This is a genomic window from Streptomyces toxytricini (genome assembly GCF_014649915.1).
Taxonomy (GTDB): domain Bacteria; phylum Actinomycetota; class Actinomycetes; order Streptomycetales; family Streptomycetaceae; genus Streptomyces; species Streptomyces toxytricini.
This window is the reverse complement of sequence record NZ_BMTY01000021.1, coordinates 57,672-114,465: the sequence shown is the minus strand read 5'-3', so window position 1 is coordinate 114,465 and position 56,794 is coordinate 57,672. Positions and strand designations below refer to the sequence as shown.

Sequence of the window (56,794 nt, the reverse complement as noted above, 5' to 3'; positions counted from 1 at the left end):
CGGGGGGACCGGGCGCGGCCTGCCCTGTGGTGCCGCCCGGCGCACTCCACGCCGCGCGCGCCCCGGGCGCACTCCTGTCCATCCGATCGCTTCTGCTCCACCGCCCAGTGAATCGCGCCTGGCGGGTGGCGCGTTCGTTGACGGGGGTGGCGAATGGTGGCGTTTCGGCGAACCGGCTCGCCGTGCGGGTGATCGTAGGATTACTTTCGGTAGACCGACCCTGAAGGCGTACCGTTCGTGGTTATGCCGGAGGCAAGGCGTGAAGGACCTGTGAAGGTCCCCTGGCGGCGCCTGCCCTCCCGGCCAGGGTTTGCGTAGGAACAGGGCTGAGCGGATGGGGGCGTTCCAGTGGGCGGCAACGGCGCAAGCGGAACGAGCGGGCAACCGGACGGATCCGGGCCCGCCGCCCGCAACGAGCAGCTGACCTCCTGGTTCGTGCGCAGCGGCTGGTCCAAGGGCGAACTCGCCCGCCAGGTCAACCGGCGCGCCCGGCAGATGGGCGCCCACCACATCAGCACCGACACCTCGCGGGTGCGCCGCTGGCTCGACGGCGAGCAGCCCCGCGAACCCGTCCCGAGGATCCTCTCGGAGCTGTTCTCCGAGCGCTTCGGCTCCGTCGTCGCCATCGAGCAGCTCGGCCTGCGCACCGCCCACCAGACCCCCTCCGTCTCCGGGGTCGACCTGCCGTGGGCCGGCCCGCAGACGGTGGAGCTCCTCGGGGAGTTCTCCCGCAGCGACCTCATGCTCGCCCGGCGCGGCTTCCTCGGCACCTCCCTCGCCCTCTCCGCCGGCCCCGCCCTCATCGAGCCCATGCAGCGCTGGCTCGTCCCCACCCCGGCCGCCGAGCCCGCTGCCGCGCGGGGCGGCCAGGGCGGCGGGGCCCTCGGCGGCCACCGGCCCCCGCGCCTGTCCGAACCGGAACTCGACCTCCTCGAGACGACGACCGTCATGTTCCGCCAGTGGGACGCCCAGTGCGGCGGGGGCCTGCGCCGCAAGGCCGTCGTGGGCCAGCTCCACGAGGTCACCGACCTGCTCCAGGAGACCCACCCCGCGCCCGTCATGAAGAGGCTCTTCAAGGTCGCCGCCGAACTCGCCGAGCTCGCCGGGTGGATGAGCTACGACATCGGCCTGCACCCCACCGCGCAGAAGTACTTCGTCCTCGCGCTGCACGCCGCGAAGGAGGCCGGCGACAAGCCCCTCGGCTCGTACATCCTCTCCAACATGAGCCGCCAGATGATCCACCTGGGCCGTCCGGAGGACGCCCTGGAGCTCATCCACCTGGCCCAGTACGGCAGCCGCGACTGCGCCGGCCCCCGCACCCAGGCGATGCTGTATGCGATGGAGGCCCGCGCGTACGCCAACATGGGCCAGCCCAGCCGCTGCAAGCGGGCCGTCCGCATGGCCGAGGACACCTTCGAGGACATCGGCCCCGGCGACGCCCCCGAGCCCGACTGGATCCGCTTCTTCTCCGAGGCGGAGCTCAACGGCGAGAACTCCCACTCCTTCCGCGACCTCGCCTACGTCGCCGGCCGCAGCCCCATGTACGCCTCGCTCGCCGCGCCCGTCATGGAGCGCGCCGTCGAGCTCTTCGGCCGGGACGAGGTGCACCAGCGCTCGTACGCGCTCAACCTCATCGGCATGGCCACCGTGCACCTCCTCCAGCGCGAACCCGAGCAGGCCGCCTCCTACGTCGACCGCGCCCTCGTGGTGGCCGGAAAGGTTCGGTCCGAAAGGGTGAACACCCGGCTCCGCAAGACCGTCGACACCGCCGCCCGTGAGTACGGCGACGTCGCCGAGGTCGTCCGGCTGACCGACCACCTCGCCTTCGCGCTGCCCCCGGCCGCGGAGGCCGTCTGACGGCCTCCGCGGCCGTCCCCCCGAAGGCCCCGGCCGCGGCAGCCACCCCGTGAAGCCCGATCAGGCTCCCCCAGCCAGGACTCCCGGGTGGTGCCGCGGCCGGCCCCGTCCCCCCGCCGCCGGCCGGCCCCGCCGCGCCGCCGGCCCGCCGCCGGCGACGGCGGTCCCGTTCATCGGCACGTAACAGCCCGCACCTCTTCGTCACGGGCGCGAAACATCGGGCGGCGCCGCCGGAAACCGGCCTGCGCGAATCTCTGGGTCAATAACCGGCCAGCCCCCGGGCCCCGCCCAGGTTCCACGGTCGCCCGCACGCGAACGCACCGACGACGAGGAGACGCCGATGGCACCAGCCATCACGACCCTCGCGGCAGACGCCCCGACGCTGTCTGCCGCGAACACCGGGTTCATGCTCATCTGCTCCGCCCTGGTCATGCTGATGACCCCGGGACTCGCCTTCTTCTACGGAGGCATGGTCCGCGTCAAGAGCAGCCTCAACATGCTGATGATGAGCTTCATCAGCCTCGGGATCGTCACGGTCCTGTGGGTGCTCTACGGATTCAGCATCGCCTTCGGCGCCGACTCCGGCGGCCTCGTCGGCTGGTCCTCCGACTACGTCGGCCTCGGCGGCATCGGCCTCACCGAGCTGTGGGACGGCTACACCGTCCCGGTCTACGTCTTCGCCGTCTTCCAGCTGATGTTCGCGATCATCACCCCCGCCCTCATCAGCGGCGCCCTCGCCGACCGCGTCAAATTCAGCGCCTGGGCCCTCTTCATCGCCCTGTGGGCCACCGTCGTCTACTTCCCGGTCGCCCACTGGGTGTGGGCCCCCGGCGGCTGGCTCTTCGACATGGGCGTCATCGACTTCGCCGGCGGCACCGCCGTCCACATCAACGCAGGCGCGGCCGCCCTCGGCGTCATCCTCGTCATCGGCAAGCGCATCGGCTTCAAGAAGGACCCGATGCGCCCCCACAGCCTCCCCCTGGTCATGCTCGGCGCGGGCCTGCTGTGGTTCGGCTGGTTCGGCTTCAACGCCGGCTCCTGGCTCGGCAACGACGACGGCGTCGGCGCGGTGATGTTCGTCAACACCCAGGTCGCCGCGGCCGCCGCCATGCTCGCCTGGCTCGCGTACGAGAAGCTGCGCCACGGCTCCTTCACCACCCTCGGCGCGGCCTCCGGCGCCGTCGCCGGCCTCGTCGCCATCACCCCCGCCGGCGGCTCCTGCTCCCCGCTCGGCGCGATCGCCATCGGCGCCGTCTCCGGCCTGGTGTGCGCCATGGCCGTCGGCCTCAAGTACAAGTTCGGCTACGACGACTCCCTCGACGTCATCGGCGTCCACCTCGTCGGCGGCGTCATCGGCTCCCTCCTCGTCGGCTTCTTCGCCACCGGAGGCGTCCAGTCGGACGCGGCCGGCCTCTTCTACGGCGGCGGCCTGGAACAGCTCGGCAAGCAGGCCGTGGGCGTCTTCTCCGTCCTCGCCTACTCTCTCGTCGCGTCCGCGCTGCTCGCCTTCCTCCTCGACAGGACGATGGGGATGCGCGTCAGCGAGGACGACGAGGTCTCCGGCATCGACCAGGTCGAGCACGCGGAGACCGCCTACGACTTCAGCGGAGCCGGAGGCGGCGCCCCCTCCCGGAGCACCGCCGCCCCCGTCCCCGCCGCCGCAGCGAGCAAGAAGGTCAACGCATGAAGCTGATCACCGCGATCGTCAAGCCGCACCGGCTGGACGAGATCAAGGACGCCCTCCAGCGCTTCGGCGTCCAGGGCCTGACCGTCTCCGAGGCCAGCGGCTACGGCCGCCAGCGCGGCCACACCGAGGTCTACCGCGGTGCCGAGTACACCGTCGACCTCGTCCCCAAGATCCGCATCGAGGTCGTCGTCGAGGACGACGACGCCGAACCGGTCATGGAGATCCTGGTCAACAGCGCCCGGACCGGCAAGATCGGCGACGGCAAGGTGTGGAGCGTCCCCGTCGACGCCCTCGTCCGGGTCCGCACCGGCGAGCGCGGCGCCGAAGCGCTCTGACGACGGGAGGCCCTGGGTGACGAGCGCCGGCGCGACCACGGGCACGTCCGACCCGGGACCCGGCGGCTACGCCGCGGCCCGGCTGCGGCTCCTCGGGGAGGAGCCGCGGTCCGGGCCGTCGCGGCGCTCCGCGCTCGCCCGGCTCACCGACGACTGGCTCAGCGAACTGTTCGCCGGCGCCGCACGCGACACCGGAGTCCGCGGCGCCGCCCTCGTCGCCGTCGGCGGCTACGGGCGCGGCGAACTCTCCCCCCGCAGCGACCTCGACCTGCTCCTCCTCCACGACGGCAAGGCCGCCCCCGCCGACCTCGCCCGCCTCGCCGACCGCCTCTGGTACCCGGTGTGGGACCTCGGCCTCTCCCTCGACCACTCCGTCCGCACCCCCGCCGAAGCCCGCCGCACCGCCGCCGACGACCTCAAGGTCCACCTCGGCCTCCTCGACGCCCGCCCCGTCGCCGGCGACCTCGGCCTCCTGGCCGGCCTGCGCACCGCCGTCCTCGCAGACTGGCGCAACCAGGCCCCCGCCCGCCTGCCGCAACTGCACGCCCTGTGCCGCGAACGTGCCGAACAGTGCGGCGAGCTCCGCTTCCTCCTCGAACCCGACCTCAAGGAGGCCCGCGGCGGCCTCCGCGACGCCGCCGCCCTGCGCGCCGTCGCCGCCTCCTGGCTCGCCGACGCCCCCCGCGAAGGCCTCGACGAAGCCCGCCGCCGGCTCCTCGACACCCGCGACGCCCTCCACCTCACCACCGGCCGCGCCGGCGACCGGCTCGCCCTCCAGGAACAGGCCCAGGTCGCCGCCCGCACCGGCCACTCCGACGCCGACACCCTGCTGCGCGAGGTCTACGAGGCCGCCCGCACCATCTCCTACGCCGCCGACGTCACCTGGCGCGAGGTCGGCCGCGTCCTGCGCGCCCGCGCCGCCCGCCCCCGCCTGCGCGGACTGCTCGGCCCCCGCGGCCGCGGCGGCGCCGCCGGAGCCGCCGACCGCGCCCCGCTCGCCGAGGGCGTCGTCGAAGCCGACGGCGAAGCCGTCCTGGCGCTCGCCGCCCGCCCCGAACGCGACCCCGTCCTGCCGCTGCGCCTCGGCGCCGCCGCCGCGCAGGCCGGGCTTCCCGTCTCGCTGCACGCCGTACGGCGCCTCGCCTCGCAGGCCCGGCCGCTGCCCGAGCCCTGGCCGGCCGAGGCGCGGGAGCAGCTGGTCACCCTGCTCGGCGCGGGTGAGCCGACCGTCGCCGTCTGGGAGGCCCTGGAGGCCGAGGGCCTGGTATCCCGGATGCTGCCCGAGTGGGAGCACGTGCGCTGCCGCCCGCAGCGCAATCCCGTCCACACCTGGACCGTGGACCGCCACCTCGTGGAGACCGCGGTACGGGCCGCCGCCATGACCCGCCGCGTCGGACGGCCCGACCTGCTGCTGATGGCCGCCCTCCTGCACGACATCGGCAAGGGCCTGCCCGGCGACCACTCCGCCGCCGGGGAGGCCGTCGCCCGCCGGGTCGCCCTGCGCACCGGCTTCGGCGCGGCCGACGCCGACGTCCTCGCCGCCCTCGTCCGCCACCACCTGCTGCTAGTCGACACCGCCACCCGGCGCGACCTCGACGACCCCGCCACCGTCCGCACCGTCGCCGACGCCGTCCGCACCCCCGGCACCCTGGAACTGCTGCACGCCCTCACCGAGGCCGACGCCCTGGCCACCGGGCCGGCCGCCTGGTCCGCCTGGCGGGCCTCGCTCGTCGCCGACCTCGTCCGCCGGGTCGCGGCCGTCCTCGGCGGCGCCCCCGACCCCGGGCGGCCCGACCCGGCGCCCACCGCGGAGGAGGAGCGGCTCGCCGTGGAGGCCCTGCGCACCGGCGAGCCCGTCCTCGCGCTGCACGCCCGCCCGGAGGAGGACGCCGTCGGCGCGGAGCTCGCCGTCGCCGTCCCCGACCAGCCCGGCGTGCTGCCCGCGGTCGCCGGCGTCCTCGCCCTGCACCGGCTCACCGTCCGCGCCGCCGACCTGCGCTCGCTGGAACTGCCCGGCCGGCTCGGCGAGGCGCTCGTCCTGCGCTGGCAAGTGGCCGCCGGGTACGGCTCGCTCCCCGAGGGGTCCCGGCTGCGGGCCGACCTCGTCCGGGCCCTGGAGGGCGGACTGGACGTCTCGGCGAAGCTCGCCGAGCGGGAGGCGGCGTACCCGCGGCGGCGCGGCGTGGTCCCGCCGCCGCCCCGGGTCACCGTCGTCCCCGAGGTGTCCTCGCTCGCCACGGTCCTGGAAGTGCGCGCCCCCGACGCCGTCGGGCTGCTGCACCGCATCGGCCGGGCCCTGGAGGACGCCGGCGTACGGGTCCGCAGCGCGCACGTCTCGACGCTGGGCGCCAACGCGGTGGACTCGCTGTACGTGACCTCGGCCGAGGGCAAACCCCTCGCCCCGGCGGAGGCCGCCTCCGTGGCCGGGGCCGTCGCCCGCGCGCTGGCCTGACGCCGGGCCCCCCGCGGGGGAAAAGCGCCCGCGGGGTCTGGCAGGCGGGCCGGACCGATACCCTGGGGTACGACCACACCGCCCCCGACCCGAGGAATCGCGACCACCGTGTTCGATACGCTTTCCGACCGCCTCAGCGCGACCTTCAAGTCCCTCCGGGGCAAGGGCCGCCTCTCCGAACAGGACATCGACGCCGCGGCCCGGGAAATCCGTATCGCCCTCCTCGAGGCCGACGTCGCCCTCCCGGTCGTCCGCTCTTTCATCGCGAACGTCAAGGAGCGCGCCCGCGGGGCCGAGGTCTCCAAGGCCCTCAACCCGGCGCAGCAGGTCCTCAAGATCGTCAACGAGGAGCTCGTCTCGATCCTCGGCGGCGAGACCCGCCGCCTGCGGTTCGCCAAGACCGCCCCGACCGTGATCATGCTGGCCGGCCTCCAGGGTGCGGGCAAGACCACCCTCGCCGGAAAGCTCGGATACTGGCTCAAGGGCCAGGGGCACGCCCCGCTGCTCGTCGCCTGCGACCTCCAGCGGCCCAACGCCGTCAACCAGCTCGGCATCGTCGCCGAGCGGGCCGGCGTCGGCTTCTACGGCCCGCAGCCGGGCAACGGCGTCGGCGACCCGGTCCAGGTCGCGAAGGACTCCGTCGAGTACGCGCGCACCAAGCAGTACGACATCGTCATCGTCGACACCGCCGGCCGCCTCGGCATCGACGAGGAGCTGATGCAGCAGGCCGCGGACATCCGCGACGCCGTCAGCCCCGACGAGGTCCTCTTCGTCGTCGACGCGATGATCGGCCAGGACGCGGTCAACACCGCGGAGGCGTTCCGCGACGGCGTCGGCTTCGACGGCGTGGTGCTGTCCAAGCTCGACGGCGACGCCCGCGGCGGTGCCGCGCTCTCGATCGCGCACGTCACCGGCAAGCAGATCATGTTCGCCTCGAACGGCGAGAAGGTCGACGACTTCGACGCCTTCCACCCGGACCGCATGGCGGGCCGGATCCTCGACATGGGTGACATGCTCACCCTCATCGAGCAGGCCGAGCGGACGTTCTCGCAGGCCGAGGCCGAGAAGATGGCGGCGAAGCTCGCCAAGGGCCCCAAGGAGTTCACGCTCGACGACTTCCTGGCCCAGATGGAGCAGGTCCGCAAGATGGGCTCCATCTCCAAGCTGCTCGGCATGCTGCCCGGCATGGGGCAGATCAAGGAGCAGATCAACAACATCGACGAGCGCGACGTCGACCGCACCGCCGCGATCATCAAGTCGATGACACCGGCCGAGCGCCAGGACCCGACGATCATCAACGGCTCGCGCCGCGCCCGTATCGCCAAGGGCTCCGGCACCGAGGTCAGCGCCGTCAAGAACCTCGTCGAGCGGTTCTTCGAGGCCCGCAAGATGATGTCGCGCATGGCCCAGGGCGGCGGCATGCCGGGGATGCCGGGCATCCCGGGCATGGGCGGCGGCCCCGGCCGGCAGAAGAAGCAGGTCAAGCAGGCCAAGGGCAAGCGCAAGAGCGGCAACCCGATGAAGCGCAAGGCGGAGGAGGCGGCCGCCGCCGCCCGCCGCGAGCAGGCCGCGCTGGGCGGTCAGCCGGACGCCGCGGGCAGCCCCTTCGGCCTGCCGGGCGGAGCTCCGGGCGAGGACTTCGAGCTGCCGGACGAGTTCAAGAAGTTCATGAAGTAGTACCGGCGTCCCCCGGGGCCCCGGCCGCCCACCGCGGCCGGGGCTCCGGTGCGTCCGGATCCGGAGGGGGGTGGGGTGGTCCGGGATGGCAGGTCCCGTCCGGAAGCCGCCGTCCGGAATATCCCTTATGGTCGGCCAGGAGGACGGCAGTAAGGAGGCCCCCGGTGCCCAGCCCCACCCCCGCGCCGCCGCGCGACCGGGCCGACACGCCCTGGCGCTCCGAAGGCGCACCGCCCTCCCCGCCGAAGAAGCGGATGCCCGGCGGCTGGCGCTGGCTGGTCCTGGCCGCCCTGCTCGTCTTCCTCGTCACCAACCTCGTCCTGTCGTTCTTCAACGAGGGGGACGAGCCGACCGTCTCCTACACCGAGTTCAGCCGACAGGTCGCCTCCGGCAACGTCTCCAAGATCTACGCCAAGGGCGACGCCATCCAGGGCGAGCTGAAGGCGAAGCGGCCCCTCCCCGACGGCGGGAAGGGCGACTACACCAAGTTCACCACCCAGCGCCCCGCCTTCGCCGAGGACGACCTCTGGGCCGAGCTCAGCAAGCAGAACACCACCGTCACCGCCTCCCCGGTGGTCGTCCAGCGCAGCCTCCTCGCCAACGTCCTGCTCTCGCTCGCCCCGATGCTGCTGCTCGTCCTGCTGTGGGTGCTCCTCGCCCGCCGGATGGGCTCGGCGCTCGGCGGCGGCCTGGGCGGCCTCGGCCGCAAAACGCCGCCCCGGCCCGTGGAGCTGCAGGAGGGCGGCAAGCGCACCACCTTCGAGGACGTCGCCGGCATCGACGAGGCCCAGGGCGAGCTCCACGACGTCGTCGACTTCCTCAAGAACCCGCAGCGCTACCGGGCCATGGGCGCCCGCATGCCCGGCGGCGTCCTGCTCGCCGGACTGCCCGGCACCGGCAAGACGCTGCTCGCCCGGGCGGTGGCCGGCGAGGCGGGCGTGCCGTTCTTCTCCGCGTCCGCCTCCGAGTTCATCGAGATGATCGTCGGCGTCGGCGCCTCCCGGGTCCGCGAGCTGTTCACCGAGGCGCGCAAGGTCGCCCCGGCGATCATCTTCATCGACGAGATCGACACCATCGGCCGGGCCCGCGGCGCCGGCGGCGGCATCGGCGGCCACGACGAACGCGAGCAGACCCTCAACCAGATCCTGACCGAAATGGACGGCTTCTCCGGCTCCGAGGGGGTCGTCGTGATCGCCGCCACCAACCGCGCGGACGTCCTCGACCCCGCCCTCACCCGCCCCGGCCGCTTCGACCGCACCGTCACGGTCTCCCCGCCCGACAAGAGCGGCCGCGAGGCGATCCTGCGCATCCACACCCGCGAGATCCCCCTCGCCCCGGACGCCGACCTCGCGCAGATGGCCGCCACCACCCCGGGCATGACCGGCGCCGAGCTCGCCAACCTCGCCAACGAGGCCGCCCTCCTCGCCGTCAAGCGGGGGCGCGACCGGGTCACCCAGGGCGACCTCTCGGAAGCGCTGGAGAAGGTCCAACTCGGCGCGGAGCGCCCGCTCGTCATGCCACAGGAGGAGCGCCGGCGCACCGCCTACCACGAGAGCGGCCACGCCCTGCTGGGCATGCTCCACCAGGGCGCGGACCCCGTACGCAAGATCACGATCGTGCCCCGCGGCCGGGCGCTCGGCGTCACCCTCTCCACCCCGGAGGCCGACCGGTACGCCTACACCGAGGAGTACCTGCGCGGCCGGATCATCGGCGCGCTCGGCGGGATGGCGGCCGAGCACACCGTCTACGACGTGATCACCACCGGCTCCGAGAACGACCTGGAACAGGTCACCGGCATCGTCCGCGGCATGGTCGGCCGCTGGGGCATGAGCGAGCGCATCGGCCGCCTCACCGCCGTCCCCTCCGACGGGCAGAGCCCGTACGGCCTGGTCGCCGCCCCCGCCACCCTCGACGCGGTGGACGCCGAGATGCGGCGGATCGTGGACGAGTGCTACTCAGAGGCCTGCCGCCTGCTGCGCGAGCACCGGCCGAAACTCGACGCCCTCGCCGAGGCGCTCCTCGCGAACGAGACCCTCGACGAGGCCGCCGCCTACGCCGCGGCGGGCATCCCGCGCACCAGCGCGTGACGGCCCGCCGCGGCCGGGCGGGGCACCGTCAGGGCACCCGGGCCAGCACGTAGCGCAGGATGTTCGGCAGCCAGACCGAGCCGTCGCCTCGCTCGTACGGGTGAAGGGCCTCGGCGAGCTCCTTCTCCACCTGCCCCGTGTCGCCCGCGGAGCCGTACAGCCCCGTCGAGAGCAGCCCGCGCACCGCGCTGTCGGCGTCCGCGTACCCGAACGGGCAGAACACCCGCCCCGAGCCGTCGGGCCGCAGCCCGACAGCCGACACCAGCGCCTCCAGGTCCTGCGGGGCCGGCCCGCCGCCCGGCAGCGAGGGGACCGTGCACCTCTCCGCGGGCCCCCAGCCCGCCAGGACCACCGCGGCACCGCCGCGCAGCGAGGGCAGGGCCGCGGCGAGGGCCGCCCGGGACGGCGCGAAGGCGAACAGCACGTCGTACGGGCGCCCGCCGGGTACCGGCGCCGCCGGCAGCACGTCCAGCAGGCGCTCGCGCGCCAGGGCCCGCCGCTCGGGGTCCGCCTCCACCCCCGTCGCGGCGGCGCCCCGGCCCTCGGCAAGCAGCAGGGCCAGCCCGGCCCCGCAGTCCAGGCCCAGCAGCCGGTCGCCCGGACCGACCTCCAGCCGGTCGTAAACCGCCTCGTACAGCGGTACGAGCATCCGTTCCTGGATCTCCGCCCAGTCGCGGGCGACGAGTGTCGGCACAGGCGTAGGTGTCATCGAAAGAGCGCTCCTGATTCCTTGTCGCCCCCTTGCCCCCGATGCCAGGGAACTCCCCATCCGCCCCCGCGTCCAGAGGAGTGCGCCACCCGATTCACGGATAGACCCCCGGGCGCCGTACCATTCGCGCCATGGCAAAGGCTCCCGTTCTCACCCCCCAGGCGGAGGATTTCCCCCGCTGGTACCAGGATCTGATCAACAAGGCCGAGCTGGCCGACAACGGCCCGGTGCGCGGCACCATGGTCATCCGGCCGTACGGCTACGGGCTGTGGGAGCGGATGCAGCAGGAGATGGACGCGCGCATCAAGGAAGCGGGCGCCCAGAACGCCTACTTCCCGATGTTCATCCCGCAGTCCTACCTGACGAGGGAAGCCGAGCACGTCGAGGGCTTCGCCCCCGAGCTCGCGGTCGTCACGCACGGCGGCGGCAAGCAGCTCGAGGAGCCGGTCGTCGTCCGCCCCACCTCCGAGACGATCATCAACGACTACTTCTCGAAGTGGGTCCAGAGCTACCGCGACCTGCCGCTGCTGATCAACCAGTGGGCGAACGTGGTCCGCTGGGAGATGCGCCCGCGCGTCTTCCTCCGGACGAGCGAGTTCCTGTGGCAGGAGGGCCACACGGCCCACGCCACGTACGAGGACGCCCGCGACTACGCGGCCCGGATCCACCGCGACGTGTACGGCGACTTCATGGTCAACGTGCTCGGCATCGACGTCGTGCTCGGCCGCAAGACGCCGAAGGAGCGCTTCGCCGGCGCCATCAACACCCTCACCCTGGAGGGCATGATGGGCGACGGCAAGGCCCTCCAGATGGGCACGAGCCACGAGCTCGGCCAGAACTTCGCCAAGGCCTTCCACACCCAGTACCTGTCGAAGGACAGCAAGCAGGAGTTCGTCTGGCAGACCTCCTGGGGCGTGTCGACCCGCATGGTCGGCGGCCTGATCATGTCCCACGGCGACGACAACGGCCTGCGCGTGCCGCCCCGGCTGGCGCACGTCCAGGTCGTGGTCATGGCGATCAAGGGCGACGAGGCCGTGGCGAAGGTCCGCGAGCTCGGCGACCGCCTGAAGGCCGCCGGCATCCGCGTCCACGTGGACGACCGCGTCGACATCCCCTTCGGCCGCCGCGCGGTGGACTGGGAGCTCAAGGGCGTCCCGGTCCGCGTCGAGATCGGCCCCCGCGACCTGGAGGCCGGCACCGCGATGCTGGCCCGCCGGATCCCCGGCGGCAAGGAGCCGGTGCAGATCGACGCCCTCGCCGACCTGCTGCCCAAGGTGCTGGACGAGGACCAGGCGCAGCTGCTGCGCGAGTCCCGCGAGCGCCGTGAGGCCCGCACCAGCGACGTCTCCACGCTGGAGGAGGCCGCCGAGGCCGCGGCCGCCGGCGGCTGGGCGCGGATCCCGTGGGCCGACCTCGGCCCCGAGGGCGAGGCCAAGCTGGGCGAGCAGGCCGTCACCGTGCGCTGCCTGGTCGCCGAGGACGGGTCGGTGCCCGAGTCGGACGACGCCCCCGGTACGCTCGCCATCGTCGCGCGCTCGTACTGACGCCCGCGCACACGCCATCGCGCCCCGGCGTGCGGCCGACCGCCGCGCGCCGGGGCTGATGTTTTGCCGTCGGCGTTGTGTACCGACTCCTCCTGGGATCGGCGCACCCGTCCTCGTCGTCGCGCATCAGGCACAACTGACGGGTACGTGCAAAAAATTTGGAATGGCCCGGAATCGGAACACCGGGGGCCTCCGGCTCGTTGTCACGACGTGAGCACGACACCACCTGTTCTCGCCGCAGAGCTGGCGCAGGCGTGGGCCGACATTCAGCGGCACCACCCCGAGCTGCCGGACCTTGCCGCGCCCGAGTCCCTGATCGGAGAGTCCTCGTCCGCCTGCGGCGCGGAGCTCTCCTTCGAGCGACTGCTGCACGAGGCAGTCCACGGCATCGCCGCCGCCCGCGGAGTGCGCGACACCTCCCGGGCCGGCCGCTACCACAACCGCAGATTCCTCGCGATCGCCGAGGAGTTGGGGCTGGACCATTCCGACGAGCCGCATCCGAGCAGCGGCTTCTCGCTGGTCACGCTCAACGCGGAGGCGAAGAGGCGCTACCGCCCGACCATCGAGCGACTCCAGCGCGCCCTGAAGGCCCACACGGCGGCCACGACGGCCGACACCAAGCGCACCTTCCGCGGCCCGGCCGCGCGGCACGGCTCGTCCGGCGGGGGCGTGCGGGTCAAGGCCGTCTGCGACTGCGGGCGCAACGTGCGGGTGGTGCCCTCCGTGCTGGCGCAGGCCCCGATCGTCTGCGGCGGCTGCATGAAGCCGTTCCGCATCCCGGAAGTCGCGGTCGCCGCAGCCGCGTCCTGAACCCGCCGCGCGGTGCGGCGCGCGGCGGGCGGCACCGGCCGCCGGGGGCGGGCCACGGACCGCCACCGGCATGTGGCAGAATGGATGGCTGTACTCGACAGTCGCACAGGACCCCTCTCTCCTCCGGCTGACGCGTCCATCGGGCACCCGAGTACCGCAACCCCACGTGGCATCTCAAGTGCCCAACCACGTCAAGTTCAGGAGACACCACTCCAGTGGCAGTCAAGATCAAGCTCAAGCGCCTCGGCAAGATCCGCTCCCCGCACTACCGCATCGTCGTCGCCGACGCCCGCACCCGCCGGGACGGCCGCGCGATCGAGGAGATCGGCATCTACCAGCCGACGTACAACCCGTCGCGCATCGAGGTCAACGCCGAGCGCGCCCAGTACTGGCTCTCGGTCGGCGCCCAGCCCACCGACGCCGTGCTCGCCATCCTCAAGCTGACCGGTGACTGGCAGAAGCACAAGGGCCTGCCGGCCCCGGCGCCGCTGCTGCAGCCGCAGACGAAGGAAGACAAGCGCCGCTCCTTCGACGAGTTCGCCAAGGCCCTCGAGGGCATCGGCGAGGGCAAGGGCGAGGCCATCACGCAGAAGGCGAAGAAGGCCGACAAGAAGGCGGACGAGGCCGAGGCCGCCGCCGAGTCGACCGAGGCCTGAGCATGCTCGAGGAGGCTCTTGAGCACCTCGTAAAGGGCATTGTGGACAACCCCGACGACGTGCAGGTCGCCTCGCGCAACCTGCGCCGCGGGCAGGTGCTCGAGGTCCGGGTCCACCCCGACGACCTCGGGAAGGTGATCGGCCGCAACGGCCGCACCGCACGTGCGCTGCGCGCCGTCGTGGGCGCCATCGGCGGCCGCGGCATCCGCGTCGACCTCGTCGACGTGGACCAGGTCCGCTGAGCAGTTGAATCACCGGCACGGGCCGGGGAGGGCATTCGTGCCCGCCCCGGCCCGTCGTCGTATGGACAGGAGAAGGAAGAGTGCAGCTGGTAGTCGCGCGGATCGGCCGCGCCCACGGGATCAAGGGTGAGGTCACCGTCGAGGTGCGGACGGACGAGCCGGAGCTGCGGCTCGGGCCCGGCGCCGTGCTGCAGACGGAGCCGGCCTCGGCGGGCCCCCTCACCGTCGAGACGGGACGGGTGCACAGCGGGCGCCTCCTGCTGCGGTTCGAGGGCGTGAAGGACCGCACCGCCGCCGAGGCGCTGCGCAACACGCTGCTCATCGCCGACGTGGACCCGTCGGAGCTGCCCGAGGAGCCCGACGAGTTCTACGACCACCAGCTCATCGACCTGGACGTGGTCCTGGAGGACGGCACCGCGGTCGGCCGGATCACCGAGATCTCCCACCTGCCCTCGCAGGACCTGTTCATCGTCGAGCGGGAGGACGGCTCCGAGGTGATGATCCCCTTCGTGGAGGAGATCGTCGCCGAGATCGACCTGGAGGAGCAGCGCTGCGTCATCACGCCGCCGCCGGGCCTGATCGACGACCGTGCCGTGGTGGCCTCCACCCGGGACGAGGAGGACGGGGCCTGATGCGGCTCGACGTCGTCACGATCTTCCCCGAGTACCTCGAACCGCTGAACGTCTCCCTCGTCGGCAAGGCGCGGGCCCGCGGGCAGCTCGGCGTGCACGTCCACGACCTGCGCGACTGGACCCACGACCGGCACAACACCGTCGACGACACCCCGTACGGCGGCGGCCCCGGCATGGTCATGAAGACCGACCCCTGGGGCGAGGCCCTCGACGAGGTGCTCGCCGACGGCTACGAGGCCGGCTCCCGGGGTCCCGTCCTCGTCGTGCCCACGCCCAGCGGGCGGCCGTTCACACAGGAGCTCGCCGTCGAGCTCTCCGAGCGGCCCTGGCTGATCTTCACCCCGGCCCGCTACGAGGGCATCGACCGGCGCGTCATGGACGAGTACGCCACGCGCATGCCGGTCTACGAGGTCTCCATCGGCGACTACGTCCTCGCGGGCGGCGAGGCCGCCGTCCTGGTCGTGACCGAAGCGGTGGCCCGCCTGCTGCCCGGCGTCCTCGGCAACGCCGAATCGCACCGGGACGACTCCTTCGCGCCGGGCGGGATGGCGAACCTCCTGGAGGGCCCCGTCTACACCAAGCCGCCGCAGTGGCGCGGCCGCGGCATTCCGGAGGTGCTGCTCAGCGGCCACCACGGGAAGATCGCCCGCTGGCGGCGAGACGAGGCGCTGCGCCGGACCGCCGCCAACCGCCCGGACCTGATCGAGCGCTGCGAGGCCTCCGCGTACGACAAGAAGGACCGGGAGCTGCTGGCGGCCCTGGGCTGGCAGCCGTCTGCGGACGGCCGATTTTGGCGCAGGCCGCGGGCCGTGGAAGAATAAGCGGCTGCTGTGTGCTCGCGTGCGCCCCTGCCACAGGGGGACCGTCGCACGAGGGGTGGCACGGCTACGGAATTCTCCCCGAAAACCCGCATCGGCGACCTGTGGCGTCGTGCGAAGAAAGCAGACGAAGAACATGTCTCACCTGCTCGACGGCGTGAACGCCGCCTCCCTGCGCTCGGACGTCCCGGCCTTCCGCCCGGGTGACACCGTCAACGTGCACGTCCGCGTCATCGAGGGCAACCGCTCCCGTATCCAGCAGTTCAAAGGCGTCGTCATCCGCCGCCAGGGCTCCGGCGTCTCCGAGACCTTCACCGTTCGCAAGGTCTCCTTCAGCGTCGGTGTCGAGCGCACCTTCCCGGTGAACTCCCCGATCTTCGAGAAGATCGAGCTGGTCACCCGTGGTGACGTCCGCCGCGCCAAGCTGTACTACCTCCGTGAGCTCCGCGGCAAGGCCGCGAAGATCAAGGAGAAGCGCGACCGCTGATCTCCTCTCCGGATCCAGGGGGCGGCCGGATAGGCTCCCCCCGATGGACACCGAAGCAGAGCTCACCGAACGCGGCCACTCCTCCCCCGGCACGGGGGAGGGGCGGCCGCGTTCCGCTTTTGCCCGGTTCCTCGCCCCGGACGGCTGGCGGCGGCTGTCCCCGCTGCGCGGGGCCGCCCTGCTCGGGGTGGTCTGCACCGTCTTCCTGCTGCTGCTCGCCGGGTTCGTCGTCCAGCCGTTCCTGATCCCGAGCCGGTCCATGGAGCCCACGCTCAGGGTCGGCGACCGGCTGCTCGTGAACAAGCTGGCGTACCGTTTCGGCGACGTACCGCGCCGCGGCGACGTGGTCGTGTTCGACGGCACCGGCTCCTTCGTGCCGGAACCGGACGCGGCGCCGGGCCCGCTGGCCGGGCTCGTCGGCGGGGCGGCCTCCGCCCTGGGCATCGGCGGGCCGTCCGACAGCGACTTCGTCAAGCGGGTCGTCGGCGTCGGCGGGGACGACGTCGTCTGCTGCGACGCCCGGGGGCGCCTCGCGGTGAACGGCGTGCCGCTGGCGGAGCCGTACCTGTATCCGGGTGACGCTCCCTCGAAGGTGCCCTTCCGGATCGTCGTCCCGCTGGACCACCTCTGGGTCATGGGCGACCACCGGTCGCAGTCCCGGGACTCCCGGGACCACCTGGGCGCGCCGGGCGGGGGGATGGTGCCGGTGGAGAAGGTCATCGGGCGGGCCGACTGGATCGGCTGGCCGCCTTCGCGCTGGGGCCGCACCGCCCCCGGTCCGGGGCCGGCCGTCCCGGCGCCCGCCTCCGGCGGCGGCCATGGGTAGCCGGGGCCGGCAGCGCAGCGAGCGCGAGCGCCGCAGGCAGGCCGCCCGGCCGGCCCGCGCCGCCGCCGCGCCCGCCGCCGAGGAGGCCCCGGCGCCCGAGCCGGGCGGGCGGGCCGAGCGGCGCCGGCTGGCCCGCCGCGTCCGGCGGCGCCGGCGCACCCGGCGCGCCGGCGAGCTCCCGCTGCTCGTCGTCGCCGCGCTGTGCATCGCCCTGCTGCTCAAGACGTTCCTGGTGCAGGCCTTCTTCATCCCCTCGGGCTCCATGGAGGAGACCATCCGGATCGGCGACCGGGTCCTCGTGGACAAGCTGACACCCTGGTTCGGCTCCCCGATCGAGCGTGGAGACGTCGTCGTGTTCGAGGACCCCGGCGGCTGGCTCAAGGGCGAGGCGGCGCGCCCGCCGCGCGACCCCGTCGGCGTCAAGCAGGTCAAGCAGGCGCTGACCTTCATCGGCCTGCTGCCCTCGGCCGACGAACAGGACCTCATCAAGCGCGTCATCGGGGTCGGCGGCGACACCGTCGCCTGCTGCGACGCCAAGGGGCGCGTCACCGTCAACGGCGCGCCACTGGACGAGCCGTACGTGAAGCCCGGGAACTCCCCCTCCGACATCAGGTTCGAAGTCGCCGTGCCGCCCGGCCGGCTCTTCGTCATGGGCGACCACCGCTCGAATTCGGCCGATTCCCGCTTCCACCTCGACGAGGCCTTCCAGGGCACCATCTCGGAGGAGGGCGTCGTCGGCGAGGCCGTCGTCATCGCATGGCCGTTCGACCACTGGCGCAAGCTGGAACAACCCGCCACCTTCCTCACCGTCCCCGATCCGCGGCGGAGCGGGCGACGCGGCCGCAGCGGGCGCCGCGCGGGCGCACCCGTCGCATAGTGTGTCCTCGGTCTCCCGCGCCTTAGGGAACTCCCGCTCGTTAAGGGAGGGGAGGGCCCGTGCCGAACCGGCCGGGCGGCAGTTCCGAGTGAGGAGTGGATGTGGGGGACGTGGCGGTTGGCGCACGGTCCGGACGCGACGACGGCGAGGAGCGCCCGGCCGACGCCGAGCACATTGCCGGTGGCGCCGCCGGGGACGAGGCGGAGGACGACGCCGAGGCGCAGCCGCAGCGGTCGTTCTGGAAGGAGCTGCCGCTCCTCATCGGCATCGCCCTGCTGCTCGCCCTGCTGATCAAGACGTTCCTGGTGCAGGCGTTCTCGATCCCCTCGGACTCGATGCAGAACACCCTCCAGCGCGGCGACCGCGTCCTCGTCGACAAGCTCACCCCGTGGTTCGGCTCGGAGCCCGAGCGCGGCGAGGTCGTGGTCTTCCACGACCCGGCGAACTGGCTGGCCGGCGAGCCCACCCCGGAGCCCAACCTCGTCCAGCAGATCCTCAGCAAGATCGGCCTGATGCCGTCCGCCGACGAGAAGGACCTGATCAAGCGGACCATCGCCATCGGCGGGGACACGGTCGAGTGCAAGAAGGGCGGCCCCGTCGTCGTCAACGGCAAGCCGCTCGACGAGCCGTACATCTTCCCCGGCAACACCCCCTGCGACGATGCGCCGTTCGGGCCGCTGAAGGTGCCCGAGGGCAAGATCTGGGTGATGGGCGACCACCGCCAGAACAGCCAGGACTCCCGCTACCACATGCAGGACTCCACCCAGGGCTTCGTCCCCGTCGACAAGGTCGTCGGGCGCGCCGTGGTCGTCGCCTGGCCGGTCACCCGCTGGTCGACCCTGCCGGTCCCGGACACCTTCGACCAGCCGGGCATCGGCAACCAGGCCCCGGCGAAGGCGCTCAGCGCCGCCCCGGCCGCGCTCGGCCTCGCCGGAGCCGTCCCCCTCGTCCTGTGGCGCCGACGGAGGCTGACCGGCGGTACTACCGGCAGGTAGGGTGCCGCCCAGGGTGGTCCATCCCGGACAGGGGGCGCAGCCATGGGCGGAACGCAGGACAGCAGAACGCAGGACGGCAGCACGCAGGGAGCACGCGGGAGCGGAGGCGGCCGCCGTGGTGCCGGCAGCGTCCTGTCGGGCATCGCCGTCGCCGTCGGCTTCGTGCTCTTCCTGGGCGCCTTCGTGTGGGGGGCCGTGGTCTACCAGCCCTTCACGGTGCCGACCGACTCGATGGTCCCGACCGTCAGGCCGGGCGACCGGGTCCTCGCCCAGCGGATCGACGGCGCCGAGGTCCGCCGGGGCGACGTGGTCGTCTTCACCGACACCCGATGGGCCGACTCGCCCATGGTCAAGCGGGTCGTCGGCGTCGGCGGCGACACCGTGAAGTGCTGCGGCGCGGGCGGGCGGCTCACCCTCAACGGCCGCGAGCTCGACGAGCCGTACGCCGACCTCGACGACCCCGGTGCCGCCGCGAACGGGCTGCGGCCCGCGTCGCAGACCCCCTTCGAGGTGACCGTCCCCGAGGGGAACCTCTTCCTCCTGGGCGACCGCCGCTCCGCCTCCCTCGACTCGCGGGCACACCTCCAGGAGGCCGGGCAGGGGACCGTGCCGCGCTCCGCGGTTCGGGGCCGCGTCGACGCCCTCGCCTGGCCCTCCGCGACCATGGTCGGCCGGCCCGCGGCGTACGCGGACCTGCCCGGCGGGACCTCGCGGCCCGGGCCTCTGCGGATCCAGCTGGCCGCGGCCGCGGCCGGTGCCGCGCTCGTCCTGCTCGGGTGCGCGTACGGGCCCCTGGCGCGGGTGCTCGCCCGCCGGAAGGCGGCGGCCGGTGCCCGATGACCCGGCCGGCGCGGCCGGCTTCCGCAAGGTGTCCCGGGTGGTCCTGCTCGACCCCGCGGACCGGATCCTGCTGCTGCACGGCTTCGAGCCCGCGGCGCCGGAGGTCGACTGGTGGTTCACCCCGGGCGGCGGGCTGGAGGGCGCGGAGACCCGCGAGGAGGCCGCCCTGCGGGAGCTCGCGGAGGAGACCGGCATCACCGAGGTCGAGCTCGGACCGGTGCTGTGGCGGCGCCACTGCGCCTTCCCCTTCGACGGGCGGCGGTGGGAGCAGGACGAGTGGTACTTCCTGGCCCGGACCGGGCAGACGCGCACCGAGATGAAGGGCCTCACCGAACTGGAGCGGCGCAGCGTCACCGGGGCCAGGTGGTGGACCGTGGAGGAACTCCTCACGACCCGGGAGACCGTCTACCCCGCGCGGCTCGCCGGGCTCCTGGAGACCCTGCTGGCGGAGGGCCCGCCGGGCGCGCCGGTGGACCTCGCGACGGAAATCGACCGGCCGCCCGCGTGACTGCCGCACAATGGGGGGACGCACGGCTGAAGGGGAACATGCCATGAGCGCCGAGGACCTCGAGAAGTACGAGACCGAGATGGAGCTGAAGCTCTATCGGGAGTACCGCGACGTCGTCGGGCTGTTCAAGTACGTGATCGAGACGGAACGCCGCTTCTACCTGACGAACGACTACGAGATGCAGGTGCACTCGGTCCAGGGGGAGGTGTTCTTCGAGGTGACGATGGCCGACGCCTGGGTGTGGGACATGTACCGGCCGGCCCGCTTCGTCAAGCAGGTGCGCGTGCTGACCTTCAAGGACGTGAACATCGAGGAGCTCAACAAGAGCGACCTCGAACTGCCCGGCAGCTGATCGCGGCGGCCCGGCCGCACCCGCCGGCGGCGCTCCCGTCCCCCTGAGGGGTGAGGGCGCCGTCCACAACGGCCTCTTCGTCCACCAAGATCCACTCGCTTCTGCGGTCCGCGGGACCGTGGCGGTGGAGGTGGTGCGCGATGGACGCGAAGGGCGTGGCGCGGCAGGCAATGGGGCGGTACGGCGAGGAGCTCGCCGTGCGGCGGCTGGCGGAGGCCGGCATGACCGTCATCGAGCGGAACTGGCGGTGCCGGGCGGGGGAGATCGACATCCTCGCCCGGGACGGGGACGCGCTCGTGGTGTGCGAGGTCAAGACGCGGCGGGCGGGCCCGTTCGAGCACCCGATGGCCGCGGTGCGGCCGGGCAAGGCCGAGCGGCTGCGCAGGCTCGCCGGGCGCTGGCTCGCCGACCACGGGGGACCGCCGCCGGGCGGGGTGCGGATCGACCTCGTGGGGGTCGTGCTCCCGCGGCGCGGGGCGCCCGTCGTGGAGCACGTCAGGGGGGTGGCGTGATGGGATTCGCGCGAGCCTGCTCGGTGGCCCTCGTCGGCGTCGAGGGCGTGGTCGTGGAGGTCCAGGCCGACCTCGAACCGGGCGTGGCGGCCTTCACCCTGGTGGGGCTGCCCGACAAGACCCTGGTCGAGAGCCGGGACCGGGTGCGGGCCGCGGTCGCCAACTCCGGCGCCGCCTGGCCGCAGAAGAAGCTCACGGTCGGGCTCAGCCCTGCCTCCGTCCCCAAGGGCGGCTCGGGATTCGACCTCGCCGTCGCGGCAGCGGTGCTCGGAGCCGCGGAGGTGGTCGACCCGGCGGTCATCGCCGACCTGGTCCTGATCGGGGAGCTGGGACTGGACGGCCGGGTCCGGCCGGTGCCCGGCATCCTCCCGGCGGTGCTCGCCGCCGCGGAGGCCGGCCACCGCCACGTCGTCGTGCCGCGGGGCTGCGCCGCCGAGGCGGAGCTGGTGCCCGGGGTGTCGGTGCTCGGCGTCGGCAGCCTGCGCCGGCTGATCGCGGTGCTCACCGGCGCCGACGGGGCGGCCGCCGAGCCCGAGGAGGAGGCAGGGCCGCCCGGCCCGGGGCCCTCGGCGCTGCTGGTGCCCGGCGCGGGCCTGGGCACCGGGGTCCTGTCCGGCCGGCCGGCGGAGGGCGGCCCGGGCGATCTGCCGGACCTGGCCGATGTGGCCGGGCAGCAGGCGGCCCGCCGGGCCCTGGAGGTCGCCGCCTCCGGAGGGCACCACCTGTTCCTGAGCGGGCCGCCGGGCGCGGGCAAGACGATGCTCGCCGAACGGATGCAGGGCATCCTGCCGCCGCTCACCCGGCAGGACTCCCTGGAGGTGACCGCCGTCCACTCGGTCGCCGGGATCCTCCCGCCGGGGGACCCCCTCGTCACCCGCGCCCCGTACTGCGCGCCGCACCACTCCGCCACCATGCAGTCCCTCGTCGGCGGCGGGGCCGGGGTGCCGCGGCCGGGGGCCGTCTCGCTGGCACACCGCGGAATCCTCTTCCTGGACGAAGCCGCCGAGTTCAGTGCGAAGGCGCTGGACGCGCTGCGCCAGCCCCTGGAGTCCGGGCGGGTGGTCATCGCCCGGGCCGCCGGGGTGGTCCAGCTGCCGGCCCGCTTCCTGATGGTCCTCGCCGCCAACCCCTGCCCCTGCGGGCGGCACGGGCTGTACGGCGCGGGCTGCGAATGCCCCGCCTCGGTGGTGCGGCGGTACCAGGCCCGGCTGTCGGGGCCGCTGCTGGACCGGGTGGACCTGCGGGTGGAGGTCGAGCCGGTCGGCCGCCGCGACCTGGCCCGGCCCGGCAGCCGCGGCGAGCCGACGGCTGTCGTCGCCGCCCGGGTCCTCCAGGCCAGGGAGCGCGCCGCGGCCCGGCTCGCCGGGACGCCGTGGCGGCTCAACGCCGAGGTTCCCGGACACGAGCTCCGCACCCGCTGGCCGGCCGCCCCCGGCGCGCTCGCCCAGGCCGAGCGCGATCTGGAGCGCGGCCTCCTCACCGCCCGCGGGCTCGACCGGGTGCTCCGGGTCGCCTGGACCGTGGCCGACCTGCGGGGCAACGACCACCCGGACGCCCTGGACGTGGCCGTCGCCCTGGAACTCCGCACCGGCGTCGCCCGCGGCGCCCTCACGGCAGGAGCCACCGCATGACCCCGCCCCCCACTCCCGAACCGCTGCCGGACTCCGGGCAGCCGCACGGCCCCGGTCCGGGGCGGGCGGCGCCGGACTCCGCATCACCGCACGGCCGCGGCGCCGGGCCGACGACGGGCTCCCGGCGACCGCACGGCCCCAATCCGAGGCCGGTGACGGGCTCCGGGCCGCCGCAGGGTCCCGGTTGCGAGCCGATGCCCGGAGTCGACCAGCCGCACGACCCCGGTCGCGGGCAGGTGGCGGGCTTCAGGCCGCCGCACGGTCCTGGCGCCGAGCCGCTGCCCGAAGCGGGGCAGCGGCAGGGCGCCGGCTCCGGGCCGCCGCACGGTCCTGGTTGCGAGCCGCTGTCCGGAGTGGGGCAGCCGCATGGCCCTGGCTCCGGTCCGGTGACGGGTTCCGGGCCGCCACAGCGCCGCGGCCCCGAGCTGATGGCGGGTTCCGGGCCGCCGCACGGCTCAGGCTCCGGGCAGGTGGCGGGCTTCGGGCCGCCGCACGGTCCTGGTTGCGAGCCGCTGTCCGGAGTGGGGCAGCCGCATGGCCCTGGCTCCGGGGCGGTGGCGGGCTCCGGGGCCCCGCATGGTCTCGGTAACGGGCCGCCGCAAAGCCCTGATTCCGGGCCGATGCCCGAAGTTGGCCGTGGCTCCGGTTCCGAGCCGGCGGCAGGCTCAGGGCCGCCGCACGGGCCTGGCTGCGGGCCGCCGCAGGGCCCTGGCGTCGACCAGCGCGGCCCCGGTCGCGAGCCGGTGACCGGCTCCGGACCGTCGCAGGGCCCTGGTCGCGAGCCGATGTCCGAAGCGGGGCGGCCGCATGGCCCCGGTTCCGGGGCGGTGATGGGCTCCGGACCGCCGGACGGCTCCGGCTCCGAGCCGCTGCTGCACGGAGCGGGGGAGCAGCAGGGCCCTGACTCCGAGCCGATGCCCGGAGTCGACCAGCCGAACGGCTCCGGTCCCGAGCCGGCGGCGGGCTCGGGGCCGCTGCACGGCACCGGTCGCGAGCCGGTGGCGGGCTTGGGGCCGCACGGCCCTGGCTTCGGGTCGGGGGCGGGTGCGGAGTCGCCGCAGGGCCGGGGGCCCGAGCGGGTGGCCGGCTTCGGGGCGCCCGGTGGTCCCGGGGCGGAGGGGCGAGCCCCGGCCGAAGTGGAAGGCGCGCTCCGGGGGAACGAGGAGGAGCTGCTTGCGCGGGTTGCGTTGACGCGGGTGCTGGAGCCGGGGGACGTGCACGGGGGACGGTGGCTGCGCGAGTACGGGGCCGCCGGGCTGATGCGGATGCTCACCGGGGCCGACCCCGAGCCCCCGGAGCTGGCCGGGGCGGGGCGGCAGCGGGTCGCCGGATACCGGCTGAGGGCCGCCCAGGCCGATCCCCGCGCCGACCTGGACCGGGCGGCCGAGCTGGGCTGCCGGTTCCTCTGCCCCGGCACCCCGCAGTGGCCCACCCAGCTCGACGACCTCGGTGACGCCAGACCCGTCGGCCTGTGGGTGCGGGGCACCCCCGACCTGCGGACCTGGGCGCTGCGCTCCGTCGCCCTCGTCGGGGCGCGGGCCTGCACCCCGTACGGGGCGCACATGGCGCACACCCTGGCCGCCGGGCTCGCCGAGCGCGGCTGGGTCGTGGTGTCGGGGGCCGCGTACGGGGTCGACGGCGCCGCACACCGCGGTGCGCTCGGGGCCGGCGGGGCGACGGCCGCGGTCCTGGCCTGCGGGGTCGACACCGCGTACCCGCGGGGCCACGCCGGGCTGCTCGGCGCCATCGCCGGACAGGGGCTGGTGCTGGGCGAGCTGCCGCCCGGCAGCCACCCGACGCCGGCCCGGTTCGTGCTGCGCAACCGGGTCATCGCCGCCCTGACCCGCGGCACCGTCGTGGTCGAGGCGGCCTACCGCAGCGGATCGCTGGTCACCGCCCGCCGGGCCCGGCAGCTGGGCCGGTTCACCATGGGCGTCCCCGGGCCCGCCACCAGCGCGCTGTCGGCCGGGGTGCACGAGCTGCTGCGCGGGGAGGCGGTGCTCGTCACCGACGCGGCCGAGGTCGTCGAACTCGTCGGCGGCATGGGGGAGCTGGCGCCCGAACGGCGCGGGCCGGTCCTCGCCCGCGACCTGCTGGACCCGGACACCGCGCGGGTGCTGGACGCCCTGCCGGCCGCAGGGCCGGCGCAGGCCGGCGACATCGCCCTCGCCGCGGGGACCGGCACCGATGAAGTCATCGGCAGACTGTACGAACTTCACTCTCTGGGGTTCGTCGAACGGCTGGGCGACGCCTGGCGGTTGGCCAAGAGGACACGCCGGGAAGGCACACGAACCGGTGGCGAACGGCGAGGCGGTCCGTGACCTGGGGCGTTCCGGTGAAAGAGTGAAGCCGATGAATACCGCGGTCTTTCCGCCGGCAGCGGCCGGGACCGGGCGCCCGGCGCCGGTCCCGGGCCATCCGTGCGATCCGGGACGCCTCCGGGGCCTCATACGATCCCGTACTCTTCGCGCACCGCGACTACTCCGTCACGCTACGCTCACAAGGAATCCGGCTCCGGCAAAGGCGAAGCATGCCCCAGCACACCTCACGGTCCGACCGCGCTGCTGTGCCCACCGCTGCCCGCGGCGGTGTGCGGCCCACCGCGCCCTCGTCCCTGGAGGCGCTGTGGCGCTCGTACAAGGCATCGGGTGACGGACGGCTGCGCGAGCAGCTGATCCTCCACTACTCGCCCCTCGTCAAGTACGTCGCCGGCCGGGTCAGCGTGGGCCTCCCGCCCAACGTGGAGCAGGCCGACTTCGTCTCCTCCGGCGTCTTCGGGCTGATCGACGCCATCGAGAAGTTCGACCTCGACCGCTCCATCAAGTTCGAGACGTACGCCATCACCCGCATCCGGGGCGCCATGATCGACGAGCTGCGGGCGCTCGACTGGATCCCGCGCTCGGTGCGGCAGAAGGCGCGGGCCGTCGAGCGGGCGTACGCCACGCTGGAGGCGCAGCTGCGCCGCACCCCCACGGAGCACGAGGTCGCCGCCGAGATGGGCATCGCCGTGGAGGAACTCCACACGGTGTTCAGCCAGTTGTCCCTGGCGAACGTGGTCGCCCTGGAGGAGCTGCTGCACGTCGGCGGGGAGGGCGGCGACCGCCTCTCCCTGATGGACACCCTGGAGGACACCGCCGCCGACGACCCCGTGGAGGTGGCCGAGGACCGCGAGCTGCGCAGGCTGCTGGCCCGGGCCATCAACACGCTGCCCGAGCGGGAGAAGACGGTGGTGACGCTCTACTACTACGAGGGCCTGACCCTGGCCGAGATCGGCAACGTCCTCGGCGTCACCGAGAGCCGCGTCAGCCAGATCCACACCAAGTCGGTGCTGCAACTGCGCGCAAAGCTGGCCGATGTGGGGCGCTGACCCGCCGGTACCTCCGTACAGTGGACGGGTGCCCAGGATTCGAGCGGCCTCCGTGGCCGAGCACCGGTCGATGCAGCGCGGCGCCCTGTTGGACGCGGCGCGCTCCCTGCTGTCCGAAGGCGGGACCGAGGCCCTGACCTTCCCCGCCCTGGCGGAGCGGACCGGCCTGGCCCGGTCCTCCGTCTACGAGTACTTCCGCTCCCGCGCCGCCGTCGTCGAGGAGCTGTGCGCGGTGGACTTCCCCGTCTGGGCCGCGGAGATCGAGGCGGCCATGGAGCGGGCCGCCACGCCCGAGGCCAAGATCGAGGCCTACGTGCGCAGCCAGCTCGGCCTCGTCGGGGACCGGCGCCACCGGGCTGTGGTGGCGATCTCGGCGAGCGAGCTGGACGCGGGCGCCCGGGAGAAGATCCGCGCCGCGCACGGCGGGCTCGTCGCGCTGATCGTGGAGGCGCTGGCCGCGCTGGGCCAGGAGGAGCCGAAGCTGGCGGCGATGCTGCTCCAGGGCGTCGTCGACGCGGCGGTGCGCCGCATCGAGCTGGGCGCGGCCGAGGACCCGGCCGTGGTGACCGAGACGGCCGTCGCGATGGCCCTGCGGGGCGTCCGGGGCTGAGCGCCGCTCCCGCGGCCGGCAGCAGCCGCGGCGACGGCCGCGGGAGCAGGCCGAGCGGGTTGAGGTACTCCCCGCCCGCGAGCAGGCCCCAGTGCAGGCAGGGCCGCGCCCCGCAGTGGCCGCCCGCCTCCAGGACGGCGACGACCTGCCCGGCGGCGACGGCCTCCCCCTCCGCGACGAGCGGCCGCACCGGCTCGTACGTGGTGCGCAGGCCGCCCGGCAGGGTGAGCGACAGCACCCCGCGCCCGGCGACCGGCCCCGCGTGGTGCACCCGCCCCGGGCCCACCGCCCGCACCCGCACTCCCGCAGGGGCCGCCAGGTCCACCCCCCGGTGCCCGGCCGCGTACGGGGTCGGCGGCGGGTCCCACCAGCGGGCCACCGCCAGCGGACCCGGCAGCGGCCGCACCGCCCCCGGCAGCGGCCGCACCGCCCCCGGCAGCGGCCGCACCGTCCCGGCCGGCGCCGCGCCGGACCGCACTGCCCCCGGCGCACGCGCGGGCGCGCGGGCGGCCTCGCGGGCGTCCGCCGCCCCCGGCGGGCCCGGGGCCGCCGCGCGGGCGGTGAGCAGCAGCAGCGCGATCAGCAGCGTCGTCAGGGTCATGCGGCCAGCGTGCCCCCGCCGCCGCGGGGCGCGGGCGGGCCTGTGGACGGCGGGCCGGTTGTGGACTGCGGCGTCACCTGGCATACCGCCCGGTCCCGTACACTTCTTACGGCGATCCGGGTCACCGGGTCGACTTCGCACGCCCCGGGGCCGGTCGGCAAGACCGGGTGCCGGCGTCTCTCGGTCCCCTTCGACGGGGGCAGGACGCAGCGGGGCGTCAGGACCAAAACCGAGAAAACCAAGGAGATGGCCATGGCCGTCGTAACGATGCGGGAGCTGCTGGAGAGCGGCGTCCACTTCGGTCACCAGACCCGTCGCTGGAACCCGAAGATGAAGCGCTTCATCTTCACCGAGCGCAACGGCATCTACATCATCGACCTGCTCCAGTCGCTGTCGTACATCGACCGCGCCTACGAGTTCGTCAAGGAGACCGTCGCGCACGGCGGCTCCATCATGTTCGTCGGTACCAAGAAGCAGGCCCAGGAGGCCATCGCCGAGCAGGCGACGCGCGTCGGCATGCCGTACGTCAACCAGCGCTGGCTCGGCGGCATGCTCACCAACTTCTCCACGGTCTACAAGCGCCTGCAGCGCCTGAAGGAGCTCGAGGCGATCGACTTCGAGGACGTCGCGTCCTCGGGTCTGACCAAGAAGGAGCTCCTGGTCCTCTCCCGCGAGAAGGCCAAGCTGGAGAAGACCCTCGGTGGTATCCGCGAGATGCAGAAGGTGCCCAGCGCCGTCTGGATCGTCGACACCAAGAAGGAGCACATCGCCGTCGGCGAGGCTCGCAAGCTGAACATCCCGGTCGTCGCGATCCTCGACACCAACTGCGACCCCGACGAGGTCGACTACAAGATCCCGGGCAACGACGACGCGATCCGCTCCGTCACCCTGCTCACCCGCGTCATCGCCGACGCCGTCGCCGAGGGCCTGATCGCCCGCTCCGGCGCTGCGACCGGCGACTCGAAGCCGGGCGACAAGGCCGCCGGCGAGCCGCTCGCCGAGTGGGAGCGCGACCTGCTCGAGGGCGAGAAGAAGGCCGACGCCGCCGAGGCCGCCCCGGCCGCCGAGGCTGCCCCGGCCGCCGAGGCCGAGCAGGCCTGACCCACTGGAAGGGCCCGGGGTTCACGCTCCGGGCACTTGCAGCACGGACGATGACGGCGGGGGAGCCGCGCCACGAGCGCGCCTCCTCCGCCGTTCACCCGTAGATCTACGACTTCGAGAGAGAAGCAAAAGACTCATGGCGAACTACACCGCCGCTGACGTCAAGAAGCTCCGCGAGCTCACCGGCGCCGGCATGCTGGACTGCAAGAACGCGCTCGTCGAGGCCGACGGCGACGTGGAGAAGGCCCAGGAGGCCCTCCGCATCAAGGGTCAGAAGGGCGTCGCCAAGCGCGAGGGCCGCTCCGCCGAGAACGGTGCCGTCGTCTCCCTCATCGCCGACGACAACACCTCCGGTGTCCTCGTCGAGCTGAAGTGCGAGACGGACTTCGTCGCCAAGGGTGAGAAGTTCCTCGCCGTCGCCAACCAGCTGGCCGCCCACGTCGCCGCCACCTCCCCGGCCGACATCGAGGCCCTGCTCGCCTCCGAGATCGAGCCCGGCAAGACGGTCACCGCCTTCGTCGACGAGGCCAACGCCAACCTCGGCGAGAAGATCGTCCTGGACCGCTTCGCGCAGTTCACCGGTGGCTACGTCACCTCCTACATGCACCGCACCATGCCCGACCTGCCGTTCCAGATCGGCGTCCTGGTCGAGCTGGACAAGGAGAACGCCGAGGTCGCCCGCGGCGTCGCGCAGCACATCGCCGCGTTCGCCCCGCAGTGGCTGTCCGCCGAGGACGTCCCGGCCGACAAGGTCGAGTCCGAGCGCCGCATCGCCGAAGAGGTCACCCGCGCGGAGGGCAAGCCCGAGGCCGCCATCGCCAAGATCGTCGAGGGCCGCGTGAACGGCTTCTTCAAGGACGCCACCCTCCTGGGCCAGCCGTACGCGCTGGACAACAAGAAGTCCGTCCAGAAGGTCCTGGACGAGGCCGGTGTCACCCTGAAGCGCTTCACGCGCATCAAGGTCGGCATCTGAGTCCGTCCGTACACGACGGGCACCGGACCCCGGTAGGGTCTGAGGCAGTCGTCCGCGTACGCGTGGAACGACCGCAGATCTGACGAGGAGGCCATTGCCGTAGAGGGAACCGCGAGGACCCACCGGCAATGGCCTTCTTCGTATGTGCACGAGGAGATCTCCATGAATCAGGGCGTGGACACCCACAACGCTTCCGACGACAAGAGCGACCACGGGAAGAAGGGCCGCCGCTTCATGCTGAAGCTGTCCGGCGAAGCCTTCTCCGGCGGCGGCGGACTGGGCGTCGACCCCGACGTCGTCCACGCCATCGCGCGTGAGATCGCCGCGGTGGTCCGCGACGGCGCGGAGATCGCCGTCGTGATCGGCGGCGGCAACTTCTTCCGCGGCGCCGAACTCCAGCAGCGCGGCATGGACCGCGCCCGTTCCGACTACATGGGCATGCTCGGCACCGTCATGAACTGCCTCGCCCTCCAGGACTTCCTGGAGAAGGAGGGCATCGACTCCCGTGTGCAGACGGCGATCACCATGGGCCAGGTCGCCGAGCCGTACATCCCCCTGCGGGCCGTGCGGCACCTGGAGAAGGGCCGCGTCGTGATCTTCGGCGCGGGCATGGGCATGCCGTACTTCTCCACCGACACCACGGCCGCCCAGCGCGCCCTGGAGATCGACGCCGAGGCCCTGCTCATGGGCAAGAACGGCGTCGACGGGGTCTACGACTCCGACCCCAAGAAGAACCCCGACGCGGTGAAGTTCGACGCACTGGAGTACGGCGAGGTGCTCTCCCGCGACCTCAAGGTCGCCGACGCCACCGCCATCACGCTGTGCCGCGACAACGATCTGCCGATCCTGGTGTTCGAACTGCTCGCCGAGGGCAATATCGCCCGCGCCGTCAAGGGTGAGAAGATCGGCACGCTCGTGAGCGACCAGGGAACCCGGGCCTGAGCGGTCCGCAGCCGGGTCCGGCCGCACGCGGCCGGACCCGCACCGCCCGCCTGAACCATCCATTCAAGACATGCAGGAGCACGTGGTGATCGAAGAAATCCTCCTCGAGGCCGAGGAGAAGATGGAGAAGGCCGTCGTCGTCGCCAAGGAAGACTTCGCCGCGATCCGCACCGGCCGTGCGCACCCGGCGATGTTCAACAAGATCATGGCGGACTACTACGGCGCCATCACCCCCATCAACCAGCTCGCGTCCTTCTCGGTGCCCGAGCCGCGCATGGCCGTGGTGACCCCGTTCGACAAGAGCGCCCTGCGCAACATCGAGCAGGCCATCCGCGACTCGGACCTGGGGGTCAACCCCAGCAACGACGGCAACATCATCCGTGTGGTGTTCCCCGAGCTGACCGAGGAGCGCCGCCGCGACTACATCAAGGTCGCGCGCACCAAGGCCGAGGACTCCCGCGTCTCCATCCGCTCCGTCCGCCGCAAGGCCAAGGACGCCCTCGACAAGCTCGTCAAGGACAAGGAGACGGGCGAGGACGAGGTCCGCCGCGCGGAGAAGGAGCTCGACGACACCACCGCGAAGTACGTCGCGCAGGTGGACGAGCTGCTCAAGCACAAGGAAGCCGAGCTCCTCGAGGTCTGATGAACGACTCTCCCTGGGCCGCGGAGCCGGTTCCGGCGGGTCCCGCATACGATGCGCTGGTGGGCCCGCAGACTCGGCCCATGCCCATCGTGCCCGATGCCGCCGGCCGTGACTTCGACGACCGGGATGCACGCGATCGGGGGGCCGCCGCTGGAGGCGGCCCCCCGTTCCGCGCCGAGACGCCGCCGCAGGAGCCCATGCCCAGCCCCCCGCCCCCGCCCTCGCAGGCGCCGCAGGACGCCTCGCCACCGCCCCCCAAGAAGCGGGCGGGCCGAGACCTGCGCGCCGCGATAGGGGTCGGTGTCGGCCTCGGAGCGGTGATCTTCGCTTCGCTGTTCATCGTCAAGGCGGTCTTCGTCGGCGTCATCGTCGTCGCGGTCGTCGTGGGCCTGTGGGAGCTCACCTCCCGGCTCCAGGAGAAGAAGGGCATCAAGGCGCCGCTCGTGCCGCTGGCCATCGGCGGCGCCGCCATGGTCATCGCCGGGTACGTCCGCGGCGCCGAGGGCGCCTGGGTGGCGATGGCCCTGACCGCGCTCGCGGTCCTGGTCTGGCGGATGACCGAACCGCCGGAGGACTACCTCAAGGACGTCACCGCCGGTGTCTTCGCCGCCTTCTACGTGCCGTTCCTGGCGACCTTCGTCGCGATGCTCCTCACCGCGGACGACGGCCCCCAGCGCGTGGTCACCTTCCTCGTCCTGACCGTGGTCAGCGACACCGGGGCCTACGCGGTCGGCTGGCGCTTCGGCAAGACCAAGCTCGCCCCGCGCATCAGTCCCGGCAAGACGCGCGAGGGGCTCCTCGGAGCCGTCGTCTTCGCCATGGCCGCCGGCGCCCTGTGCATGGAGTTCCTGGTCGACGGGGGCGCCTGGTGGCAGGGGCTGGTCCTCGGCCTCGCGGTCGCCGTCAGCGCCACCCTCGGCGACCTCGGCGAGTCGATGATCAAGCGGGATCTGGGGATCAAGGACATGGGCACGCTGCTCCCCGGCCACGGCGGGATCATGGACCGGCTGGACTCGCTGCTGCCGACCGCCCCCGTGGTCTGGCTGCTGCTGGCCCTCTTCGTCGGCACGGGCTGAGCCGACCGGGTTATCCTGAAGGGCGCACCACCACCGGTGGTGCGCCCTTTCCCCGTGATCGCGGGGATGCATCTGTGAGGTCTCCGGGCGCGGACAGCGCCATCGCCATCGGCTCCGCACGCGCGGGGGTCGTCAGACCTCGTCGCCCTGAGGAGGACCGAACATGGCACCCCGCCCCGCTCCGGGAGAGCTCACCTTCGTCGCGCCGAAGGCCGCGAAGAAGCCGCCGCGGCACCTGGCCGACATGACGCCGGCCGAGCGCCGCGAGGCCGTCGCCGCGATCGGCGAGAAGCCGTTCCGCGCCAAGCAGCTCTCGCAGCACTACTTCGCCCGCTACGCCCACGACCCGGCCGAGTGGACCGACATCCCCGCCGGCTCCCGCGAGAAGCTCCGCGAGGAGCTGCTGCCCGAGCTGATGAAGGTCGTACGGCACATCTCCTGCGACGACGACACCACCCGCAAGACCCTGTGGCGCCTGCACGACGGCACCCTCGTCGAGTCCGTCCTGATGCGCTACCCCGACCGGGTCACCATGTGCATCTCCTCGCAGGCCGGCTGCGGCATGAACTGCCCGTTCTGCGCCACCGGCCAGGCCGGGCTGGACCGCAACCTGTCCACCGCGGAGATCGTCCACCAGATCGTCGACGGCATGCGCGCCCTGCGCGACGGCGAGGTCCCCGGCGGCCCCGCCCGGCTGTCGAACATCGTCTTCATGGGCATGGGCGAGCCCCTCGCCAACTACAACCGCGTCGTCGGCGCGATCCGCCGGCTGACCGACCCCGAGCCCGACGGCCTCGGCCTGTCGCAGCGCGGCATCACCGTCTCCACCGTCGGCCTCGTCCCGGCGATGCTGCGCTTCGCCGACGAGGGATTCAAGTGCCGCCTCGCCGTCTCCCTGCACGCCCCCGACGACGAGCTGCGCGACACCCTCGTCCCGGTGAACACCCGCTGGAAGGTCCGCGAGGTCCTCGACGCCGCGTGGGAGTACGCCGAGAAGTCCGGCCGCCGCGTCTCCATCGAGTACGCCCTGATCCGCGACATCAACGACCAGGCCTGGCGCGGCGACCTCCTCGGCCGGCTGCTCAAGGGCAAGCGCGTCCACGTCAACCTGATCCCGCTGAACCCGACGCCCGGCTCCAAGTGGACCGCCTCGCGGCCCGAGGACGAGCGTGCCTTCGTCGAGGCCATCGCCCGCCACGGCGTGCCGGTCACCGTCCGCGACACCCGCGGCCAGGAGATCGACGGCGCCTGCGGGCAGCTGGCGGCCGCCGAGCGCTGACGGCCCCGGCCGGACAGCGGAGGCCCGAGAGGTGGGGAACCGGCCGCGGGGTACCCTGTGGCCGAACCAATTCCACATTCCGACAGGGGAGCGCCACAGCGCTGAGAGTGCGGTCACCGTCCACCGCAGACCCTCTGAACCTCGCCCCGGTCATTCGGGGTAGGGAGTTCGGTCACCACTCAAGCTGTTGCGCCCTGCCCGGCGTCCGCTCGCGAAGCGCCCGGCAGGGCCGCGTCTTCTCCTGGTCACACCCAGGAGGAATCACCAGTGAGCACCACCACCCGGAGACTCGCGGCCACCGCGCTCGCGACCGCCCTCGGCGCCTCCGCGCTCACCGCCTGCGGCGGCGGCAGCGGGGACGGGTCCGCGGCCGACGGCAGCGGAAAGCCGGCGCAGAAGACCGTCACGCTCGTCACCCACGACTCCTTCGCCGTGACCGATGCGGTCCTCAAGGAGTTCGAGCAGCAGACCGGCCACACCGTGAAGGTCCTCAACTCCGGGGACGCCGGCACCGCCCTCAACCAGGAGATCCTCACCAAGGGCTCCCCCCGCGGAGACGTCTTCTTCGGCGTCGACAACACCCTCCTCTCGCGCGCCCTCGACAACGGGATCTTCACCCCGTACGAGGCGAAGGGCCTCGACGCGGTCAAGCCGGAGTTCGTCCTCGACGCGCAGCACCGGGTCACTCCCGTCGACTCCGGCGACATCTGCGTCAACTACGACAAGGCGTACTTCGCCGACAGGAAGCTCGCCCCGCCGCAGACCCTCGACGACCTCGCCAAGCCCGAGTACAAGGACCTGCTGGTCGTCGAGAACGCGGCGACCTCCTCGCCCGGCCTCAGCTTCCTGCTGGCCACCGTCGGCAAGTACGGCGATGGGGGCACCTCCCAGGGCGGAGCCTCTGGGGGAGGCTGGAAGGACTACTGGGCCAAGCTGAAGGCCAACGGCGTCGAGGTCGTCGACGGCTGGGAGCAGGCCTACAACGAGCGCTTCTCCGGCTCCGCCGGCGGCAAGAAGGCCAAGGGCGACCGCCCGCTGGTCGTCTCGTACGCCTCCAGCCCGCCGGTCGAGGTCCTCTACGCCGAGCCGCAGCCGGCCGAGGCCCCCACGGGCGTCGCCACCGGCACGTGCTTCCGCCAGACCGAGTTCGCTGGCCTGCTCAAGGGAGCGAAGAACGAGGCGGGAGGCAAGGCGCTCATCGACTTCATGATCGGCAAGAAGTTCCAGGAGGACATGCCGCTCAAGATGTTCGTGAACCCCGTCGTCAAGGACGCGCAGCTGCCCGAGCTGTTCACCAAGCACGGCGCCGTCGTGGAGAAGCCCGAGACCGTGGCTCCCGACGCCATCGCCAAGAACCGGGAGCAGTGGGTCAAGACGTGGACCTCGCTCGTCGTGAAGTAGCCGGCGCCGGCGCGGGGCCCTCCCGGCCCCGCGCCGCACGCGGCGCGGCCGCCAGGCTCGCCCTGATGGCCGTGCCGCTGGCCTTCTTCGGGCTGTTCTTCGCCTACCCGGTCGCCGCCATCGTCGGCCGGGGCCTGAAGACGGACGCCGGATGGCAGCTCGGCCGCATCGGCGACGTGCTCGCGGAGCCCGGCATCGCCGGCGTCCTGTGGTTCACCGCCTGGCAGGCGCTCGCCTCCACGGCCCTCACCCTGCTGGTCGCGCTGCCCGCCGCGTACGTCTTCGCCCGGCTCGACTTCCCCGGCAAGCAGGTCCTGCGCGCCGTCGTCACCATCCCCTTCGTGCTGCCGACCGTGGTCGTCGGCACCGCCTTCCTCGCCCTGGTGGGCCGCGGCGGGCTGACGCAGGAGCTGTGGGGGGTCCGGCTCGACACGACCGTGTGGGCGATCCTGCTCGCGCACGTCTTCTTCAACTACGCCGTCGTCGTCCGCACCGTCGGCGGGCTGTGGGCGCAGCTCGACCCGCGGCAGGAGGAGGCCGCCCGGGTGCTCGGCGCGGGCCGCCTCGCCGCCTGGCGGCAGGTCACCCTGCCGGCGCTGGCTCCGGCCGTCGCAGCCGCCGCCGTCATGGTGTTCCTCTTCACCTTCACCTCGTTCGGCGTCGTGCAGATCCTCGGCGGGCCCTCGTACGCCACCCTGGAGGTGGAGGTCTACCGGCAGACCGCCCAGCTCCTCGACCTGTCCACCGCCGCCGTGCTGACGCTGGTCCAGTTCGCCGCCGTCGCGGGGATCCTCGCCGTGCACGCGTGGACGGTGCGCCGCCGCGAGACCGCGCTGCGCCTCGTGGACCCCGCGCGGACCGCGCACCCGCCGCGCGGCACCGGGCAGCGGCTGCTGCTCGGCGGGGTGCTGCTGACCGTGGCCCTGCTGATCGTGCTGCCGCTCGGCGTGCTCGTCGAGCGGTCCTTCGACACCCCCGGCGGCTACGGCACCGGCTACTACGAGGCGCTGTCGCGGGCCGGCTCCGGCGGCGGCACCTTCCTGGTCCCGCCGCTGGAGGCCGTCCGCAACTCCCTGGAGTACGCCCTCGCCGCCACCGGCATCGCCCTGCTCGTCGGAGGCCTCGCGGCCGCCGCCCTGACCCGGCGCGCCGGGCCCTTCGTCCGCGGCTTCGACGCGCTGCTGATGCTGCCGCTCGGGGTGTCCGCCGTGACCGTCGGCTTCGGATTCCTGATCACCCTCGACGAGCCGCCGCTGGACCTGCGGACCTCCTGGTTGCTCGTCCCGCTGGCGCAGGCGCTGGTCGGCGTCCCGTTCGTCGTCCGCACCATGCTGCCGGTGCTGCGCGCCGTCGACGAGCGGCTGCGCGAGGCCGCCGCCGTGCTCGGCGCCTCCCCGCTGCGGGCCTGGCGGGAGGTGGACCTGCCGCTGGTGCGGCGGGCGCTGCTCATCGCGGCCGGGTTCGCCTTCGCCGTGTCCCTCGGGGAGTTCGGCGCGACCGTGTTCATCGCCCGGGCCGACCGGCCGACCCTGCCGGTGGCGGTGGCCCGGCTGCTGGGGCGGGCCGGGGACCTGAACTACGGGCAGGCCATGGCGCTGAGCACCGTGCTGATGCTGGTGTGCGCGGCCGCCCTGCTGGTGCTGGAGCGGCTGCGCCCCGACAAGACCTCGGGAGAGTTCTGATGACCCTGCTCGAACTGGCCGGGGTGTCGGTCCGCTTCGGCGGACGCGCCGCCGTGGACGGCGTCGACCTGGAGGTCGCCGAGCACGAGACGGTGTGCGTCCTCGGCCCCAGCGGCAGCGGCAAGTCCACGTTGCTGCGGGTCGTCGCCGGGCTCCAGCCGGTGTCGGAGGGCCGGGTGCTGCTCGGCGGAGCCGACCAGGCGCGGGTGCCCGCACACCGCCGCGGGGTGGGCCTGATGTTCCAGGACCACCAGCTGTTCCCGCACCGGGACGTCGGCGGGAACGTCGCGTTCGGGCTGCGCATGCAGGGCGCCTCCCGCGCCGCGCAGCAGGCCCGGGTGGCCGAGCTGCTGGAGCTCGTCGGGCTGCCCGGGGCGGGGCGGCGGCCGGTGTCCTCGCTGTCCGGCGGCGAGCAGCAGCGGGTCGCCCTGGCGCGGGCGCTCGCGCCGTCGCCGCGCCTGCTGATGCTGGACGAGCCGCTGGGCCAGCTGGACCGGGGGCTGCGCGAGCGCCTCGTGGTGGAGCTGCGGGAGCTGTTCACCCGCCTGGGCACCACGGTGCTGGCCGTCACGCACGACCAGGGCGAGGCGTTCGCCCTGGCAGACCGGGTGGTGGTGATGCGGGAGGGCCGCATCGCGCAGGCGGGCACCCCGCTGGAGGTGTGGCAGCGGCCGGCCTCCGAGTTCGTGGCGCGCTTCCTCGGCTTCGACAACGTCGTCCCCGCGACGGTCTCCGACGGGTCCGCGGTCACCCCGTGGGGCGAGGTCCCGGTGCCGGAGGACTCCCCGCGGGGGGACCACCGGCTGCTGGTCCGCCCGGCGGGCGTCCGGCTCGCCGCGGACGGGCTGGCCTGCGAGGTGGAATCGCGGACCTTCCGCGGTGCGCACGTGGCGCTGCGGCTGCGGCCGGCGGGCGGGCCGGCCCTGGAGGCCGAGTGCGACCTGGCCGGGGCGCCGGCCCCGGGGGACCGGGTGGCGGTGGCGTTCGCCCCGTCGGAGGTCGTCGTCATCCCCGCCTCCCAGGCGCCCTAGCTCACGCCGGCGGGCTCCCGGGCCGGGGCGGCCGGGTCGGCCGCGGGGCCGGCTGCGGCCGGGTCGGCGCCGTCGTGGTTGCCGTACCAGGCGACGGCGACCGCGCCCGCGACGGCGAGGACGAAGCCGGTCACGGCGAGCCAGGCCAGGCCCGGCCGGGAGGCGTCGCCGAGCCACAGCACGCCGATCGCTCCGGGCAGGACGGTCTCGCCGACGACGAGCGCGGCCGTCGCCCCGTTCACGGAGCCGATCTGCAGGGCGACGGTGTGCAGGTACATGCCGCCGGCGCCGGCGAGGACGATCGCGTACAGGGCGGGGTCGGTGAGCAGGGCGGCCGGGTCGAACGGGTCGATGCCGTTCAGGATGCGGACCCCGACGCCGAGGGCGCCGAAGGCGAGGCCGGAGAGCAGGCCGGCGAGGATGGCGGCCCGCCCGCCGAGGAGCCGGACCGCGACCGTGCCGCCCACGATGATCAGGGCCGTCACGGCGAGCAGCCACCAGTGGGTGGCGATGGGGGCGTGGTGGCCGCCCTCGTGCCCGGCGGCGCTGGCGAGCAGCACGAGGGCCGTGCAGACCACGCCGATGGAGACCCACTCCTTGCGGGTCAGCCGGATGCCGAGCATCCGCACGCTGAGCACCGCGGTGATGACGAGGTTCGCGCTGATGACGGTCTGGGACAGGAAGAGGGGCAGCATCCGCGAGGCGAGCGCGCCGAGGCCGAAGCCCGCGAAGTCCAGGATGGTGCCGACGATGAACTCCCAGGTCATCGCCGCCTTCGCGGTCGACGACAGGTTCGGGCCGCCGTGCGCGGTCACCCCCGCGTCCGCGGGCATGGCCCGGGCCGCCCGGCGCGAGCCGACGGCTTGCAGGACGGATCCCGTGCCGTAGCAGATGGACGCCGCTATCGCGGTCAGCAGGCCTATGAGCACCGAGGGCTCCGATCACTTCCGGCAAGTTGTGCGTACCACTGCCAGACGTGCGGAACGCCCCGGGAGGTTGCCTCGTACGGCCGTTTCGTCCCGAGGTGCCCGCGGGGGAGCGGTCAGCCGGTCAGCGCCAGGGAGGTCAGCCGGGCGACGCCCCAGCAGACGGGCAGGCAGACGGCGAGCAGGGCGGCGGCCCGCACGGTGGCGGCGGTGCGCAGCACGCTGCCGGGGGCGCCGAGGTCGGCGAGCGCGGCCCGGCTCGCGGCGCGGGACTGGCGGACCTCTACGGCGGCGGCGAGCAGGGTGGCGGCCGCGCACAGGACGGTGAGCGCGAAGGCGGGGCCGGTCAGCGGACCCAGCGGGGCGCCGATGCCGCCCCGGCCGGGCAGGGCGGCGGCGATAGCGGCGGTGCCGGCCGCGCACAGGACGCCGAGGGGGCGGCCCAGCCGGGGCGCCTCCTCCTGGAGGGTGCGCCCGGCGAGCAGCCGGAGGGCGCCGGGGCGGACGGCCTGGACCAGGGCGCCGCAGGCGTACGCGAGCCCCGGCCCGGCGAGGGCCAGCCCGGCGGCGGTGAGCGCCCAGCCGGCCGGGAGGGCGCGGCCGCCGGGTCCGGCGTGGCCGAGGACGGCGAGCCCGCAGGCGGCGAGGGCGATGCCCCAGGGCAGCCCGGCCGCCGGTGCGGCGGGGGTGCGGGGGCGCAGTGCGAGCGCCGCGGCGGCTGCTGCGGCGGCGAGGGGGGTGAGGGACAGCAGGGTGAGGGCGGCGGCGAGCGGCAGCGGACGGTCGGCGTGGAGCAGGGCGGCGCCCGCGCCGTCGAAGGGGAGTCCGCCGAGGTTGCCGCGCAGGTGGAGGAAGGCGGCGAGGGCGACGGCGCTGCCGAGGGTGCAGGCGACGGCGGTGGAGACGGCGGCGGCCAGCGCGAGGTGCAGCGGCCCGAGCCCGACCGCGTCCATGCCCTCCCGGGGGCGGGTGGCGGGGTCGGTGCGGGCGGTGCGGACGGCGAGGTGCACGGTGGCGGCGAGCGGGAGCAGCGCCCACAGAAGGCGCGGGAACGATCCGGCCGGCCGGGCCGCGGCCTCGGCGAGCACGTACAGCAGCAGGAAGCCGCTGCCGGCGGCTGCGGCGGCGACGAGCAGGCGGCGCAGCTGGACGAGCGGCCGGGAGCCGCGGGTCAGGCGGAGAGCGAGCACGCGGCCTGGCCTTCCGGGGTGTCGCCGGGCGCGCCGGGGCCCGCGGCGGTGGGGTCTGCAGCGGGGCGGCCGTCGAGGAGGGGGAGGCACCGGTCGGCGGCGGCCGCGGTCTCCTCGTCGTGGCTGGCGAGGACGACGGTGATGCCGTGGGAGCGGGCCGCCGTGGTGAGGGTGCGCAGCAGCATGGCCCGTTCGGCGCGGTGCAGGGGCGCGGTCGGCTCGTCGGCGAAGACGACGGCGGGCTCGTGGACGAGGGCCCGGGCGAGGGCGGCGCGCTGGGCCTCGGCGCGGGTCAGGGCGCCGGGCCGCCTGCGGGCCAGGCCGCCGATGTCGAGGCGGTCGAGCCACTCGCAGGCGGTCCGCTTGGCGGTGCGGTGCGCGGTACCGGCGACGAGCAGCGGCAGGGCGGCGTTCTCCCAGACGGTGAGTTCGGGCAGCAGCGCCGGCTCCGGGCCGATCCAGCCGAACCGGTCGCGCCGCAGCCGTTCGCGTGCGAGGGCGCCCATGGAGTGGACGGGCACGCCGTCGAACCAGACCTCGCCGTCCCGGGGGACCAGCCGGCCGCCGAGGCAGTGCAGCAGCGTGGTCTTGCCGCTTCCGCGCGGTCCGGTCACGGCGAGGACCTCGCCCCTGCGGACGGCGACCGAGACTCCGGCGATGCCGGGCGAGCCGTCGTGGGAGTAGTGCACGGACCGTGCGCAGAGCACGTCGCTGTCCGGTGGAGCCTCCATGGCGTACACCTCCGTCCGGGGGAACGAAGCGGGACCCCTTCGGTCACTGGCGCCCGCACTGAGATGTAAGGAGATGAAGGTCGGGAATTCCGACAGCACACGGCCCGGGTGCCCCGTTCCCACTCGAACGGGGCACCCGGGCCGTGGCCTACGGTCCTGGGGGTCCGCTTACAGCTTGCTCCACGCCTCGGTGAGCACCGAGCGCAGGATCCCCTCGATCTCGTCGAAGGTGCCCTGGTCCGCGATCAGCGGGGGGGCCAGCTGCACGACCGGGTCGCCGCGGTCGTCGGCCCGGCAGTAGAGGCCGTTGTCGAAGAGCGCCTTGGAGAGGAAGCCGTACAGGACGCGCTCGGTCTCCTCGTCGGAGAAGGACTCCTTGGTGGTCTTGTCCTTGACGAGCTCGATGCCGTAGAAGTACCCGTTGCCGCGGACGTCGCCGACGATCGGCAGGTCGTGCAGCTTCTGGAGGGTCTTCAGGAAGGCGCCCTCGTTGTCCAGCACGTGCTGGTTGAGGCCTTCCTTGTCGAAGATGTCGAGGTTGGCGAGGGCCACCGCGGAGGACACCGGGTGTCCGCCGAAGGTGTAGCCGTGCAGGAAGGTGTTGTTTCCCTTGTAGAAGGGCTCGGCGACGCGGTCGGAGACGATGCAGGCGCCGATGGGGGAGTAGCCCGAGGTCATGCCCTTCGCGCAGGTGATCATGTCCGGTACGTAGCCGAACTTGTCGCAGGCGAACATCGTGCCGAGGCGGCCGAAGGCGCAGATCGTCTCGTCGGAGACGAGGAGCACGTCGTAGGCGTCGCAGATCTCGCGGACCCGCTGGAAGTACCCGGGCGGCGGCGGGAAGCAGCCGCCGGCGTTCTGCACCGGCTCCAGGAAGACGGCGGCGACGGTGTCGGCGCCCTCGAAGAGGATCTGCTGCTCGATCTGGTCGGCGCACCAGCGGCCGAAGGCCTCGGGGTCGTCGCCGTGGATCGGGGCGCGGTAGATGTTGGTGTTCGGCACCTTGTGCGCGCCGGGGACCAGCGGCTCGAAGGGGGCCTTGAGGGCCGGCAGGCCGGTGATGGACAGGGCGCCCTGCGGGGTGCCGTGGTAGGCGACCGCGCGGGAGATGACCTTGTACTTGGTCGGCTTGCCCTTGAGCTTGTAGTACTGCTTGGCGAGCTTCCAGGCGGTCTCGACGGCCTCGCCGCCGCCGGTGGTGAAGAACACCTTGTTCAGGTCGCCCGGGGCGTAGTCCGCGAGGCGCTCGGCGAGCTCCACGGCCTTGGGGTGGGCGTAGGACCACACGGGGAAGAACGCGAGCTCCTGGGCCTGCTTGTAGGCGACCTCGGCGAGCTCCTTGCGGCCGTGACCGGCGTTGACCACGAAGAGGCCGGCAAGGCCGTCGAGGTAGCGCTTGCCCTTGTCGTCGTAGATGTAGGTGCCCTCGCCGCGCACGATCGTGGGGACGGGGGAGTTCTCGTACGACGACATCCGGGTGAAGTGCATCCACAGGTGGTCGTACGCGGTTTTGGACAGGTCCTGGGTCACGGTTATCGGGTTCCCCACATGTAGGTCTGCTTCTTCAGCTTCAGGTAAACGAAGCTTTCGGTGGATCGCACGCCGGGGAGGGCGCGGATCTTCTTGTTGATCGTCTCCAGCAGGTGGTCGTCGTCCTCGCAGACGATCTCCACCATCAGGTCGAAGGAGCCCGCGGTCATCACCACGTACTCGCACTCGGCCATCTGGGTCAGTGCGTCGGCCACCGGGTCGACGTCGCCCTCGACGTTGATGCCGACCATGGCCTGGCGCCGCAGGCCCACGGTGAGCGGGTCGGTGACGGCGACGATCTGCATGACGCCCTGGTCGAGCAGCTTCTGCACGCGCTGGCGCACGGCGGCCTCCGACAGGCCCACGGCCTTGCCGATCGCCGCGTAGGGACGGCGTCCGTCCTCCTGCAGTTGCTCGATGATCGCCAGCGACACAGCATCGACCGAAGGGGACGGCTGCCTGTTCCTGGAATCTGCGCTTCGACTGACCACGACCTCACTCTGCACGAGGAGTCCTCCGTTCCGCAAGATGAAACCAATGAAATCCGTTGTTCTGGCATCCGGATCTTACTGATTTCGTAGTTGGTGGTGGGCGGCCCTGTCGAAAGCGTCCGCCGAGAGGCTAGGCTTGGGATTCGTCTCAATCATTGGACATGTGATCAGGAGTGTGGCTGTAGTGACCACCGAACTGCGTCGTCTGCGCAACTACATCGGCGGGGAGTTCAAGGACGCCGCCGACGGGCGGACCACCGATGTGGTCAACCCGGCCACCGGCGAGGTGTACGCCACCGCCCCGCTGTCCGGGCAGGCCGACGTCGACGCCGCCATGGCCGCCGCCGCGGCCGCCTTCCCGGGCTGGCGCGACACCACGCCCTCCGAGCGGCAGAAGGCCCTCCTCAAGATCGCCGACGCCTTCGAGGCGCGCGCCGACGAGCTGGTCGCCGCCGAGTCGGAGAACACCGGCAAGCCGCTGGGCCTGACCGCCAGCGAGGAGCTGCCCCCGATGGTGGACCAGATCCGCTTCTTCGCGGGCGCGGCCCGCCTGCTGGAGGGCCGCTCCGCCGGCGAGTACATGGACGGGATGACCTCGATCATCCGCCGCGAGCCGGTCGGCGTCTGCGCCCAGGTCGCCCCGTGGAACTACCCGATGATGATGGCCGTGTGGAAGTTCGCCCCGGCGATCGCCGCGGGCAACACCGTGGTGCTCAAGCCCTCGGACACCACCCCCGCCTCGACCGTCCTGATGGCCGAGATCATCGACTCGATCCTGCCCAAGGGCGTCTTCAACGTCGTCTGCGGCGACCGCGAGACCGGCAAGGCCATGGTCGAGCACGCCACCCCGGCGATGGCCTCCATCACCGGCTCCGTCCGCGCCGGCATGCAGGTCGCCGAGAGCGCCTCGAAGGACGTCAAGCGCGTCCACCTGGAGCTCGGCGGCAAGGCCCCGGTCGTGGTCTTCGAGGACGCCGACATCGCCAAGGCCGTCGAGGACATCGCCGTCGCCGGCTACTTCAACGCCGGCCAGGACTGCACCGCGGCCACCCGCGTCCTCGTGCACGAGTCCGTCCACGACGAGTTCGTGGCCGCCCTCGCCAAGGCCGCCGCCGACACCAAGACCGGCGCCCCGGACGACGAGGACGTCCTCTACGGCCCGCTGAACAACCCCAACCAGCTGGCGCAGGTCGCGGGCTTCATCGACCGCCTCCCGGCGCACGCCAAGGTGGAGGCCGGCGGCCACCGCGTCGGCGACAAGGGCTACTTCTACGCCCCGACCGTCGTCTCCGGCCTCAAGCAGGACGACGAGATCGTCCAGAACGAGGTCTTCGGCCCGGTCATCACCGTCCAGTCCTTCGCGGACGAGGCCCAGGCGCTGGAGTACGCGAACGGCGTCGAGTACGCCCTCGCCTCCTCCGTGTGGACCAAGGACCACGCCCGCGCGATGCGCATGTCCAAGCACCTCGACTTCGGCTGCGTGTGGATCAACACCCACATCCCGCTCGTCGCCGAGATGCCGCACGGCGGCTTCAAGAAGTCCGGCTACGGCAAGGACCTCTCCGCGTACGGCTTCGAGGACTACACCCGCATCAAGCACGTGATGACCTCGCTCGACGGCTGACGCCGGGCCGCGGCCGCCGGGGCGGTCAACGCGGCCCCGCACGGGGGCGGGCAGTGGACAATGTGTCCATTGCCCGCCCCCTCCGCGTTCCCCGAGGCTTCACCCATGCCCGCTCCCACCCCCTCCCGCCGCCGCGTCACGCGCCGTGCGGCGCTGCGCGGCCTCGGCGCCGCCGGCCTCCTCTCGGCCCTCGCCGGCTGCGGCGTGCCCTCCGCGTACGTCCCCGAGGACCGCCGGGCGGGCGCGGACCGCTCCGCGCGCGAGCGGAGCCTCGCCTTCGCCAACTGGCCGATGTACATAGACACCGACGCCGAGGACGAGGAACGCCGGCCCACGCTGGAGGCCTTCACGGAGCGCACCGGCATCGAGGTCCGGTACACCGAGGAGATCAACGACAACGACGAGTTCTTCGGCAAGGTCGGCCCGGCCCTGATGAACGGCCAGGACACCGGCCACGACCTGGTCGTGGTCAGCGACTGGATGGCCGCCCGGTTCGTCCGCCTGGGCTGGGCGCAGGCGATGGACCGCGCCCGGCAGCCCAACGTCGCCGCCCACCTCGACCCGCAGCTGCGCTCGCCGGCCTTCGACGCGGGGCGCCTGCACACGGTGCCCTGGCAGTCCGGCATCACCGGGATCGCCTACAACCGCAGGGCGCTCGGCCGGGAGATCCGGTCGGTGGGGGACCTGTGGCACCCGGACCTCGCGGGCCGCGTCACCCTCTTCTCCGGCCTCGACGAGTCGTTCGCGCTGCTGATGCAGGGCGACGGGGTGGACGTCACCCGCTGGACCGAGGCCGACTTCCACCGGATGTGCGACCGGGTCGAGGAACTGGTGCGCCGCGGGCACATCCGCCGCTTCACCGGCAACGACTACACCTCCGACCTCGGCAAGGGCGACGTGCTGGCCTGCCAGGCGTACTCCGGCGACGCGGTCCAACTGCAGGCCGACAACCCGGACATCGAGTTCGTCGTGCCGGAGGAGGGCGGCGAACTGTGGGCGGAGAGCCTCCTCGTCCCCAACCTGGCCCGCCACAAGGCCAACGCGGAGGCCCTGGTCGACCACTACTACGTCCCGGAGGTGGCCGCGGAGCTCGCGGCCGCCGTCGCCTACGCCTGCCCGGTGCCGGCGGCCCGAGAGGTGCTGGCCGCCTCGCCGGACCGGGAGACGGCGGAACTGGCCGAGAACCCGCTGGTCTTCCCCGACGACGCGATGCGCGGGCGGCTCGCCGTGGCCCGGGACGTCACGGCGGCGGAGCGCCGCACCCTGGCCGGCCGCTGGAACGCCCTCGTCGGCATGTGATCGCCACCACAGAATTGAACACGTTCAGAGAATCGGCTGAACGTGTTCAATTTTGGGCGTAGGCTGCTGCCATGAGTGAGAGAAGCGCCCTCCAGCGGCGGATCCGCGGCTGGCTCGTCCTGTTCCTCGTCTGCCTGGTCCTCAGCGGCCTCACCGCCTTCCCCCTGGTCGCCGAGGTCCGCCTGGCCAACTCGCTGATCGGGCACGAGTGGCTGACCCGGGTCGGCGAGGGCCTCGACACGGCCGACGCCCAGTACCCGTTCCTCCTCTACGGCAACGACTGGCTGGCCTTCGCCCACCTCGTCATCGCGGTCTTCTTCTACGGGGTCCTGCGCGATCCCGTCCGCAACGTCTGGATCCTGGAAGCCGGCATGATCGCCTGCGCCGGAGTCGTCCCGCTCGCCCTGATCTGCGGTCAGATCCGCGACATCCCCTTCGGATGGCGCCTCATCGACATCTCGTTCGGCGTCTTCGGCATCATCCCGCTCCTGATCCTGCGGCGCCTCGTCAAGCGCCTGGAGGCCCTGCCCGCCGCCGCGTGACGGCGGGCAGCGGCGCCCGGCCGGCTCAGCGGCCGGCCGCGGCGCGCACCGCCGCCAGGGCGTCGATCCGGTTCGTGGTGATCGCGTCCACGCCCGCCGCGGCCAGCCGGCGCATCGTCCGCTTGGTGTCGGCGGTCCACGCCGAGACCCGCAGGCCGTCCCGGTGCAGCGCCTCCACCAGCCCCCGGTCCACCAGCCCGAAGCGGTAGTTCAGCCAGGCCGGCGCCACCGCGTCGAGCAGGACCCGGCGCGGCGGCGACAGCGTCGTCCAGGTCAGCGCGATCTCCGCCGCCGGGTCGGCGGCCCGCACGGCCAGCATCGTGTTCGGGCCCGCGCAGTAGTAGACCCGCTCCCGCGCCCCGCACTCGCCGACCAGGCCGACGACCTTCCGCACCGCCTCCGGCGCGGCGCCCGGCAGGTCCAGCAGCAGGCGCCCCGGCCCGGCCTCGGCGAGCGCCTGACGCAGCGTCGGCACCCCGCCCCGCGTCAGCTCGGCCAGCTGAGCGGCCGTCACCTCGTCGAGGCGCACGTCGAAACCCCACAGCCGCTGCAGCGTCTCGTCGTGGAGGAGGACCGCCTCGCCGTCGCGGGTCAGCCGTACGTCGACCTCCACCGCGTCCGCGCCGAGCGCGAACGCCGAGCGGACCGACGGGAGCGTGTTCTCGGGGAAGCGGTGGGGATCGCCGCGGTGGGCCACGGCCGTCAGGGTGCGCATGGCGCCCATTGTCCCGCGGCGGTCAGCGGGCCGACCACGCCTCGGTGTACGTGTCGATCTCCTGCACGATCCGCGCCTTGCCCGCGGCGTCGAGGAAGGACGCCTCCACCGCGTTCTTCGCGAGCGCGGCGAGGCCGCGCTCGTCGAGGCCGAGCAGCCGGGCGGCGACCGCGTACTCGTTGTTGAGGTCCGTGCCGAACATCGGCGGGTCGTCGCTGTTGACGGTGACGAGCACGCCCGCCTGCACCATCTCCCGGATGGGGTGCAGCTCCAGGTCCTCCACGGCGCGGGTGGCGATGTTGGAGGTCGGGCAGACCTCCAGGGCGATGCGGTGCTCCGCCAGGTAAGCCAGCAGCGCGGGGTCCTGCACCGCGCTCGTGCCGTGGCCGATCCGCTCGGCGCCGAGTGCGCGCAGGGCGTCCCAGACGGTCTCCGGTCCGGTGGTCTCGCCGGCGTGCGGGACGCTGTGCAGGCCCGCGGCGCGGGCGGCGTCGAAGTACGGCTTGAACTGCGGGCGGGGGACGCCGATCTCGGGCCCGCCGAGGCCGAAGGAGACCAGCCCCTCCGGGCGCAGGTCGACGGCGAGGCGGGCGGTCTCCGCGGCGGCCTCCAGACCGGCCTCGCCGGGGATGTCGAAGCACCAGCGCAGCACGGTCCCGAACTCGGCCTCGGCCGCCCGCCGGGCGTCCTCGATGGCTTCCATGAACGCCTTCTCCTCGATGCCGCGGCGCGTGGAGGAGTAGGGGGTGATGGTCAGTTCGGCGTAGCGGATGTTCTGCCGGGCCATGTCGCGGGCGACTTCGAACGTCAGCGTGCGGACGTCGTCGGGCGTGCGGACCAGGTCGACCACGGACAGGTAGACCTCGATGAAGTGCGCGAAGTCGGTGAAGGTGAAGTAGTCGGCGAGCGCCTCCGGGTCGGTCGGGACCTTGGAGTCGGGGTGCCGCGCGGCCAGTTCGGCGACGATGCGGGGGGAGGCCGAGCCGACGTGGTGCACGTGCAGCTCCGCCTTGGGCAGCCCTGCGATGAAGGGGGTCAGGTCGGGCACGGCGGGCCTCCGGGGGACGGTGCGGACTGATCGGCCCCCATGGTAGGCAGCAGGGGTCGCCCCGGCGGGACGGCATAGCATGGCCGTACGAGAGGGGGGTGCCGCATGACCGACAACAGCCCTGACCCGAGGGACCCGTGGGCCCCGCCGGAGGGGGCGCCGGCGGATCCGGGGAGGCTGCAGGGCGCCCCCGGGGTGCCGGGCCCGCCGTCCGTCCACGACCAGCCGACCCTCGCCGGGATGCCCGGCGCCGGGGCGCCGCCCGCGCCGCTCCCCGGGCCGCCCGCAGCGCAGGCGCCGCTCCCCGGGCCGTACGCGGCGCCCGCGCCGGGACCGGCCCCCGTGCCGCCCGTGTACGCCTACCCCGCCCCGCCGGCGCCCGGCGTCCCCGGGTACGCCCACCCGGGCGCGGCACCCGTACCCGCGCCCCCGGCGTTCGGGCAGCAGCCATACGGGCAGCAGCCGTACGGCCCGCAGCCCTTCGCCCCCCAGGCGTACCCCGGCGCCGGACCCCTCGGCCACCCCCTGTACGGCGCCCAGCCGCGCAACGGCTTCGGCGTCGCCGCGCTCGTGCTCGGCATCGTCGCGGTCGTCGGGTGCGGCCTGAACGTCATCGCCGTCGGACTCGGCGTCGCGGCGATCGTCTTCGGCGTGCTCGGCCGCAACCGGGCTGCCCGCGGTGAGGCCACCAACGGCGGCATGGCGCTGGCCGGCCTCATCCTCGGCGTCACGGGCGCGCTCCTCGGCGCGCTCATGCTCGCGTTCGCCATCGCCGGCTTCCTGCAGGGCGGGCCCGACTCCGTGAACGACAGCCCGTACTCGGACACCCGCATGCGCGAGAAGGTCTGACCGGGGCCGGCTACTCCCCGGCGAGGAGCCGCTCGCGGGCTTCCATGAGGGCGAAGCCCAGCAGGTTCAGCCCGCGCCATCGGGCCGGGTCCGACGCCCGCTCGTCGTCCGCGGCGAGTCCGATGCCCCAGATGCGGTCCATCGGGCTCGCCTCGACGAGCACGCGCCGCCCCGTCGAGAGCAGGTAGCCGGTCAGCTCGGGCGTGGAGCGGAACTTGTGGAGGCTGCCCTCCACGACGATCCCGAAGCGCTCCCGCTCCCACACGGCGTCGTCGAAACCGCGCACGAGCCGCCCCGCCTTCTTCGCCTCCGCCGGGGTCGCCGCGGCCAGCACGGCGCGCTCGGCCTCCGCGTCCCCGAACAGGCGGGCCTTCCCGGACATCATCCAGTGCTCCGCCGTCTCGTACCGGACGCCGTCCACGGTGAACGGAGACGGCCACCACTGGCTCAGGCAGCTCGGGCCGAGCGAGCCGTCGGGCCGCGGCCGGTGCCCCCAGAACGGCAGGAACTTCACCCGGTCACCGCTGCTGACCTGCTCGATCAACTTGTCGATCTTCTCCATGCACGGGAGTCTGGCAGTCTCCACGGACACTTCGTACGGGATTTGCGGAGTGTCTCGACACATGGTCGACCGATTCCGTCGCGTAATCAAAAGGCAACAACGGAATCCCTTGGCCGCGGGTAACACCTCTGTCAGGATCGGCACTCCATTCGAGCTGAAGCCACGAGAGCGTGAGAGCGTGATGGGTAATCGCTTCCAGGTTGAGGAACGCTTCGCAGACGGCGCGCAGTACATCGGCGGCCGGCCGTCACACGGCAGCTCCGGCCGGTCCCACACCGTGGTCGACCCCGCGACGGGCAAGGAGGTGCTGACCTACGCCCTGGCCTCCGCCGCCGACGTGGACGCGGCCGTCGCCGCGGCCGCCGGAGCCTTCCCGGCCTGGTCCGGCGCCACCCCCGGGGAGCGCTCCGAGGCCCTGCACCGGCTGGCGTCCGTCCTCGCCGAGCAGGCGGAGGACTTCGCGTACGCCGAATCCCTCCAGTGCGGCAAGCCGATCAAGCTGTCCCGCGAGTTCGACGTGCCGGGCACCATCGACAACACGGCGTTCTTCGCCGGGGCCGCCCGCCACCTCCAGGGGCAGGCCGCCGCCGAGTACTCGGGCGACCACACCTCGTACGTACGCCGCGAGGCCATCGGCGTCGTCGGCTCCATCGCCCCCTGGAACTACCCCCTCCAGATGGCTGCCTGGAAGGTCCTGCCGGCCATCGCCGCGGGCAACACCGTCGTCCTCAAGCCCGCCGAGACCACCCCGCTCACCTCCCTGATGTTCGCGCGGGCCGCGGCGGAGGCGGGCATCCCGGACGGCGTCGTCAACATCGTCACCGGAGCCGGCCGCGACGCCGGCGAGCACCTCGTCGGCCACCCCGGCGTCGCCATGACCTCCTTCACCGGCTCCACCGCCGTCGGCAGGCGCGTCGCCGAGATCGCCACCGCCACCGTCAAGCGGCTCCACCTGGAGCTCGGCGGCAAGGCCCCCTTCGTCGTCTTCGACGACGCCGACCCGGAGGCCGCCGCCCACGGCGCCGTCGCCGCCTCCCTGATCAACAGCGGCCAGGACTGCACCGCCGCCACCCGCGCCTACGTCCAGCGCCCGCTGTACGAGGCCTTCACCGCCCGTGTCGCCGAGCTGATGGAGGGCGTCCGCCTCGGCGACCCCTTCGACCCCGCCACCGACCTGGGCCCCCTCGTCTCCCACGCCCACCGCGACCGCGTCGCCGGCTTCGTCGAGCGGGCCCGCGGCTACGCCACCGTCGTCACCGGGGGCTCCGCCCCCGGAGGGGCCCTCGCCGGCGGCGCCTACTACCGGCCCACCCTCATCACCGGCGCGCCGCAGGACAGCGAGGCCGTCCAGGCCGAGATCTTCGGACCGGTCCTCGTCGTGCTCCCCTTCGACACCGACGACGAGGGCCTCGCCCTGGCCAACGACACCCCCTACGGCCTCGCCGCCTCCGCATGGACCCGCGGCGTCTACCGTGCGAACCGCGCGACCCGCGAACTCAAGGCGGGCTGCGTCTGGATCAACGACCACATCCCGATCATCAGCGAGATGCCCCACGGCGGCTACAAGGCGAGCGGCTTCGGAAAGGACATGAGCTCGTACTCCTTCGAGGAGTACACGCAGGTCAAGCACGTCATGTATGACAACACCGCGGTGGCGGCCAAGGACTGGCACCGCACGATCTTCGGGGACCGATAGCAGCAGCAGGGTCCGCCCGACCAGCGGCCCGTCCATCCCGAAAGGGCACAGTCCATGCAGCACAACGAGCCCGACCGGCTCTCCGCGGCACAGCTCGCCGCGATGCGGCGCAGCCTCACCAGCGGGCGCGGCGCCCTCACCCGCCGCTCGCTGCTGCGCGCCTCCGGCACCGGGGCGCTCACCCTCGGCGGCCTGGCGTCGCTGTCCGCGTGCGGTATCCCGCCCGCGAAGCGCGGCGGCGAGGACGCCGCCGCGTCCGAGGACCGCTCGCAGGCGGAGAAGACCGTCAACTTCTCCAACTGGACCGAGTACATGGACGTCAGCGAAGACGAGAAGGTCCACCCGACGCTGGAGGAGTTCACGAAGCGGACGGGCATCGAGGTCAACTACACCGAGGACATCAACGACAACGTCGAGTTCTTCGGCAAGATCCGCCCCCAGCTGGCGGCCGGCCAGGACACCGGCCGCGACCTGATCGTCGTCACCGACTGGCTCGCGGCCCGCATCATCCGCCTCGGCTGGGCCCAGAAACTCGACCCCTCCCACCTGCCGCACGCCTTCGCCAACCTGATCCCGCAGTACCGCAGCCCCGACTGGGACCCGGGCCGGGCGTACAGCTACCCGTGGACCGGCATCAACACCGTCATCGCCTACAACACCAAGGCGACGGGCGGCAGGAAGGTCGACTCCGTCACGCAGATGCTCGACGACCCCACCCTCAAGGGCCGGGTCGGCTTCCTCAGCGAGATGCGCGACAGCGTCGGCATGACCCTCCTCGACCAGGGCAAGTCCCCGGAGTCCTTCACCACCGCCGACTACGACGCGGCCATCGCACGCCTGCAGAAGGGCGTGGACAGCAAGCAGATCCGCCGCTTCACCGGCAACGACTACACCGCGGACCTGGACAAGGGCGACCTGGCGGCCTGCCTCGCCTGGGCCGGCGACGTCATCCAGCTGCAAGCGGACAACCCGGACATCCAGTACGCGATTCCGGCCGTGGGCTACATCACCTCCAGCGACAACCTGCTCGTACCGGCCCGCGCCCGGCACAAGGCCAACGCCGAAAAGCTCATCGACTTCTACTACGAGCCCCCGATCGCAGCCCAGCTCGCCGCCTTCATCAGCTACGTGTGCCCGGTGGCGGGGGTCAAGGACGACCTTGCGAAAATCGATCCCGCGCTCGCGGACAACCCCTTGATCATCCCCGACGAGGAAATGGCCGCCAGGGCCCATGCCTTCCGCATGCTCACCAGCGAGGAAGAGACCGAGTACGAGGAGAAGTTCGCCAAGCTCATCGGAGCCTGACGGACCCCGTGCCGGCACCCCCGCCCTCTTCCGACGAACACCACCACCGAAGGCCGCGACCCATGACTGACAAGACCGCGGGCGGAGATGTCCGCCTCGCCGGGATCAGCAAGCACTACGGCACCTTCACGGCCGTGCACCCCCTCGACCTGACCATCCCGCAGGGCTCGTTCTTCGCCCTGCTCGGCGCCTCCGGCTGCGGGAAGACCACCACCCTGCGGATGATCGCCGGCCTGGAGGAGCCCTCCACCGGCACCGTCCACCTGGGCGACCGCGACGTCACGCAGCTGCCCCCGTACAAGCGGCCCGTCAACACGGTCTTCCAGAGCTACGCCCTCTTCCCGCACCTGAGCATCTTCGAGAACGTCGCCTTCGGGCTGCGCCGCCGCGGCATCAAGTCCGTCAAGAAGCAGGTCGAGGACATGCTGGAGCTCGTCGAGCTCGGCCAGTTCGCCCAGCGCAAGCCGCACCAGCTCTCCGGCGGCCAGCAGCAGCGCGTCGCGGTCGCCCGCGCGCTCATCAACCACCCCCAGGTGCTCCTCCTGGACGAGCCGCTCGGCGCCCTCGACCTCAAGCTGCGCCGCCAGATGCAGCTGGAGCTCAAGCGGATCCAGACCGAGGTCGGCATCACCTTCGTGCACGTCACCCACGACCAGGAGGAGGCCATGACCATGGCCGACACCGTGGCCGTGATGAACGGCGGCCGCGTCGAGCAGCTGGGCGCGCCCGCCGAGCTGTACGAGAACCCGCGCACCACGTTCGTCGCCAACTTCCTCGGCACCTCCAACCTGATCGAGGCCGAGGTCCTGGAGGCCGGCGGAGACGACGTCACCGTCGCGTCGGCGGGCACCAAGCTCCGGCTGCCCCGGGCCCGCTGCTCGACCGCGCCGAAGGCCGGCGGCCGTCTGCTGGTCGGGGTGCGCCCCGAGAAGATCTCCCTGGTGCCCGCGGCCGAGGAGGGGTCCGTCGCGGCCGGCCGGAACAAGGTCCCCGGGCGGATCGCCGACTCCTCCTTCATCGGCGTGTCCACGCAGTTCGTCGTCGACAGCCCCGTCTGTCCGGAGCTGGAGGTGTACGTGCAGAACATCGAGCGCGACGACCGCCTCGTCCCCGGCGCCGAGGTCGTCCTGCACTGGAACCCGGAGCACACCTTCGGACTGGACGCCGCCCAGGACATCGACGCGGGCGTCGAGACGGTCGAGGAGGGCGCATGACCGCCACCGCGGCGCCGCCCGAGGCCCCCGCCCCGGCCGAGCCACCCGTCCACCGGCCCTCCCTGCGCAAGCGGCTCGTCCCCTACTGGCTGCTGCTGCCCGGCATCCTGTGGCTGCTCGTCTTCTTCGTCCTGCCGATGGCCTACCAGGCCTCCACCTCGGTGCAGACCGGCTCCCTCGAAGAGGGCTTCGAGGTCACCTGGCACTTCCGCACCTACTGGGACGCCCTCGCCGAGTACTACCCCCAGTTCCTGCGCTCCCTGCTGTACGCCGGCACCGCGACCCTGCTGTGCCTGCTCCTCGGCTACCCGCTGGCCTACCTGATCGCCTTCAAGGCGGGCCGCTGGCGCAACCTGCTGCTGGTCCTGGTCATCGCGCCGTTCTTCACCAGCTTCCTCATCCGCACGCTGGCGTGGAAGACGATCCTGGCCGACGGCGGGCCCGTCGTCGCCGTCCTCAACAGCGTCGGCTTCCTCGACGTCACGAGCTGGCTCGGCCTGACCCAGGGCGAACGCGTGCTCGCCACCCCGCTCGCGGTGGTCTGCGGCCTCACGTACAACTTCCTGCCCTTCATGATCCTGCCGCTGTACACCTCGCTGGAGCGCATTGACGCGCGCCTGCACGAAGCGGCCGGCGACCTGTACGCCACCCCCGCGACGACCTTCCGGAAGGTCACCTTCCCGCTGTCGATGCCGGGTGTGGTCTCCGGGACCCTGCTCACCTTCATCCCGGCGAGCGGCGACTACGTCAACGCCGAGCTGCTCGGCTCGACGGACACCCGGATGATCGGCAACGTCATCCAGTCGCAGTACCTGCGGATCCTCGACTACCCGACGGCCGCCGCGCTGTCGTTCATCCTCATGGCCGCCGTGCTGGTCATGGTCACCATCTACATCCGCCGCGCGGGGACGGAGGACCTGGTCTGATGCGTTGGCTCCGCCGCAACCTCGTCACCGTCCTCGGGCTTCTGACCCTCGCCTACCTGCTCCTGCCGAACGTCGTCGTCACCGTCTTCTCCTTCAACAACCCCTCCGGGCGCTTCAACTACGCCTGGCAGGAGTTCTCCCTCGACGCCTGGAAGGACCCCTGCGGGGTCGCCGACCTGTGCGGCTCCCTCGCCCTGTCCCTCCAGATCGCCCTGTGGGCCACGCTCGGCGCGACCCTGCTCGGCGCCGCCATCGCCTTCGCCCTGGTCCGCTACCGGTTCCGGGCGCGCGGCGCCGTCAACTCGCTGATCTTCATGCCGATGGCCATGCCCGAGATCGTCATGGCCGCCTCGCTGCTCGCCCTGTTCCTGAACATGGGCGTCGAACTGGGCTTCTGGACGATCCTGATCGCCCACGTCATGTTCTGCCTCAGCTTCGTCGTCGCCGCCGTCAAGGCGCGCGTGCTGTCGATGGACCCGCGGCTGGAGGAGGCCGCCCGCGACCTCTACGCGAGCCCCGTGCAGACCTTCCTGCGGGTCACGCTGCCGATCGCGGCGCCGGGCATCGCGGCGGGCGCACTGCTCTCGTTCGCCCTGTCCTTCGACGACTTCATCATCACCAACTTCAACTCGGGCAACACCGTCACCTTCCCCATGTTCGTGTGGGGCTCGGCCCAGCGCGGTACGCCCGTGCAGATCAACGTCATCGGCACGGCGATGTTCGTCATCGCGGTGCTGGTGGTCCTCGCCGCCCAGATCGTCGGCAACCGCCGCAAGAAAGCACAGCCCAAGTAACTCTGTGGGGAGTTGGAAGACATGGCCCCAGTCGCCATGCGAAGCGTTGCGAAATCCCTTTCCGAAGCACTGCCGGTCTCGTACTGGCTGGACGACCCCGGCAAGCCCCCCGCCCAGCCGGCCCTGACCTCCGACGAGGCCTGCGACCTGCTCGTCATCGGCGGGGGCTACAGCGGCCTGTGGACGGCGCTGATCGCCAAGGAGCGCGACCCCGCCCGGGACGTCGTCCTCATCGAGTCGAAGGAGGCGGGCTGGGCCGCCTCCGGACGCAACGGCGGCTTCTGCGCCGCCTCCCTCACCCACGGCTTCGCCAACGGCCTGGCCCGCTGGCCCGGCGAACTGGCGAAGCTGGAGGAGCTCGGCGCCCGCAACCTCGACGAGATCGAGGCCGCCGTCGCCCGCTACGGCATCGACTGCGACTTCGAGCGCACCGGCGAGATCGACGTCGCCACCGAACCCCACCAGGTCGAGGAGCTCCGCGAACTCCACCAGGAGGCCGAGAAGCTCGGCCTCGCGGACGGCATGCGCTGGCTCGACCGCGACGCCCTGCGCGCCGAGGTCGACTCGCCGACCTTCCTCGCCGGCCTCTGGGACACCGACGGCGTCGCCATGCTGAACCCCGCCCGGCTCGCCTGGGGCCTGAAGCAGGCCTGCCTCGGCCTCGGCGTGCGCATCTACGAGAACACCCGCGGCCTGTCGCTGGGCTCCTCCGGCGCCGGGATGGCCGTCCGCACCCCCTACGGGCGGATCTTCGCCCGGCGGGTCGCGCTCGGCACCAACATCTTCCCCTCGCTGGTCCGGCGGATCCGGCCGTTCACGGTCCCCGTCTACGACTACGCCCTCATGACCGAGCCGCTCACCGCCGACCAGCTGAAGGCCATCGGCTGGCAGAACCGCCAGGGCATGGGCGACAGCGCCAACCAGTTCCACTACTTCCGCATCACCCCGGACCACCGCATCCTGTGGGGCGGCTACGACGCCGTCTACCCGTACAAGGGCCGCCTGGACTCCGAGTACGACCACCGGCCCGAGACCTACCTCAAGCTGGCGCAGCACTTCTTCACGGCGTTCCCGCAGCTGGAGGGCGTCGGCTTCAGCCACGCCTGGGGCGGGGCGATCGACACGTGCTCCCGCTTCTCGGCGTTCTTCGGCACCGCGCACTCCGGCAGGGTCGCCTACGCGGCCGGCTACACCGGCCTCGGCGTCGGCGCCACCCGCTTCGGCGCCGACGTGATGCTGGACCTCCTCGACGGCGCGCGCACCGAGCGGACCCGGCTGGAGATGGTGCGGTCCAAGCCGATGCCGTTCCCGCCCGAGCCGTTCGCCTGGACGGGGATCACGCTCACCAAGTGGTCCCTGGCGCGGGCCGACGCCCGCGGCGGCCGCCGCAACCTGTGGCTGAAGACCCTCGACCGGTTCGGCCTCGGCTTCGACAGCTGACGGCGCCGGACCGCCGGCCCTCGCCAGGGAAGTGACCCGGTTCACTCCGCCGTGGCGGTGGAACCCGCGTCATGACAGGCGCCGGCCGCGCTCTCTCCGGGTGAGGAACCCTCACCTACAGGGAACGGAGGCCGGGCGATGCGGGGCTCGGATGTCAAAGCCGCGGTGGAATGGCTCGTGTCGGCGGCGGGCGATCCGCAGGCCTGCCGGTGGGAGTGGGAGCGCAGCCCCGACGGGGTCGCCCTGCTGCCCGCGGGCCGGCACTGGGACGTGCTGGTCCTGCCCGGCGGGCTCGGGCGGGCCGCGCTCGCCGTCCTGCGGAGGCTGCGCGGGCGGCCCGGCCCGGTGCTCGCCGGCCCCGGCGGCACCCGGCTGGGCTTCTTCGTGCCTGCCGGGACGGCCTCGCACTGGCTCGCCACCGGCGTGCGCGGCGCCGGGCGGGGCAGCTGGGTCGTCGTCCCCCACCCCGGCCGGGCGCCCGGGGCCGCCGGGCACTGGCTGGTGCCGCCGGACGGCCGGGGGACGCTCACCGATCCGGCGGTGCTGGAGCTCGCCCTGCACGAGGCAGCGGCCGTCCGCGCCGCCGGGGACGGGCCGTCGGGCCGCCGCGGCTGAGCCCCCTGACGACGGCCCGCTCGACGGCGTACAGCAGCGGCACGCTCAGCAGGAGCG

Annotated in this window: 54 protein-coding genes and 1 pseudogene (1 of these 55 running past the window's edge); 44 read left to right on the top strand and 11 right to left on the bottom strand. The window is 73.1% G+C overall.

Annotated features, from left to right (window positions below):
* The first annotated feature begins 348 nt into the window (after positions 1-348).
* From nsdA to ftsH, 6 genes are all read left to right on the top strand, one after another.
* Positions 349-1,857, top strand: a complete 1,509-nt coding sequence (gene nsdA, locus IE170_RS24965) for a transcriptional repressor NsdA (RefSeq protein WP_373299050.1) — start codon at positions 349-351, stop codon at positions 1,855-1,857.
* Between the two features lie 340 nt (positions 1,858-2,197).
* Positions 2,198-3,544, top strand: a complete 1,347-nt coding sequence (locus IE170_RS24960) for an ammonium transporter (RefSeq protein WP_189811684.1) — start codon at positions 2,198-2,200, stop codon at positions 3,542-3,544.
* Positions 3,541-3,879 carry a P-II family nitrogen regulator gene (locus IE170_RS24955; RefSeq protein ID WP_189811683.1) on the top strand — a complete coding sequence of 113 codons (339 nt, stop codon included), beginning with the start codon at positions 3,541-3,543 and terminating at the stop codon, positions 3,877-3,879. Before IE170_RS24960 ends, IE170_RS24955 begins: the two co-directional genes overlap by 4 nt.
* A gap of 16 nt (positions 3,880-3,895) precedes the next feature.
* A complete protein-coding gene (locus IE170_RS24950; protein ID WP_189811682.1) occupies positions 3,896-6,331 on the top strand; it encodes a [protein-PII] uridylyltransferase in 2,436 nt (811 codons plus the stop codon).
* 108 nt (positions 6,332-6,439) lie between these two features.
* Complete coding sequence (ffh, locus tag IE170_RS24945; protein WP_189811681.1) at positions 6,440-8,008, top strand: signal recognition particle protein; 1,569 nt, start codon at positions 6,440-6,442, stop codon at positions 8,006-8,008.
* A gap of 164 nt (positions 8,009-8,172) precedes the next feature.
* Positions 8,173-10,095, top strand: a complete 1,923-nt coding sequence (ftsH, locus tag IE170_RS24940; RefSeq protein ID WP_189811680.1) for an ATP-dependent zinc metalloprotease FtsH — start codon at positions 8,173-8,175, stop codon at positions 10,093-10,095.
* A 28-nt stretch (positions 10,096-10,123) separates the two neighbouring features.
* Here ftsH and IE170_RS24935 read toward each other — a convergent pair whose 3' ends face one another.
* On the bottom strand, positions 10,124-10,804 hold the full coding sequence (locus IE170_RS24935; protein ID WP_189811678.1) for an SAM-dependent methyltransferase: 681 nt from the start codon (positions 10,802-10,804) through the stop codon (positions 10,124-10,126).
* Between the two features lie 131 nt (positions 10,805-10,935).
* Between IE170_RS24935 and proS the strand changes: the two genes are divergently transcribed.
* The 18 genes from proS (at position 10,936) to IE170_RS24845 (ending at position 26,511) form a co-directional block, all read left to right on the top strand.
* Positions 10,936-12,348, top strand: a complete 1,413-nt coding sequence (gene proS / locus IE170_RS24930; protein WP_189811677.1) for a proline--tRNA ligase — start codon at positions 10,936-10,938, stop codon at positions 12,346-12,348.
* Positions 12,349-12,558: 210 nt separating this feature from the next.
* Entirely contained in the window at positions 12,559-13,158 is a 600-nt protein-coding gene (locus tag IE170_RS24925; RefSeq protein ID WP_189811676.1) for a hypothetical protein, read from the top strand.
* 215 nt (positions 13,159-13,373) lie between these two features.
* Positions 13,374-13,814: a 30S ribosomal protein S16 gene (gene rpsP / locus IE170_RS24920; protein ID WP_125543454.1), complete on the top strand. Its 441-nt coding sequence runs from the start codon at positions 13,374-13,376 to the stop codon at positions 13,812-13,814.
* Positions 13,815-13,816: 2 nt separating this feature from the next.
* Positions 13,817-14,056 (top strand): RNA-binding protein, encoded by a 240-nt coding sequence (locus tag IE170_RS24915; RefSeq protein ID WP_189811675.1) that lies wholly within the window; start codon positions 13,817-13,819, stop codon positions 14,054-14,056.
* Between the two features lie 80 nt (positions 14,057-14,136).
* Complete coding sequence (gene rimM / locus IE170_RS24910) at positions 14,137-14,688, top strand: ribosome maturation factor RimM (RefSeq protein ID WP_189811674.1); 552 nt, start codon at positions 14,137-14,139, stop codon at positions 14,686-14,688.
* Positions 14,688-15,509, top strand: a complete 822-nt coding sequence (gene trmD / locus IE170_RS24905) for a tRNA (guanosine(37)-N1)-methyltransferase TrmD (protein WP_189811673.1) — start codon at positions 14,688-14,690, stop codon at positions 15,507-15,509. The genes rimM and trmD overlap by 1 nt, the downstream gene beginning before the upstream one ends.
* A gap of 133 nt (positions 15,510-15,642) precedes the next feature.
* Complete coding sequence (gene rplS, locus IE170_RS24900) at positions 15,643-15,993, top strand: 50S ribosomal protein L19 (protein WP_114054377.1); 351 nt, start codon at positions 15,643-15,645, stop codon at positions 15,991-15,993.
* A 43-nt stretch (positions 15,994-16,036) separates the two neighbouring features.
* The gene (gene lepB, locus IE170_RS24895; protein WP_189811672.1) at positions 16,037-16,819 is read left to right on the top strand and encodes a signal peptidase I; all 783 of its coding nucleotides are present in this window, start codon (positions 16,037-16,039) and stop codon (positions 16,817-16,819) included.
* Positions 16,812-17,696 (top strand): signal peptidase I, encoded by an 885-nt coding sequence (lepB, locus tag IE170_RS24890; protein WP_189811671.1) that lies wholly within the window; start codon positions 16,812-16,814, stop codon positions 17,694-17,696. The genes lepB (IE170_RS24895) and lepB (IE170_RS24890) overlap by 8 nt, the downstream gene beginning before the upstream one ends.
* Before the next feature lie 110 nt (positions 17,697-17,806).
* The gene (lepB, locus tag IE170_RS24885; RefSeq protein WP_189811670.1) at positions 17,807-18,691 is read left to right on the top strand and encodes a signal peptidase I; all 885 of its coding nucleotides are present in this window, start codon (positions 17,807-17,809) and stop codon (positions 18,689-18,691) included.
* A gap of 42 nt (positions 18,692-18,733) precedes the next feature.
* Positions 18,734-19,531, top strand: coding sequence for a signal peptidase I (gene lepB, locus IE170_RS24880; protein ID WP_189811669.1), 798 nt, complete (start codon positions 18,734-18,736; stop codon positions 19,529-19,531).
* Positions 19,521-20,039 (top strand): NUDIX hydrolase, encoded by a 519-nt coding sequence (locus IE170_RS24875; protein WP_189811668.1) that lies wholly within the window; start codon positions 19,521-19,523, stop codon positions 20,037-20,039. Before lepB (IE170_RS24880) ends, IE170_RS24875 begins: the two co-directional genes overlap by 11 nt.
* Before the next feature lie 43 nt (positions 20,040-20,082).
* Positions 20,083-20,391: a DUF2469 domain-containing protein gene (locus IE170_RS24870; RefSeq protein WP_006139554.1), complete on the top strand. Its 309-nt coding sequence runs from the start codon at positions 20,083-20,085 to the stop codon at positions 20,389-20,391.
* A gap of 140 nt (positions 20,392-20,531) precedes the next feature.
* Positions 20,532-20,903, top strand: coding sequence for a YraN family protein (locus tag IE170_RS24865; protein WP_189811667.1), 372 nt, complete (start codon positions 20,532-20,534; stop codon positions 20,901-20,903).
* Positions 20,903-22,534: a YifB family Mg chelatase-like AAA ATPase gene (locus tag IE170_RS24860; RefSeq protein ID WP_189811666.1), complete on the top strand. Its 1,632-nt coding sequence runs from the start codon at positions 20,903-20,905 to the stop codon at positions 22,532-22,534. The genes IE170_RS24865 and IE170_RS24860 overlap by 1 nt, the downstream gene beginning before the upstream one ends.
* A 998-nt stretch (positions 22,535-23,532) precedes the next feature.
* Positions 23,533-24,855: a DNA-processing protein DprA gene (dprA, locus tag IE170_RS24855; RefSeq protein WP_373299054.1), complete on the top strand. Its 1,323-nt coding sequence runs from the start codon at positions 23,533-23,535 to the stop codon at positions 24,853-24,855.
* Positions 24,856-25,064: 209 nt separating this feature from the next.
* Positions 25,065-25,901, top strand: a complete 837-nt coding sequence (gene whiG / locus IE170_RS24850; protein WP_189811665.1) for an RNA polymerase sigma factor WhiG — start codon at positions 25,065-25,067, stop codon at positions 25,899-25,901.
* A 52-nt stretch (positions 25,902-25,953) separates the two neighbouring features.
* Positions 25,954-26,511 carry a TetR/AcrR family transcriptional regulator gene (locus tag IE170_RS24845; protein ID WP_189811716.1) on the top strand — a complete coding sequence of 186 codons (558 nt, stop codon included), beginning with the start codon at positions 25,954-25,956 and terminating at the stop codon, positions 26,509-26,511.
* 115 nt (positions 26,512-26,626) lie between these two features.
* Here the strand turns inward: IE170_RS24845 and IE170_RS24840 are convergent.
* Positions 26,627-27,112 (bottom strand): annotated as a pseudogene (locus tag IE170_RS24840) (M23 family metallopeptidase); the annotation flags it as partial.
* Positions 27,113-27,364: 252 nt separating this feature from the next.
* On the opposite strand from IE170_RS24840, the gene rpsB reads away from it, so the two are divergent.
* The 9 genes from rpsB to IE170_RS24795 all read left to right on the top strand — a co-directional run bounded on the left by rpsB (position 27,365) and on the right by IE170_RS24795 (position 37,240).
* The gene (rpsB, locus tag IE170_RS24835; protein ID WP_125547582.1) at positions 27,365-28,213 is read left to right on the top strand and encodes a 30S ribosomal protein S2; all 849 of its coding nucleotides are present in this window, start codon (positions 27,365-27,367) and stop codon (positions 28,211-28,213) included.
* 136 nt (positions 28,214-28,349) lie between these two features.
* The gene (gene tsf, locus IE170_RS24830) at positions 28,350-29,186 is read left to right on the top strand and encodes a translation elongation factor Ts (protein ID WP_125547580.1); all 837 of its coding nucleotides are present in this window, start codon (positions 28,350-28,352) and stop codon (positions 29,184-29,186) included.
* A gap of 162 nt (positions 29,187-29,348) precedes the next feature.
* Entirely contained in the window at positions 29,349-30,128 is a 780-nt protein-coding gene (pyrH, locus tag IE170_RS24825) for a UMP kinase (RefSeq protein ID WP_189811664.1), read from the top strand.
* 85 nt (positions 30,129-30,213) lie between these two features.
* Positions 30,214-30,771: a ribosome recycling factor gene (gene frr / locus IE170_RS24820; protein WP_189811715.1), complete on the top strand. Its 558-nt coding sequence runs from the start codon at positions 30,214-30,216 to the stop codon at positions 30,769-30,771.
* Positions 30,771-31,847 carry a phosphatidate cytidylyltransferase gene (locus tag IE170_RS24815; RefSeq protein ID WP_189811663.1) on the top strand — a complete coding sequence of 359 codons (1,077 nt, stop codon included), beginning with the start codon at positions 30,771-30,773 and terminating at the stop codon, positions 31,845-31,847. Before frr ends, IE170_RS24815 begins: the two co-directional genes overlap by 1 nt.
* 163 nt (positions 31,848-32,010) lie before the next feature.
* Positions 32,011-33,126 carry a dual-specificity RNA methyltransferase RlmN gene (rlmN, locus tag IE170_RS24810; RefSeq protein WP_125543697.1) on the top strand — a complete coding sequence of 372 codons (1,116 nt, stop codon included), beginning with the start codon at positions 32,011-32,013 and terminating at the stop codon, positions 33,124-33,126.
* Positions 33,127-33,393: 267 nt separating this feature from the next.
* Positions 33,394-34,527, top strand: a complete 1,134-nt coding sequence (locus IE170_RS24805) for a thiamine ABC transporter substrate-binding protein (protein ID WP_189811662.1) — start codon at positions 33,394-33,396, stop codon at positions 34,525-34,527.
* 65 nt (positions 34,528-34,592) lie between these two features.
* Positions 34,593-36,209 (top strand): ABC transporter permease, encoded by a 1,617-nt coding sequence (locus IE170_RS24800; protein ID WP_189811661.1) that lies wholly within the window; start codon positions 34,593-34,595, stop codon positions 36,207-36,209.
* Complete coding sequence (locus tag IE170_RS24795; RefSeq protein WP_189811660.1) at positions 36,209-37,240, top strand: ABC transporter ATP-binding protein; 1,032 nt, start codon at positions 36,209-36,211, stop codon at positions 37,238-37,240. The genes IE170_RS24800 and IE170_RS24795 overlap by 1 nt, the downstream gene beginning before the upstream one ends.
* On the opposite strand, the gene IE170_RS24790 is transcribed toward IE170_RS24795, so the two are convergent.
* The 5 genes from IE170_RS24790 to IE170_RS24770 all read right to left on the bottom strand — a co-directional run bounded on the left by IE170_RS24790 (position 37,237) and on the right by IE170_RS24770 (position 42,123).
* Positions 37,237-38,169, bottom strand: a complete 933-nt coding sequence (locus IE170_RS24790; RefSeq protein WP_229885139.1) for a DMT family protein — start codon at positions 38,167-38,169, stop codon at positions 37,237-37,239. The genes IE170_RS24795 and IE170_RS24790 overlap by 4 nt on opposite strands.
* 113 nt (positions 38,170-38,282) lie before the next feature.
* The gene (locus IE170_RS24785) at positions 38,283-39,356 is read right to left on the bottom strand and encodes a hypothetical protein (protein ID WP_189811659.1); all 1,074 of its coding nucleotides are present in this window, start codon (positions 39,354-39,356) and stop codon (positions 38,283-38,285) included.
* On the bottom strand, positions 39,338-40,087 hold the full coding sequence (locus IE170_RS24780) for an ABC transporter ATP-binding protein (RefSeq protein WP_189811658.1): 750 nt from the start codon (positions 40,085-40,087) through the stop codon (positions 39,338-39,340). The genes IE170_RS24785 and IE170_RS24780 overlap by 19 nt, the downstream gene beginning before the upstream one ends.
* A 168-nt stretch (positions 40,088-40,255) precedes the next feature.
* Positions 40,256-41,635 carry an aspartate aminotransferase family protein gene (locus IE170_RS24775; RefSeq protein ID WP_189811657.1) on the bottom strand — a complete coding sequence of 460 codons (1,380 nt, stop codon included), beginning with the start codon at positions 41,633-41,635 and terminating at the stop codon, positions 40,256-40,258.
* Positions 41,620-42,123 (bottom strand): Lrp/AsnC family transcriptional regulator, encoded by a 504-nt coding sequence (locus IE170_RS24770; RefSeq protein ID WP_125543691.1) that lies wholly within the window; start codon positions 42,121-42,123, stop codon positions 41,620-41,622. The genes IE170_RS24775 and IE170_RS24770 overlap by 16 nt, the downstream gene beginning before the upstream one ends.
* A gap of 169 nt (positions 42,124-42,292) precedes the next feature.
* Between IE170_RS24770 and IE170_RS24765 the strand changes: the two genes are divergently transcribed.
* The 3 genes from IE170_RS24765 (at position 42,293) to IE170_RS24755 (ending at position 45,573) form a co-directional block, all read left to right on the top strand.
* Positions 42,293-43,732: a gamma-aminobutyraldehyde dehydrogenase gene (locus IE170_RS24765; protein WP_189811656.1), complete on the top strand. Its 1,440-nt coding sequence runs from the start codon at positions 42,293-42,295 to the stop codon at positions 43,730-43,732.
* Between the two features lie 105 nt (positions 43,733-43,837).
* Positions 43,838-45,031: a polyamine ABC transporter substrate-binding protein gene (locus IE170_RS24760; protein ID WP_189811655.1), complete on the top strand. Its 1,194-nt coding sequence runs from the start codon at positions 43,838-43,840 to the stop codon at positions 45,029-45,031.
* A gap of 71 nt (positions 45,032-45,102) precedes the next feature.
* Positions 45,103-45,573, top strand: a complete 471-nt coding sequence (locus tag IE170_RS24755; RefSeq protein ID WP_189811654.1) for a hypothetical protein — start codon at positions 45,103-45,105, stop codon at positions 45,571-45,573.
* A 25-nt stretch (positions 45,574-45,598) separates the two neighbouring features.
* On the opposite strand, the gene IE170_RS24750 is transcribed toward IE170_RS24755, so the two are convergent.
* Together IE170_RS24750 and IE170_RS24745 are read right to left on the bottom strand one after the other, a co-directional pair.
* Entirely contained in the window at positions 45,599-46,288 is a 690-nt protein-coding gene (locus IE170_RS24750) for a glycerophosphodiester phosphodiesterase (RefSeq protein WP_189811653.1), read from the bottom strand.
* A 22-nt stretch (positions 46,289-46,310) separates the two neighbouring features.
* Positions 46,311-47,417, bottom strand: a complete 1,107-nt coding sequence (locus tag IE170_RS24745) for an adenosine deaminase (protein ID WP_189811652.1) — start codon at positions 47,415-47,417, stop codon at positions 46,311-46,313.
* 24 nt (positions 47,418-47,441) lie between these two features.
* Between IE170_RS24745 and IE170_RS24740 the strand changes: the two genes are divergently transcribed.
* Positions 47,442-48,185 (top strand): DUF4190 domain-containing protein, encoded by a 744-nt coding sequence (locus IE170_RS24740; RefSeq protein WP_189811651.1) that lies wholly within the window; start codon positions 47,442-47,444, stop codon positions 48,183-48,185.
* Positions 48,186-48,195: 10 nt separating this feature from the next.
* Here IE170_RS24740 and ybiA read toward each other — a convergent pair whose 3' ends face one another.
* Entirely contained in the window at positions 48,196-48,747 is a 552-nt protein-coding gene (gene ybiA, locus IE170_RS24735; protein WP_189811650.1) for a riboflavin biosynthesis intermediates N-glycosidase, read from the bottom strand.
* Between the two features lie 181 nt (positions 48,748-48,928).
* Here ybiA and IE170_RS24730 point away from each other — a divergent pair, with 181 nt between their 5' ends.
* From IE170_RS24730 to IE170_RS24700, 7 genes are all read left to right on the top strand, one after another.
* On the top strand, positions 48,929-50,443 hold the full coding sequence (locus tag IE170_RS24730) for a gamma-aminobutyraldehyde dehydrogenase (protein ID WP_189811714.1): 1,515 nt from the start codon (positions 48,929-48,931) through the stop codon (positions 50,441-50,443).
* Between the two features lie 54 nt (positions 50,444-50,497).
* Entirely contained in the window at positions 50,498-51,748 is a 1,251-nt protein-coding gene (locus tag IE170_RS24725; RefSeq protein ID WP_189811649.1) for a polyamine ABC transporter substrate-binding protein, read from the top strand.
* A 62-nt stretch (positions 51,749-51,810) separates the two neighbouring features.
* A complete protein-coding gene (locus IE170_RS24720) occupies positions 51,811-52,962 on the top strand; it encodes an ABC transporter ATP-binding protein (RefSeq protein WP_189811648.1) in 1,152 nt (383 codons plus the stop codon).
* Positions 52,959-53,888 carry an ABC transporter permease gene (locus IE170_RS24715; RefSeq protein WP_189811647.1) on the top strand — a complete coding sequence of 310 codons (930 nt, stop codon included), beginning with the start codon at positions 52,959-52,961 and terminating at the stop codon, positions 53,886-53,888. Before IE170_RS24720 ends, IE170_RS24715 begins: the two co-directional genes overlap by 4 nt.
* Positions 53,888-54,682: an ABC transporter permease gene (locus IE170_RS24710; protein WP_189811646.1), complete on the top strand. Its 795-nt coding sequence runs from the start codon at positions 53,888-53,890 to the stop codon at positions 54,680-54,682. Before IE170_RS24715 ends, IE170_RS24710 begins: the two co-directional genes overlap by 1 nt.
* 21 nt (positions 54,683-54,703) lie before the next feature.
* Positions 54,704-56,122: an NAD(P)/FAD-dependent oxidoreductase gene (locus IE170_RS24705; protein ID WP_189811645.1), complete on the top strand. Its 1,419-nt coding sequence runs from the start codon at positions 54,704-54,706 to the stop codon at positions 56,120-56,122.
* A 138-nt stretch (positions 56,123-56,260) separates the two neighbouring features.
* Positions 56,261-56,737: a bifunctional DNA primase/polymerase gene (locus IE170_RS24700; protein ID WP_189811644.1), complete on the top strand. Its 477-nt coding sequence runs from the start codon at positions 56,261-56,263 to the stop codon at positions 56,735-56,737.
* Here IE170_RS24700 and IE170_RS24695 read toward each other — a convergent pair.
* Positions 56,649-56,794 carry the final stretch of a phosphatase PAP2 family protein gene (locus IE170_RS24695; protein WP_189811643.1) on the bottom strand. Its footprint extends 721 nt past the window's final position, so the window shows 146 of its 867 coding nt (coding positions 722-867); its start codon lies beyond the right edge, outside the window; its stop codon occupies positions 56,649-56,651. The two genes, IE170_RS24700 and IE170_RS24695, sit on opposite strands and share 89 nt — an antisense overlap.

Bases quoted from the DNA above. Each gene is read 5' to 3' on its own strand.
- IE170_RS24960 (WP_189811684.1), top strand. From the start codon at position 2,198: ATGGCACCAGCCATCACGACCCTCGCGGCAGACGCCCCGACGCTGTCT.
- IE170_RS24955 (WP_189811683.1), top strand. From the start codon at position 3,541: ATGAAGCTGATCACCGCGATCGTCAAGCCGCACCGGCTGGACGAGATC.
- IE170_RS24935 (WP_189811678.1), bottom strand. From the start codon at position 10,804: ATGACACCTACGCCTGTGCCGACACTCGTCGCCCGCGACTGGGCGGAG.
- proS (WP_189811677.1), top strand. From the start codon at position 10,936: ATGGCAAAGGCTCCCGTTCTCACCCCCCAGGCGGAGGATTTCCCCCGC.
- IE170_RS24915 (WP_189811675.1), top strand. From the start codon at position 13,817: ATGCTCGAGGAGGCTCTTGAGCACCTCGTAAAGGGCATTGTGGACAAC.
- trmD (WP_189811673.1), top strand. From the start codon at position 14,688: ATGCGGCTCGACGTCGTCACGATCTTCCCCGAGTACCTCGAACCGCTG.
- rplS (WP_114054377.1), top strand. From the start codon at position 15,643: ATGTCTCACCTGCTCGACGGCGTGAACGCCGCCTCCCTGCGCTCGGAC.
- lepB (WP_189811672.1), top strand. From the start codon at position 16,037: ATGGACACCGAAGCAGAGCTCACCGAACGCGGCCACTCCTCCCCCGGC.
- lepB (WP_189811671.1), top strand. From the start codon at position 16,812: ATGGGTAGCCGGGGCCGGCAGCGCAGCGAGCGCGAGCGCCGCAGGCAG.
- lepB (WP_189811669.1), top strand. From the start codon at position 18,734: ATGGGCGGAACGCAGGACAGCAGAACGCAGGACGGCAGCACGCAGGGA.
- IE170_RS24870 (WP_006139554.1), top strand. From the start codon at position 20,083: ATGAGCGCCGAGGACCTCGAGAAGTACGAGACCGAGATGGAGCTGAAG.
- IE170_RS24865 (WP_189811667.1), top strand. From the start codon at position 20,532: ATGGACGCGAAGGGCGTGGCGCGGCAGGCAATGGGGCGGTACGGCGAG.
- IE170_RS24860 (WP_189811666.1), top strand. From the start codon at position 20,903: ATGGGATTCGCGCGAGCCTGCTCGGTGGCCCTCGTCGGCGTCGAGGGC.
- whiG (WP_189811665.1), top strand. From the start codon at position 25,065: ATGCCCCAGCACACCTCACGGTCCGACCGCGCTGCTGTGCCCACCGCT.
- rpsB (WP_125547582.1), top strand. From the start codon at position 27,365: ATGGCCGTCGTAACGATGCGGGAGCTGCTGGAGAGCGGCGTCCACTTC.
- tsf (WP_125547580.1), top strand. From the start codon at position 28,350: ATGGCGAACTACACCGCCGCTGACGTCAAGAAGCTCCGCGAGCTCACC.
- pyrH (WP_189811664.1), top strand. From the start codon at position 29,349: ATGAATCAGGGCGTGGACACCCACAACGCTTCCGACGACAAGAGCGAC.
- IE170_RS24815 (WP_189811663.1), top strand. From the start codon at position 30,771: ATGAACGACTCTCCCTGGGCCGCGGAGCCGGTTCCGGCGGGTCCCGCA.
- rlmN (WP_125543697.1), top strand. From the start codon at position 32,011: ATGGCACCCCGCCCCGCTCCGGGAGAGCTCACCTTCGTCGCGCCGAAG.
- IE170_RS24800 (WP_189811661.1), top strand. From the start codon at position 34,593: ATGGCCGTGCCGCTGGCCTTCTTCGGGCTGTTCTTCGCCTACCCGGTC.
- IE170_RS24795 (WP_189811660.1), top strand. From the start codon at position 36,209: ATGACCCTGCTCGAACTGGCCGGGGTGTCGGTCCGCTTCGGCGGACGC.
- IE170_RS24780 (WP_189811658.1), bottom strand. From the start codon at position 40,087: ATGGAGGCTCCACCGGACAGCGACGTGCTCTGCGCACGGTCCGTGCAC.
- IE170_RS24760 (WP_189811655.1), top strand. From the start codon at position 43,838: ATGCCCGCTCCCACCCCCTCCCGCCGCCGCGTCACGCGCCGTGCGGCG.
- IE170_RS24755 (WP_189811654.1), top strand. From the start codon at position 45,103: ATGAGTGAGAGAAGCGCCCTCCAGCGGCGGATCCGCGGCTGGCTCGTC.
- IE170_RS24750 (WP_189811653.1), bottom strand. From the start codon at position 46,288: ATGCGCACCCTGACGGCCGTGGCCCACCGCGGCGATCCCCACCGCTTC.
- IE170_RS24745 (WP_189811652.1), bottom strand. From the start codon at position 47,417: ATGCTATGCCGTCCCGCCGGGGCGACCCCTGCTGCCTACCATGGGGGC.
- IE170_RS24740 (WP_189811651.1), top strand. From the start codon at position 47,442: ATGACCGACAACAGCCCTGACCCGAGGGACCCGTGGGCCCCGCCGGAG.
- ybiA (WP_189811650.1), bottom strand. From the start codon at position 48,747: ATGGAGAAGATCGACAAGTTGATCGAGCAGGTCAGCAGCGGTGACCGG.
- IE170_RS24730 (WP_189811714.1), top strand. From the start codon at position 48,929: ATGGGTAATCGCTTCCAGGTTGAGGAACGCTTCGCAGACGGCGCGCAG.
- IE170_RS24725 (WP_189811649.1), top strand. From the start codon at position 50,498: ATGCAGCACAACGAGCCCGACCGGCTCTCCGCGGCACAGCTCGCCGCG.
- IE170_RS24720 (WP_189811648.1), top strand. From the start codon at position 51,811: ATGACTGACAAGACCGCGGGCGGAGATGTCCGCCTCGCCGGGATCAGC.
- IE170_RS24715 (WP_189811647.1), top strand. From the start codon at position 52,959: ATGACCGCCACCGCGGCGCCGCCCGAGGCCCCCGCCCCGGCCGAGCCA.
- IE170_RS24710 (WP_189811646.1), top strand. From the start codon at position 53,888: ATGCGTTGGCTCCGCCGCAACCTCGTCACCGTCCTCGGGCTTCTGACC.
- IE170_RS24705 (WP_189811645.1), top strand. From the start codon at position 54,704: ATGGCCCCAGTCGCCATGCGAAGCGTTGCGAAATCCCTTTCCGAAGCA.
- IE170_RS24700 (WP_189811644.1), top strand. From the start codon at position 56,261: ATGCGGGGCTCGGATGTCAAAGCCGCGGTGGAATGGCTCGTGTCGGCG.